The following is a 57671-nucleotide window of genomic DNA, read 5'->3' as shown; positions in this document are numbered from 1 at the left end:
AAATCTGCCATGATAATTTAAATTATGGTTTTTATATTAGAACAACATTCACGGATCTCGCCAGAGGTTGGTCAAATTCGGGTGCAAATGTAGGTAAAAAAAAGTAAATTCCAATAAAAATAAATTCCAAATTCCATTTTTTTTACATTTAAAATTCCAAGAAAATAAAAATTCCAAATTCCAATTGATCAGTGCATTACAAATTGGAATTTGGAATTTGAAAGATTGGAATTTAGAAAATTTATTCTAAAAGATCCGGTCTTCTATTTTTAGTATGTTCAAAAGCCATGTCTTCGCGCCATTTATCAATTTTTGCCGCATGTCCGCTGGTTAAAACTTCTGGTACTTTCCATCCTTTATAGTCTGCTGGTCTCGTATAGATTGGTCCTGATAATAAATTGTCTTGAAAACTATCTGTCAGTGCTGAGGTTTCGTCACTCAAAACACCAGGAATTAATCGGATTAAGGCATCAGACAAAACGATGGCGCCCAATTCTCCTCCAGATAAAACGTAATCTCCTATTGAAATTTCTTTTGTAATAAAATGATCTCTCACTCTTTGGTCAACACCTTTATAATGTCCGCATAAAATCATAATATTTTGGTACATCGACATTTTGTTTGCCATTTTCTGGTTTAAAGTTTCGCCGTCTGGTGACATATAAATCACTTCGTCATATTCACGCTGACTTTTCAAATGCGTGATACAATCATCGATAGGCTGAATTGTCATTACCATTCCCGCGCCTCCGCCAAAAGGATAATCGTCTACACTTTTCTGTCTGTTGGTGCTATAGTCACGAAGATTGTGAAAATGCACTTCGACCAAACCTTTATCAATGGCGCGTTTCATAATTGAGGCCTCAAACGGACTTCTTAATAATTCAGGTAAAAGAGTAATAATGTCAATTCGCATCTTTATTCGATAATTTTCTTGCGGGCAAAGATACAAATAATGCTAATCAGTCTTTTGGTAATAATTATATAACATACTTAATAAATTATGTAAAATTTAATGTTATAACTTTAGGTATTATTACATTGTTAATTATCAGTAAAATAACAACCAAAACACCAACATAAATTTAAATACTGAGTTATGAAAAAAGCAATATTAATTCCTGCGTTACTCGCGCTCTTTATTTCCTGCGCAAGTACCAGTTCAACCACTGTCGCTGTGGGAGAATCCAAATCTAAAGTGCTTAAAATCTTGGGTAATCCGGTAAGAACGTTAGATAATAATCAAAATGGTGAAATTCTAGTTTATGCAGATCAGGTTTTTACCGACGAAGGTTCGTCATCAATAGCAGGATCAAATTATTGGCGCTATAATTTTGTCTATGTAAATAAAGAAGGCAAAGTCACATCAACACGCCAAGAAAAGCAAAATTATCCGCCGCAAGCAATTGATTCGGCAAAGCAGTCAGGATTATCAGCTAACTTCTAAATATTTTTCTTAGATATTTTAAACAATTCGTATTTTTAGATTCCATTTAAAAATACGAATTGCTTATTTAATGACTTCACCAAAAATAAAAATCCTCGCTATATCTGGCAGTACAAGAAATAATTCCAGTAATTTCAAAATTCTGAAATACATTTCAAATTGCCTAAACCCTCAATTTGAAGTAGAAATATTTGAAGATTTAGATCAGCTTCCTCATTTCAATCCTGATTTAGATACCGATAATCCTCCGCAAGAAATTCTTTCCTTTAGAAATAAAATCATAAATGCTGACGGTGTTTTGATTTGCACGCCCGAATATGTGTTCAGTCTTCCGGGAAGTTTGAAAAATGCTTTAGAATGGTGCGTTTCGACAACCATTTTTTCAAACAAAAAAGCAGGTCTAATTACCGCTTCTGCCTCTGGAGAAATGGCTCATGAACAGTTGCTGTTGATTATGAAAACCCTTGAAGCTAAATTTGACAATGCAACACAGCTCCTGATTCAGGGAGTGCGCGGAAAAGTTAATGCCGATGGAGGAATTGTTTCAGAAGAGACTGAAAAAACGCTTCAAAATTTTGCTAAAAACTTTAAGAGTCAATTTTTATAATATATTTACTTTCTGAAATTTATATCATAAAATGATTAGCAGAAGAAATTTTATCGTAACCACAGGTCTTGCCACGACAGCAGTTTTGGCATCGCCATCATTTGCATTTTCTATGAATAAAAAAGAAATAGGTTTACAGCTGTATACGCTCCGCGAAGAACTTCCAAAGGATGTAAAAGGAACTTTAGAAAAAGTTGCCAAAGCAGGATATACCACTGTCGAGACATACGGTTTTTCGACCAAAGATCAGTTTTGGGGACTATCACCTCAAGAATTGAAAAAGATTCTGGACGAAAACGGCTTAAAAGCAGTAAGCGGACATTATAATTTGGGAAGCTTTTTGTATGATGGAAATACAACAGAGTTAATTGCTTCAATTGAAGCAGCTAAAATTCTAAAAAGTGAATTTCTAACAGTTCCGTGGGTCGATGAACCTTTCAGAAGAAATATAGAAGATTATAAAAAGATTGCGGCGCGCGTAAATGAAGCTGCGAAAATGTGCAAAAAAGCGGGTTTGAAACTAGCGTATCACAATCATGATTTTGAGTTTCAAAAACACGATGACGTTACAGGTTTTGAAATTTTATTGAAAGAAACCGATAAAGATCTGGTTTATTTTGAATTGGATTTATACTGGGTAATTCATTCTGAAAATGATCCTTTAAAATTGTTTAAAGAAAATCCGGGGCGTTTTAAAATGTGGCATGTAAAAGATAAAGACAAAAAAAATAATGATTTAAATACAGAAGTCGGGGCTGGAACAATAGATTTTAAACCCTTATTCGCATCCGCAAAACAATCTGGAATGATTCATTTTTTTGTAGAACAGGAAAATAATTTTGCGCTGAATTCTTTTGATTCTATAAAATCGAGCTGTGATTTTATTTCGAAAAATTTAATCTAGTTATTCTTTATGAAGAAACTTCTTTTTTTTGTTTTTGTGGTTCTTTTCGCTTGTAATTCTAAAAATGACAAGAATGATTATTTTGAAAATATTTCGGAAAATGACATTAAACTTTACCCTCCAAAACCAGGTGACTGGCTGTATTCTCACAAGGAGAGAGGGCAGACTTTTGAGCAGTTTCTCAATTCAAAACATTTAATCCCAACAAAAGAAAATAATATTATTTATCTCCAGCCAATAGGTCAATTTGATTCACTGCAATCCAAACAAATTCAATTGGTTGAGGAATATTTGGAAATATTTTTTCAATTGGAAACTAAAACGTTGAATAATGTTTCAAATGATATTATTCCGAAACATGCTAGAAGAATTGGTCCAGATGAAAACGAACAATTTTTAGCAGGATTTATTTTGGACAGCGTTTTAAAAAAAGAAAAACCAAAAAATGGAGTTGGATTAATGGCACTGACCGAAGTAGATTTGTATCCTAAGCCAGAATGGAGCTTTGTTTTTGGTCTGGCATCGTACAGGGATAGAATTGCGGTAAGTTCAATTTATAGAATGCAAGATAGAAACCTAAAAGGAGCTGATTTTAATTTATGTTTAGAAAGATTGCTGAAAATTTGTTCTCATGAAATCGGACATATGTTCGGTTTACATCATTGTATCGATGCTAATTGTGTGATGAATGGAACAAATAGTTTATCAGAAACAGACGAACATACGCTTAGATTATGTTCAAATTGTCAGAGAAAATTAAATTCAGGTATAAAATACGATAATAAAAAAAGGTTAATTGAAATAGAAAAGTATTTTAAGAGAAACAATTTGGCAAAAGGAGTTGAGTTAATGGAAAAGGATCTAGAAAGTATTCAATAAAAAAAATAAAAAAGTATGAGTTTAGGAACAAGCAAACAATTTATAAAAGGAGACGAAATTGAGTGGGAAGTAGTCGGGGAAGGAATCAAACGTAAGATTTTGGCTTTTGACGAAAGAGTAATGCTAGTAAATGTGCATTTTGAAAAAGGCGGAATTGGTACTTTACACGATCATTATCATTCGCAGGTTACGTATATCGCAAGCGGAAAATTTGATGTAACCATAAGTGGCGTAACGCAGACTTTAAAAGAAGGAGACAGTTTTTACATTCCGCCTCATGCGGTGCATGGAGTTGTTTGTCTAGAAACTGGAATGTTAACCGATGTTTTCAGCCCTGCACGCGAAGACTTTTTGAATTATTAAAAGGTTATAATTTTTAAACCATATAAGTAATATAAGAAAATAGAAGCAGTGTGTCTGCTAATGTTTTAAAATCATATAAGTTTTCGTTCTGTATTTAAATGAATTAAAATTATTTATATGGTTTATAAAGCATTTAAGTTTTACGAAAGTTTTTAAAATGAACTTACATGACTTATATGGTTTGCAAAAACATTTAGGTTTTCACGAAAGCTGTATTAAATGAACTTAAATCGCTTATATGGTTTAGAAAGCATTTGAGTTTTCACAAAGTTTTTTTTAAATGAACTTACATGACTTATATGGTTTGCAAAAACATTTAGGTTTTCACGAAAGCTGGATTTAAATGAACTTAAATCGCTTATATGGTTTAGAAAGCATTTAAGTTTTCACAAAGCTTTTTTTTAAATGAACTTACATGACTTATATGGTTTACAAAAAAATCATTTAGGTTTTCACGAAAGCCTTTTTAAATGAACTTATATGACTTATATGGTTCAAAAAAATAAAATTTTATATATTTTTTAAAGTTTTGCTAAAGATTAGATTGGTATTTTTGCAAAATGAATTTATCAAAAACTAATGTACTGTTTATGGCAGTTTGCACTGGTCTTATAGTTGCAAATCTTTACTACTGCCAGCCTTTGATTGTTTTAATTGCCAACGAATTTAAAATTCCTGAAGCCAGCGCTGGAACCATAACCTATCTAACTCAGGCAGGTTACGCTATCGGACTATTTTTTATGGTGCCGCTTGGTGATAAAATAGAACGTAAAAGGCAGATTTTAATGACCACTTTTGCCACTGTAATTGCTTTATTGATTGCAGCAACGGCCAAAAGTTTTCTTGTTTTACAAATTGCTTCATTGCTAATCGGTATTACATCGATTGTACCGCAGCTTATTTTACCTTTGGCGGCTTCTTTGAGTGCGCCAGAACAGCGTGGAAAAGTTGTCGGAACTATTATGAGCGGACTTCTTGTCGGAATTTTGCTTTCGCGAACGTTAAGCGGTTTCATAGGTCAGGTTTTAGGTTGGAGATCGATGTTTTATATCGCAGCCGGAATTTGTCTTTTGATCTTTTTTGTCATTCAAAGTAAATTTCCATACAACAAACCACAGTTTCAAGGAACATATGGACAGCTGATTCAGTCACTGTTTACCCTTATCAAAACACAGCCAGTTTTGCGTGAGGCCACAGCAATCAATGTTTTCAGCTTTGCTCAATTTGGAGCTTTTTGGACTACAATGGTTTTATTGCTTTCTGGAGAGCCGTTTAACTTTAATAGTGCTACAATTGGATTATTTGGAATTGTTGGTGCATCTGGAGCTTTAGCAGCGCCTTTGGTTGGAAAATTGGGAGATAAAGGAAATTCTAGAATTGCAGTTGGTTACGGCTGTTTATTGGTGTTAATAAGCTTTTTGATTTTTTATTTTGCTTTAGAAAGCGTAATCGGAATTGCAATCGGAATTGTGTTTATTGATATAGGAATTCAAGGCGTTCACATTTCAAATCAGACTAGAGTGTATTCATTATTGCCTGAAGCTAGAAACAGACTAAACACGGTATTTATGTCGCTTACCTTTTTAGGAACGGCTGCAGGATCTGCTTATGGTTTGTTATTATGGAAACTAGGCGGATGGCATGCCGTAACAATTGGCTGTATGGTTTTATCTGCGCTGTCATTAACAATTTACGCACTTACATATAAATCAAAATCTAAAAAACAGAAAGCGCAAATTGATTAAAAAATTAATTTGTAAATTTGCTTTCAAATTAAAAATAACAACATGGAAAACGGAATATACGCTAAATTCAATACTAGCAAAGGTTCAATTTTAGTAAAATTGACACACGATTTGACGCCAGGAACTGTAGGAAACTTTGTTGCTCTTGCAGAAGGAAATATGGAAAATAAAGTAAAACCTCAAGGACAAAAATTCTACGACGGATTAACTTTCCACAGAGTAATTGCAGATTTCATGATTCAAGGTGGTTGCCCAAAAGGAACAGGAACTGGAGATCCAGGTTATAAATTTGATGATGAATTTCACCCAAGTTTAAAACACGATCGTCCGGGAGTACTTTCTATGGCAAACTCAGGACCTGGAAGTAACGGTTCTCAATTTTTCATCACTCACGTTCCAACTCCATGGTTAGATAATAAACATACTGTTTTTGGACACGTTATAGAAGGTCAGGATATTGTTGATGCTGTTGCTCAAGGCGATAACTTAGAGTCTGTTGAAATTATCAGAGTAGGAGAAGAAGCTCAAAAATGGAATGCAATTGAAGCTTTCATTGGTTTAAAAGGTGCTCGTCTAAAAAGAGAAGCAGCTTTAAAAGCAGAATCTGAAGCAAAAATGGAACAATTGGCTGCTGGTTTTGATAGAACAGAAACAGGTTTACGTTACAAAATGATTCAAAAAGGAGACGGTAAAAAAGCTGAGGCTGGAAAAACAGTTTCTGTTCACTACGAAGGATCTTTAGAAAACGGAAAAGTTTTTGATTCTTCTTACCCACGTAAAAAACCAATCGAATTCAAATTAGGAATTGGACAAGTTATTGAAGGATGGGACGAAGGTATTGCTTTATTGCAAGTTGGAGACAAAGCTCGTTTTGTAATTCCATCTGATTTAGCTTACGGACCAGCAGGTGCAGGAGGAGTAATTCCACCAAACGCAACTTTGATTTTTGACGTTGAATTAATGGACGTAAAATAAGAATTTAGAACAATTTTAAATTGTCCTTATAAGCAATCCCATGTGCCACGGCATATGGGATTTTTTTATATTTACTAAAAAACCAAAGACAATGAAAAAATATGTAATCCTGACAGGATTGGCTTTAGCATTAGCTTCATGCGGAACAAAAAAAACGACAGCAGTTGCAGAAACCAAAACGACAGCTCCAGTTGAAACAGCACAAGTTGCAGCAGCATTAACACCAGAATTAGCAGAAGGAAAAAATCTCTATGAGAATAGTTGCGCAAGATGCCATAAATTGTACGAACCAAAACAGTTCACCAAAGAAGATTGGGCGCCAATTTTAGTAAGCATGCAGAAAAAAGCAAAGTTAGATGATGTGAAAATGGCATCAATTACCAATTACATTCATTCCCAATTATAATTGGCTCAAAAAACAAAAAAACTGTTCAATCGAACAGTTTTTTTGTTTTTTGATAGATATAAAAAAACACCTTCAAAAAATGAGGTGTTTTAAATTTAAGAATGATGTACAGCTGAATTATCGACAGCTATTACTTTTAAAGTTTTGATACCAGCAGGCATTTCCCAGTCTACCTGATCATTTTCTTTAAAACCAATAATAGCAACACTTAATGGCGCTAGAATTGAAATTTTAGATTGCTTTATATCTGCTTCAGAAGGTAAAACGATCTGAATCTTCATTTGTTTGCCAGCTTTTACATCTTCAATCGTTACAAAAGAATGGACGCGAATCACTGAATTTAAATCGCTTTCTTTGCTTATTACAGCACGATCTAATTCTTGCGAAAGCTGATTGGCTTCTTTTGTATTAGTTTCATTTTTGTTTTTTAAAATCAATTCTCTTAAAAATTGATAATCTGCTTTGCAGAAAGTCGGTGTTGGTTTCATATCTATCTGAATTTTATTGTTGTACTAATTATGTGAATAATTTTTTAGAAAAGTTTGTTGTGTAAACTTTTTAAATGTTTGTTTTTGAAATTTATAAAATGAGAAAAAACAAAAAATATCTGACCAATTTGATTTTGTCAAATAATTTTAAGTATTTAAAATCTGGTAAAAATCCTCCGTCAAAAAGAAGAAAAAAGTGAAGTAGACGGAGGCCTAAAAAATAAAGGCCTTATTATGCGAAATAATTACAGCAGCAAGCGGTTCTGCTATGCAAAACGGCTTTATAGAGGCTGTAGATGGTATTGTATTTCTCATAAAGATGACTAAACTGATTTACAAAAGTACGAAATCTTTTTAAATTAATGCGTAATTACTTCCATTTTATGCCGCAACCTAAGCTTGGTTTCTGTGGTTCTTTTAAACTTCTGTTATAAATTAACGCATCAATTGCGCCCCTAAGATCGCTTCCGCTAAGCGGAATCCCGTTGCCAGGTCTTGAATCGTCTAGTTGGCCACGGTAAAACAATTTGTCTTGACTGTCAAATAAATAGAAATCTGGCGTACAAGCTGCCTGATAAGCTTTAGCCGTTTCTTGGCTTTCATCATATAAGTAAGGGAAATCGATTTTGTTTTCCATAGCAAAATCGGTCATCAATTCTGGACCATCTTGCGGATATTTTACAGCGTCATTGCTCGAAATCGCAATTACGCCAAGTCCCTGCACGCGGTAATCATTGGCGATCATTACAATTTCTGTAATTACATGGTGCACAAACGGACAGTGATTGCAGACAAACATCACCAAAGTGCCTTTAGAACCTTTTAAATCTTCAAAAGAAAAAGTATGGTTTGAATTGGTATCTTTTAGATAAAATTCAGGAGCAATTGTTCCCAATGGAAGCATTGTTGATTCTGTTCGTGCCATTTTATTTGAAATTTGATTTTCAAAAATAGCTTTAAAAATCTGTAAATAAAAGAGCACAAGAATAAAAATATCCAAAGAAAGCAGTTAGCTGTATCAGCTTGCTTCTTTGGATACTTTTTTATTTTTTATGAATTTAAGAATTGCAGTAAATCCTCATTCAGTTTTTCTCTGTCGGTATAAAATAAGCCATGTGGCGCTCCTTCATATTCTATATAAGTGTTGTTTGATATAGATTTTGCCGCTTTTCTAGAAGTAAGATCAATAGGGACAATTTTGTCATCGTCTCCGTGAATGATCAGAACAGGAACTTTTATAAAATCCAATTCGTCTCTAAAATCAGTATAAGAAAATGATTCTGCACATTTTAAAGTAGCACGCGGAGAAGCCACTGAACATAAAGCTCTATAGTATTCCAGTAAAGGCGTGCTTAAAGGTTTATTGATAATATTAACGCCGAAAAATGTTTTTCCAAAATTATCTATAAATCCGATTCGGTCTTCTTTAAGAGCTGCCGCTGTATTGTCGCTTTTCTCTTTTGGATGCCCATCAGGATTGTCGTGAGTTTTTAAAAGGAATGGAATAATAGAAGAAATCAAAGCAATTTTAGAAACGTTTTTTCCGCCATGGCGGCTAAAATAGCGAACAACTTCTCCGCCACCCATTGAGAATCCGACAAGTGTAACGTCTGTTAATTCCAATTGTTCGATAATTTCCTGAAGATCATCTGTTAAAGTGTCATAATCGTAACCGTCCCAAGGCTGAGAAGATTTTCCAAATCCGCGGCGGTCGTAGGCAATTACTCTAAAATTATTTTGTACTAAATGATCAATCTGATATTCCCACATTTCATTAGAAAGAGGCCAGCCGTGAATCAAAATTACCGGTTTTCCCTGACCGTAATCTTTAACATAAAGCCTTACATTTTGTGCGACTTCTATGTATTTATCGGTATGAACCTGTTTTAAATTAGATTCAAAATCTTTGATTGACATGCATGCATTTGGTTCAGTATGTTCCATGTTATATGTTTTTTACGTTTAAGCTACTAGTTTCTATAGTAAAATTAGCCCGTTAGTAAAAGAAATGGGTTATAGAATTAGGCGCATTAATTACAAAATTTATAGGTTTGTAATAAAAGCATAAATATGGATTTAACTTGGAATGAATTTGAACGAACCGACATGCGTGTCGGAACCATTATAGAAGTAAACGATTTTCCCGAAGCGAGAAAACCAGCCTTTCAGCTGACAATTGATTTTGGTTCTGAAATAGGCATCAGAAAATCTTCGGCACAAATAACCAAAAGATATCAAAAGGAAGATTTAGTAAATCGTCAGATTGTGGCTGTTGTCAATTTCCCGAAAAAACAAATCGGAAAATTTATGAGCGAATGTTTGGTTCTTGGTGCTGTAGGCGAGGAGGGAGATGTAATTTTACTGGCTCCCGATTTTAAAATAGAAAATGGACTGAGGATTGGGTAGTTTTCAGTGTTCAGATTTTTAGTGTTCAGTTCTTGGATCATTAATATTTTAATTGAATTGTCACCCTGAGCGAAGTCGAAGGGCGTCCCTATTGGCAAGGGCTTCGACTCCGCTCAGCCTGACAAATCTCCAAACTGAGCACTAAAAAACTGAGCACTAAAAAACTGACCACTGAATACTCTTAATTTATTTTAGAAAGAAACTCACGTAAAATCTCCTGTCCTTCTTCCCAATATTTTAGATCAGAATCGGAGTTAATGTGACCTTGTTTTCCAACGTTTACAAAATCACTTCCCCATTTTTCTGCGAAGAATTTTTTCCTTTCGAATAAAGAATAAGGATCGTTTTCGCTTGCTACCACAACCGATGGAAAAGGTAATTTGTAAAGTGGCATTGGCGAAAAATTTCTTGTACATTCTGGTGTGTGCTCAGGCGAATCTACATCTGCTGGAGCTACTAAAAATGCTCCAATAATATTTGGATTATTATATTTTTCTGCCCAATGCAAAACCAATGACACGGCTAAACTGTGCGCAACTAAAATGGTTGGTTTGTCCAGTTTCAAGATATTCTCGTTTAGTCTTTCAAGCCATTCTTCTCGAATCGGTTCGTCCCAATTATCTTGTACAACGCGAATTGAATTTTCGAATTTTCGATGCCAAAAAGTTTGCCAATGTTTTTCTCCAGAATCTCCAAGTCCTGGTATAATTAATAATTGTGTCTCCATTGCCGTGGATTTTTATTTAGTGATTATTTTTTACGTTCTTTCAAAATTCGGTTGACTTCATTAACCAAAAGCGGAAAACCAGGTTCTGTCATTCCGTGGCCGTAACCGTCCAATTCATATAATTTAGTTTGCGTATGCCCAACCAATTTCATCATTCTAGCCATATAAGCGTTTTCTTCATAACGTCCAAGCATTTCCAGTTCGCGGTCTCCTGTAATTAACAATATTGGCGGAGCATCGGCGCGAACGAAATATAAAGGAGCAAATTCGTCAATTGTTGGCTGTTTTTCTGGAATTCCATTTTCTCTTCTAATTTCAAAATGCGTAATACATTGACTGCTAAACGGGATAAGTCCTGCAATCGAATTAGCATCGATATTTTCTTTTTGAAGCCATTTTTTATCTAAACCAATCATCAAACTTAAATAGGCTCCAGCAGAATGTCCAGAAACGAAAATCTGAGATTTATCGCCACCATAATTGGTAATATTATTAAAAGCCCATGCGACCGCTGCCGCAGCATCTTCAATGCATTTTGCGGCTTTTACTTTTGGAGAAAGTCTGTAGTTAACTCCGATTATAGCAAAACCTTTATTTTTTAAAGCTTCAGGAATTTCTTTGTTTCCGCCAGTTAATCCGCCGCCGTGAAACCACACAATTGTCGCAAATCCAGTTTTATTTTTTGGATAATAAAGATCTAAAACACATCTTTCGTTAATGTATTTGTCTGCTTTATTTGCTGATGCATTATAATATTGAATGTTATTTTTCGTTTCATATTCTATATGCTGTGCAGAAAGAGAAATTGCGAAGAAGAAGATGAAACTTAAAAGAAGAATTAATTTTTTCATTTTGAAATATTTGAATTGAAATTACTGAAGAAATCTAAAATTTACATTCTAAAATCTAAAATTAGAAATTTAAATATATAAAAAAAGTCCAAAATGCAGAACAAATTGGACTCTTATATATGTAGATGATTTTGATTAAATATCGTCAAAATCAATATCTGTAAAACTAGATCTTTGGCTTTCAGCCTTCTCAGAGCTATATTCTTTTTTGAAATCTTTTTGGTGTCTTTCAGAAATTACTTCTTCTCCTTTGTGGTTTAAAACATAAGAAGTCATTTCTTCTAAGATTTCAGCAAAAGCACTAAAATCTTCTTTGTATAAATAGATTTTGTGTTTTTTGAAGTGAAAAGAACCATCTTCCTCAGTAAATTTTTTGCTTTCGGTAATAGTAATGTAATAATCATCAGCTTTGGTAGCTCTCACATCAAAGAAATAAGTTCTTCTTCCTGCTCGTAATACTTTAGAAAAAATCTCTTCTTTTTCTAACATGTCATTTTCTCTCATAATACGTTCTATCATTTTTGGAATTAATAGTACTCAAAAATCATAAAAATTTATCTATTACGCAACAATTAAAGTAATTCTTTTTCCGAAAGTTGTTTTAAATATAACGCTGCATAATATCCTTCTTGATTTATTAATTGATTATGAGAGCCTTGTTGAATTATACGACCATCTTCGAGGATAATAATTTTGTCTGCATTCTTGGCAGATGATACTCGGTGACTTACAATTATGGTCGTTTTATCTTTAGAAATTTCAAATAAATTATTCAGAATCATTTCTTCGGTTTCGGTGTCAACTGCTGACAAACAATCGTCAAAAAGCAAAATGGCAGGATTTTTAATAATGGCCCTTGCAATCGAAACACGCTGTTTTTGACCTCCCGAAAGTGTAATTCCTCTTTCTCCTAAAACGGTGTCGTACTGTTTGTTAAATGCAATAATGTTGTCATGAACTACGGCATTTTTGGCTGCTTCAAAAACCTCTTCATCCGTTGCATTTTGATTTCCGAATTTGATATTGTTTTTAATTGTATCCGAAAAAAGGAAGGCATCTTGAGGCACGATTCCTATATTGTTTCGAAGGTCATTTAAGTTTAAAGTGCTAATTTCGTTTTCATCAATTTTAACTTCACCATCCGTTACATCATATAATCTCGAAATTAAAGAGAGAATGGTTGATTTCCCAGAACCTGTTTTTCCTAAAATGGCTAATGTTTCTCCTTTTTTTACTGTAAAAGAAACATTTTTCAATGCTTCAATATTGGTATCTTGATAAGTAAAAGAAACATTATCAAAAGTAATATTTCCTTCGATTTCTGATGAATTTTCGTTGTTGTTTTTGATTTCTGGTTCGATTTTCAAAAATTCGTTCAAACGTTTTTGAGACGCTTCAGCTTCCTGAACCATAGACGAAACCCAACCTAAAGAAGCAACTGGCCAAGTCAGCATGTTTACATATAATATGAACTCGGCAATGGTTCCGATATTCGGAATGCTACCATTTATATACATAACACCTCCAAAATAAATGACAACCAGATTACTGATTCCAATAAGGGCAATCATCAACGGACCAAATAAAGACTGTACTCTTGCCAGGCTTAAACTTTTACGTTTGCTTTCTTCTGCCAGATCCACCATATTATTTTGATGCTGATTTTCTAATGAATACGCTTTAATAACTCGAATTCCAGAAAAGATTTCCTGAGTAAAACTTGAAACTTTAGAAAGATATTGCTGAAAAGTGGTGCTTCGTTTGTTAATTTCTGAACTCAATTTGAAAATACAGTACGAAAGAATCGGCAATGGCAATATAGTATATAAGGTAAGAAGTGGCGATACATTATACATATATAATATAACGATCGCAAAACGAATAAATGTATTGATAGTATACATTACAGCTGGCCCCACATACATACGAACTTTTGAAACGTCCTCGCTAATACGATTCATCAAGTCTCCCGTTCTATTTTGTTTGTAAAAATTTTGAGAAAGATTTTCGTATTGTCTGAAAACTTCATTTTTCAAGTCAAACTCAATATGGCGTGACATTACAATTAAAGTCTGGCGCATTAAAAACGTTAGAAATCCAGCAACAATTGTTGTTCCGATGATAAGCAACACATTATGAATAAGATCCTGACGAAACGTGGCAATAACAACTTCAGACTTTTGATCGGTTGGAGATAGCTTATCAAAATTTTCAATAGCGTTTAAAGACTTACTGATAAGCTTTGGAGTGAAAAGAGAAAATATTTGTGCGATTATAGTGATTAAAATACCTAGCGAAAAACTATATTTATATTTGACGAAATATTTATTTAAATAGCTTAATTCTTTCATTTTTTTAAGAAATCTGATATTGAATTGATTTGTATTTAAGAATTATTATTAAATAAATTTATAATAATTTGCGATTTAATCAAAACAATTATATTGTAAAATTGTTATTTTAAGGATAAAAAATTAGCACATGTGTATTTTTTAATTATGTTTGAGAAGTCTTTTTGACGAATTCATAATTTTAACTAATTTATACTAGCGCTATGGATGCAACTTTCGCAACTGGAAAGGAACTTCAAAAAATGGATCCTGTTTTTGGTCAGTTATCTTTTGACGATCACGAACAAATTGTATTTTGCAATGACAAAGATACAGGTTTAAAAGCAATTATTGGTATTCATAATTCGGTTATGGGGCCAGCTTTGGGAGGAACCAGAATGTGGAATTACAACACAGAATGGGAGGCTTTAAATGATGTTTTACGTCTTTCGAGAGGTATGACTTTTAAATCGGCTATTACTGGACTGAATATTGGTGGAGGTAAAGCAGTTATTATTGGTGATGCTAAAACGCAAAAAACACCTGAGTTAATGCGTAAGTTTGGTGAGTTTGTTCACTCATTAAGCGGAAGATATATTACTGCAGAAGATGTCGGAATGGAAACAAAAGACATGGATACAGTAAGAGATGTAACTCCTTATGTTACGGGTATTTCTGAAGAAAGAGGTGGTTCTGGAAATCCTTCTCCAATTACAGCTTACGGTGTTTATTTAGGTATGAAAGCCGCTGCTAAAAGTCAGTTTGGAACTGATGTTTTAGATGGAAAAAAAGTTTTGGTCCAAGGAATCGGACACGTTGGAGAAACTTTGGTTGAATATTTAACTAAAGAAGGAGCACAGGTTACTATTTCTGATATTAACGAAGAAAAATTATACCAAGTTGCTTCAAAATACAACGCTACAATTTATACTGGTGAAGATTTGTATACTGCAGATGTTGATATCTATGCGCCATGTGCGATGGGAGCAACAATCAACGATAATACAATCGAAAAAATTAAAGCTAAAGTGATCGCTGGTGCTGCAAACAATCAGTTAGCAGATGAGAATGTTCACGGAGCTAGATTGACAGAAAGAGGTATTTTATATGCTCCAGATTTCTTAATCAATGCAGGTGGAATTATCAATGTTTATGCTGAATTGGCTAACTACGGTAAAGCTGAAATCATGAGTAAAACAGAGAATATCTACAATACTACTTTAGAAATTATTGATTTCGCTGCTAAAAACAATATCACAACGCATAAAGCGGCACTTACAATTGCTCAAAACCGTATCGATCAGAGAAGAATCGAGAATGCGGCTAAGTAATTAAGTGTTCAGTTTTTGAGTGTTCAGTTTAATGCTCAATTTTACATAAAATAATATAAAATCTCAGTCTTCAGTTTTTCTGAAAGCTGAGATTTTTTTATTTCTACAACTAAGTAAGACTAAGTTCAATACTCAAAACTGACCGCTCAAAAACTGATTACTGACCACTTTTTACATAACTTTTCTCAAAATAAACGTTTTTTTAATGTGTAAATTTTAAAATACGCATCAAAAGTTATACTTTTGCAGACTAATTTTTAAATGTTCTTACACGGTGGTAAATAGAAGACACATACGCGTTAAAGTAATGCAATCCATTTATGCAATGCATCAAAGCGGTTCTGAAAACATGGAAAAAGAAGAGAAATTTCTTTTCTACAGCATTGATAATATTCAGGACTTATACCTTATAATGCTTTCTTCATTGATAGAAATTTGTAAAAAAGAATCTGTTTTTTTACATCTGTCAAGTAAAAAACACCTTGCTACTGCAGCAGAACGTAACCCAAATGAAAAATTTGTAAAGAACAAAATTTTTCAACTTCTTGCCGAAAGCAATTCTCTTAGTATCGCTTTAGAAAATCGTAAAATCAATAACTGGTCTTTAAACGACGATTATATTATTTTGCTTTTAAATGATGTTAAAGCAAGCGATATCTACAAAAAATACATGAGCAATAATGTAAATACATTTGAAGAAGACAGACAATTTATCATTGAGTTGTTTGAAAATGTTATTGTTCCAAACGAAAAATTATACGAGTATTTGGAAGATGATAAATTGACTTGGGTTGATGATATTCCGGTTGTAAATACTCATATTGTTAAACAATTGAAAGCAATCAAAACAGAAGATCCAGACGATTTTAGAGTGCCAAAATTGTACAAAGATGTTGAAGATAAAGATTTTGCAAAAGATCTTTTTAGAAGAACAGTTTTAAACGAAACTGCTTTTGCTAAAGAATATGAAGATAAAACGCCAAACTGGGACAGTGACCGTATTGCTGAAATTGATACGATTATCTTGAAAATGGCAATTTGCGAGTTTATTAAATTTCCTTCAATTCCAGTAAAAGTAACTCTTAACGAATATTTAGAAATTGCAAAAGAGTATTCTACACCAAAAAGTAGTATTTTTATCAACGGAATTTTAGATAATTTGGTTAAAGAACTTACTGCCAATAAAAAGATGGTAAAAGTAGGTAGAGGGTTGATGTAGAATTTTAAAATTCCAAAAAATAAATTCCAAATTCCAATACTTGTCACTCTGAGCGGAGTCGAAGAGCCAAAAGAAAAATATTAAATATAAATCAAAAACAAATTTAAATTATGGGACAATTATCTCAATTTGCGCCATTCCTTTTAATGTTCGTGGTAATCTATTTCTTCATGATCAGACCACAGCAAAAAAGAGCGAAAAACGAAAAAGAATTTGAAAGCAACCTTAAAGTAGGTGACAAAATAGTTACAAAAAGTGGTTTCCACGGTAGAATCGCTGAATTAGCAGAAACTACTGTTGTAATCGAAACCATGTCAGGAAAATTAAAATTAGAGCGTTCTGCTATTTCTTTAGAATTAAGCGCTGCTTTGAATAAAAAAGCGTAAGCTTTTTAAAATTCCAATAAAATTTAAAAATCCCAAATTCCAATTTTGAAGTGGAATTTGGGATTTTTTTTGTCTTGTTCAAATAATCGCATTGTAGGTCTTTACGAGGAACGAAGCAATCTCATTTCGGATGTTTTTGACGAACTTGATCAGTGTGGTTGCTTCGTTCCTCGCAATGACAATACTTTGCGTAGAAAAAAAACCTTTGTCAAAGTTTTAAACTTTGACAAAGGTTTACTGTTTAAATTCATTATGGAATTTCTAGTGTGATCCTTCCTTCGTCAGGATAACAAACTGCATCGAAATATTTTGCGTTAGACGCACAGCAGTGCGTTTCTACGATCAAACTTTGCGGACATTGCCTTCTCAAAATCTTCGCGTTCTCTGCGAAAATCCTTTGCTCCCGATAGCTATCACGACTGCATTAAATCTTTTTCACTCGGCAAAACTATGTGTTAGACGCACTGCGGTGCGTCTCTACGTCAATCTTTGCGGACATTGCCTTCTTAAAAAAACTTAGCGTTCTCTGCGAAAAAACCTTTGCGCTCTTTGCGTTAAAACTCTTCAACAGCTCGCATGATGACAACAGTATTGGAATTTGGAATTTTAAAAATTTGGAATTTGATTTATCGATATTTATCATTCAGCCCAACATTCGACAAAATCATCGGCATCACTTTCTCAATTCTCGTAAGTTTGGTCTTTTCCTGTTTTGCCGATTCTATATATTCTAAAAACTCATATTGCTTATAAGGAGCAAATTTTTCAAAAGCTTCTTTTAGAGCTGGGTTTTGTTCCATTTCTTTATTCAGCAGTTCAGAAATAATAGCTTCTTTTTTAGCAGGTTTTATTATTTTTCCTTGCTTTTCGTTTTCGATAGCTTCGTGAATGTATTCTAAAATATCCTTTTCGTTTATTTCTTCTTTTGATTTAAAACGCCATTGACGCAACGACTTTGTTACTTCCTCCTGAGCGTTGATCAGTTTTTTCTTTTCATCTTTCAAGAAAACACCATTATAAAACCAAATGGTAAAATAATCTTTAAAACCGCCGAGACCAATAACATTTTTTTTATTGAAAACATACACAGGTGCTCCCCATTTTACAGTTTCAATAAGTTCAGTTTTATCAATAATTGATTTAAGAAGAAGAATTTCTTCCTCCCACTGATTCATTTTGTCCCAAACGTTTTTTTTCTCAGGCATTGCTTAATTTTTTCTTTTAGATTTTTCTGTCTTATCGAAAATTCCAGGAATCGCTGTCAGTTCAGCAATTTTCACAATAACGTCAGTTGCTTTCTGAATGCTTTCTGCTGGAACATATTCGTATTTTCCATGGAAATTATGTCCCCCCGCAAAAATATTCGGACAAGGTAATCCCATAAAAGACAATTGAGAACCGTCAGTTCCGCCTCGAATTGGTTTGATGATTGGTTTGATGTTCAATTCTCTCATTGCTTTTTCTGCAATATCAACAATATGTTTTACAGGAAGAACCTTTTCCTTCATATTATAATATTGATCTTTCACTTCAGCAATTACAATATCTTCGCCAAACTTCTTCGCAAATTTTTTATTGAATTTCTTCGCGATTTTATGAATAAGCGCTTTTCTGTTTTCGAATTTTTTCTTGTTGTGATCGCGAATAATTAATTCTAAAACCGTTTCTTCGATATTTCCTTTAATATGATGAACGTGGAAAAAACCTTCGTAACCTTTCGTTTCCTGAGGCGTTTCTCCTTTTGGCAATTCATTAATAAAATCATTAGCCAAAAGCATCGAATTGATCATTTTTCCTTTGGCATAACCTGGGTGAACACTTTTTCCTTTAAAAGTAATTTTAGCGCCAGCTGCGTTGAAATTTTCATATTCTAATTCTCCAATCTGGCTTCCATCCATGGTATAAGCCCATTGCGCTCCAAATTTCTCCACATCAAAATGATGCGCTCCGCGACCGATTTCTTCATCTGGAGTAAAACCGATTCTGATTTTTCCGTGTTTAATCTCTGGATGCTGGATGAGGTATTCCATTGCTGAAACTATTTCTGTAATTCCAGCTTTGTCATCGGCACCTAATAAAGTTGTGCCGTCAGTAGTAATGATGGTCTGACCTTTATATTGCAATAAATCTTTAAAGTAGTTTGGAGATAAAATGATGTTTTTCTCCGCATTCAAAACAATGTCTTTTCCGTCATAATTTTCAACGATTTGCGGTTTTACATTCGCTCCGCTAAAATCTGGAGAAGTGTCAAAATGAGAAACAAAACCAATTACAGGAACTTCATGATCAACATTGCTCGGAAGCGTTGCCATGATGTACGCTTTGTCGTCAATAGTTACTTCTTCTAGACCAATTGCTTTTAGTTCTTCAACTAATTTATTGGCAAGATTCCATTGTTTTTCTGTACTTGGTGTTGTTTGTGAATTTGGATCCGATTCCGTATCAATCGTTACATAACTGATAAATCGATCTATGATATGTTGCATTTTTTTGATTTTTTAGCAAATATAGAAAAAAAAATCTGCTGGGAAATTTGGCTTTCAATATCTGAATGAATGAAAAAAGGGATTCTAAAATTGAATCCCTTTCTGTTATGATAAGTTAGTTATTTACTTTTTACGCATCTAAAACCTAAGTGATTGGCTGCAGATCGATATTCTCCTTTTCCTCTCGTTCCAACCATGTAGCGTGTGCAATATTGATCGGTGCATAAAAAAGAACCGCCGCGATGCACTCTTTTGATTTGTGAAGGATCATTCGGATCGTTGTAAGCACTTGGCCCTTGAGGGTTTTTGATCGTTTTTCCGTTTTCTGCTAAGGATTTATAATAATCTACACTATACCAGTCGTGTACCCATTCCCATACATTTCCGGCCATATCATATAAGCCGTATGCATTTGGAGCATATTGTTTTGTTGGAGCAATTCCTTTAAAACCGTCTTCTCCAGTGTCGCCGTCTTTTATAGGGAAATGTCCCTGATAGATATTTGCTTGAAATTTGCCGTCAGGTTTTAAATTATTTCCCCAAGCGTAAAGATTTCCTGTTTTACCGCCTCTGGCTGCAAATTCCCATTCAGCTTCTGTCGGAAGCCTTTTTCCTGCCCATTTCGCGTAAGCTTCGGCATCTTCATAAACCACATGAACAACAGGATAATTTTCTTTTCCTTTAATACTGCTTTGCGGTCCATCTGGATGTCTCCAGTCTGCGCCCGGTTCATAACGCCACCATTGAAGAAAATTATTCAAATTAACTGCAGATGGTGTAGGGGTAAATATAACAGAACCTGTAATTAAATCCTCTTCATTTGCAGTTGGAAATTCTTCTTTTGTTGGTTTTTGTTCCGCAACAGTTACATAGCCTGTCGCTTTTACAAATTTTTCAAATTCTTCGTTCGTAACTTCGGTTTCGTCCATATAATAACCGTCAACGTAAACTCTATGAATAGGAGCTGCATCTTTTGTAACGCCTTTTATACTGCACAAACTCTCGTCTTCTACATTTGAACCCATTGAGAATTCGCCTCCAGGAATCCAAACCATTCCTTTCGGAGCTTTTACAGCAGGTTTGAATTTATTTTCTACAGTTGGCTTAAATTCAGATGCTGTATTAGTTGGCGTTTCATGACATTCTGCGACAACTTTTTTTTCTTCTTTAGCAGCAAATTTGTTGTAACTGTAAGCAATCGAAATAATGGATAATGTAAGCAAAGCAAAAATCCAGAAGGTCTTGTTTTTCATGGTTAATTATTTTTGAACGAATAATGGGTTTGTCAATAGTGGGATAAAATTATAAAAATAACTTTATAATTATACTAATTTTATAGAATTAATAAAACTAACTTTCTTTTTCAACAGACACGACTTCATATTTGTCTTTACCATCCACTTGAACAGGCTGATAGTAAGTTTCTCCAAATTTGATATATTTCACATCTCCAATGGTTACTTCTTCGCCACCTTCTGGCAAACTTTCTACAATTGTTCCTGCTGTAGGAGCTACCACTTTGTAAGTTGATCCGTCTTTTTCGTAATAGGTTCCTCCGTAATAATAATTATTGACGGTTCCTGTATTAACGGTTTGCGCTCCACTCGGAATATTATTTACAGTTCCGCCAACAGGAGCTGGCACTGCCGTATAACCACCGCTGCTAGAAGTGTACCAAACTCCCTGATCATAATGATATTGCTGGCTTTCGACACTAACTACAATCGCTGTTACGGCTAAAGTGGCTACGAAAAATCCCCAAGGATGCCAAACTGGTCCCCAATAATAAGGTCTGTAAGGGTGATAGTAATACGGATGAAAAGTATTGTATCTATAACCTCCGTATACGTAAGGCGGACGAACGTAAGGGCGAGGTGCAGGTCTTACATAAGTGTTACGGTTGTTACGAACATGTACGCTATTATTAACGTTAATGTTTACATTATTTCGGTTTCTGTTTACGGTATTGCCGCTGATATTGGTATTTCTGTTTCCAATATTGTTTCTATTTACCGTATTGTTTCTGTTTACTGTGTTATTTCTATTTGTTGTAGATGGTCTGACCGCTTTATTATTTGAAGTGGCCGGTCTGGTGATCTTCTTGTTAGAATTTGCAGGTCTTGTGATTTTGTTTCCAGAATTATTGGCCGGACGTTTTATGCCTCCGCCATTAGAACCAGGTCTCGTATGCGTTGCTCCGCCGCCACGGTTTCCACCACCATGACGTTGTGCTAAACTGTCAATTGAAACAAGGAAAAATGTGCCGATCAAACACCAAAGTGCTGATTTTTTTACTGTTTTGGATATATTTTTCATATTCAGTGGTTTATATGAATTAAAGTTATGAAAAAAAATGAACGATTTATCGAAATTGATTGAAAGTTTAGCTGTATGATTTTGAATTACAGTGATATATCCCATTGGATTCTAAAACGCCAGCCTTGCTCTAAAGGCAGCGTTTTGTCTTGAAAACTAAAATAGCTTACTTCTGAAGTAAGTTTGTTTTTATGCCCTTTAAAAAACCAATTAAAAGCCAATGTAGATTCGTCTTGTCTATTTTGTCTAATCGAATTATCTGGTCGGTATGCTGCATGTCTTCCTGCCATTTCTAGTTTTTTTGGCCACCATTCGAAAACATTATGGAAAAAATATCCAGCCTGAACGTAATATCCTTTCATGACGGTCATTTCATCATTATTGTATTTGTCGATAATCTCTTTAGTATGCCATTCACTCTGCCAAGAAAAACCACGAAACATAAACGCGGTTTCCAGATTCCATTGATTGACTCTATACTGACCAGGCAATCCATCTTCAAAACCATCAAGAGAGCCTCCGCCGGCTTGAGAAAATCGAGTATAAGGGCTTCGGTTGGTCACTGCGGAGAAAGCAATTATAGGAGTTGGTTTTTCGTGAAATTCTAAATCGCAGCCTTCAAATTCAAGAGATCTACCTAAAAAGTTCCATTGTGCTCTTCCGAAATACATTAAATGATTGTCGTCATTGGTAGTGCTTCCTCGTCCTGTTCCTGTCAAAGCCGCAGCCCAATAATTAAAATCGGCAATTCCAGTTCCTTTCAAATGACCGTAAACTTCAACTCCGAGCTGTCTGTCTACCGTAAAAGGGCGGTTAATTAAGGATCGGTCAACCATCTGCTGTTCACCGCTGCTGATAAAACGTTCGCGAGTAAATTCTGTTTTCCATTGTCCAACTTTAAAACTCAGCCAATCCCACTTTTCAATCATAAGTCTGAAATCAAGTAAATTGGACTGACTTAATTCGTATTCCCAATAATATTTAAGCCAAGGTTCAAAAGCATGACCGCCAATTTTAAGTCGCGCACGATTAATTTTAAAAGTCGTTTTAGCATCTTGACTGTAATCGTCATACGTTAGAGGATCGGTATCATTTGGTGTTGAAAAACGAAACTGAAGTCGGCTTGCCAATTGAAAAAGAAATTTTTTGTCTCGAGTTTCCAGTTCGATTCCTTTATTGCCATAACGCACATTCATCAATTTAGTAGTGTCTTTTTCTTGTTGCGCAAATCCGTCTAATGCGAGTGCAGAAAATAAGGCTAAGAAAACCAGTTTAAAAAAGCGATTTGATTTATTCTTTTTGAATAACATATAGCGATCATTAAATAGTATTTAAAAGTAGCTAATATCTGTATCAGAGCAATCTGTCCACAAACCAAAACAGGTTTCATATTATAATTTGCAACAAAAAAGTATGCAATTGGCGGTGTTAATTCTTTTATTTAGGAATTGAACAAAATAGAAATTATTTGTTTTTGGAAATAAGCACCTTTTTAAACTATAATATCTAAATTTGCAGCTGAAAAAATAACACAACACAACTCTTATGTATAAATTGATAATTCGTCCGATACTTTTTTGTTTTGATCCTGAAAAAGTGCATTACTTTACTTTTTCTTTTGTAAAATTCATTTCAAAAATCCCTGGAGTTTCGGCAATTATAAGATCAATTTATGAAGTAAAAGACGCTCGATTAGAAAGAGAAGTCTTCGGAATTAAATTCAAAAACCCAGTTGGACTTGCGGCAGGTTTTGATAAAGATGCCAAATTATATAAAGAACTAGGCGATTTTGGTTTTGGTTTTATTGAAATAGGAACGGTAACGCCAGTTGGACAAGAAGGAAATCCGAAAAAACGTTTATTCAGACTAAAAGAAGACCAAGCGATTATCAACCGAATGGGATTTAATAATGGAGGTGTTCTAGAAGCTGTAGAGCGTTTGAAAAAGAATTCGGGTGTTTTGATTGGAGGAAATATCGGAAAAAATAAAGTAACCGATAACGAAGATGCAGTTAAGGATTACATCATTTGTTTTGATGCGCTTTTTAACAATGTTGATTATTTTGTAGTGAATGTGAGTTCGCCAAATACACCAAATTTAAGAGCTTTACAAGATAAAAAGCCTTTGACAGCTTTATTGCAGACTTTGCAGAATAGAAATGTTGAAAAACAAAAAACAAGTTCTCAAAAAGTAAAACCTATTCTTCTTAAAATTGCTCCAGACTTAACAGATGAGCAATTATTAGACATTATTGATATTGTAAAAACAACTCAGATTGCTGGTGTAATTGCAACAAACACTACTATTTCTAGAGAAGGTTTACAATCTGCAAACCAATCAGAAATGGGTGGTTTGTCTGGGAAACCATTAACAAAACGTTCTACAGAAGTAATCCGTTTCCTTTCAGAAAAAAGCAATAAAGCATTTCCAATTATTGGAGTAGGAGGAATTCATTCTGCAGACGATGCGATTGAGAAACTAAATGCAGGTGCAAGTTTAGTGCAGTTGTACACTGGTTTTATTTATGAAGGTCCAGCTTTAATAAAAGCAATCAACAAAAAAGTTTTAGGGCAATTGTAAAAGTAGCGCCTGAATTACAAGGCCGACAATTATTGCAATTCCAAAACTGATTAAAGTTCCAATCATTACATATTCTGTAAGTTTTCGGTCTTTGGCTTCTTTTAGATCTCCGAATCTAAAAATAGATTTAGCGGCCAAAAGAAATCCGATTGCTTCAAAATGAGCGGTAAGAATAAAGCAAACCACAAGAAGACGTTCTAGAATACCAATATAATTTCCTGCATTGGCAAGAGAAAAATCTTGATGGCTATTTTGGCTTTCTGGACTCCAGATCGAAATAATGGTTTTGATAAAAATCGAAGTTGGTTTGGTAATCAGTAATAATCCTGTTATTAGAATCCAGAATTCATTATCAGACCAGAAATTTATGATGCTTTTGTTTTGATATAGCAATACAATTCCAATCAGAATTAAAATATGAGCAATTTGGTCGACAACAAACCAAGTGCGTTTGGTTTTCTTTTTCTGAAAATTCAGTTTAATGAGATCAATAATTCCGTGTGTAACAGCAATTAAAACAGCATACGGTATAAAACGGATTTCTCCCGCCAGAATTGCAGCTAAAACTCCATGAAGCAAAATATGAACATATAAGTAAATGCTTTTATGTTTTTTAGTTTCTTTATCGGCGACCCAAGAATTGGGTTGCCAGATAAAATCTCCTAATAAATGAGCGAGAAGCAGTTTTATAAATAAGATCATGAGGCTGTAAGTTGTTTTATTTGTTTTCTAAAATAGCGGTCTAAATTCATAACCAGATCAAACTGCGCGCGCTTTTGTCTTCGACTCACAGCAGCTTGGTTTATCCCGAGTTTTTGTCCTAATTCTTCCTGAGATAATGTAGGGTTTTCAATAGCCAAAGCAACAAATTCGGCAGATTGAACCAGCCAACTGTCCATAAATGTTAATGCCAGCTGCAGCATTAAATTCAGATTTTCATCCAAACTAAAATCTCCCGTTCGCATGGCCAAAGTAACTTTCTGTTTTTTTAAAGTTTCAAAAAGTTCTCCCGAATTAATAAAAGCAGAACCATTACTTTCAGATATTCGTTCGGCATTATGTGTTTTATCTCCAAAACCAATGCTCATGCGTGCATCAGATTTTATGGCTCTCAAATGAGCTTTTACCAAAATAGCAGTTAGCAGCGCATCTTCGGGATTGGAAACTTCAATTTGAAATTCATCCCCTCGATACACTTCCCACTGGCTCGGTGTTTTGCCCAATGGAACTAAGATTTTTTTCAAATCTTCTACCCAATGTTCCGATTTTTGCTGTCTTGAACCAATTATATCGCCTGTAATTACACTAGTCATAACCAAATATAATTAAAAAATAATAAACTTTCTATTACAAATATAAGTAATAAATTTTATTATTACGTTTTTTGGTAATAATTTACAATATTACATTTTTTGGTAATTAATTGTAAAATTACGGTTTAATGTAATATTATATTAAATGTACTGTAGAGGCGAACTGCAGTGCGTCTCTACAAATACACGATGTATATATTGCATACGCATCCAATCTAATTAAATGAACTTATATTACTTATATGGTTTTAAAAAAAACATAATTTTTATTTCAATAAAAAGAAACTAACTTAGCCTTTACAAAAGAATAAGCTTTGAGTAAAGAAATCAAAATCATCGAATGTCCTCGAGATGCCATGCAGGGCATTAAGACTTTTATTCCGACAAAAAATAAAGTTACTTATATACAAGCTTTATTGCGAGTTGGCTTTGATACCATCGATTTCGGAAGTTTTGTTTCTCCAAAAGCTATTCCGCAAATGCAGGATACTGCAGCCGTTTTAGAACAGCTTGATCTTTCTCAAACTACTAGTAAACTGCTTGCAATTATTGCGAATACACAAGGTGCAATAGCAGCATCCAATTATGAGCAGATTCAACATTTAGGTTTTCCTTTTTCTATTTCTGAGAACTTTCAGATGCGTAATACGCACAAAACCATAGCCGAATCTTTGGTAACGCTCGAAGAAATTCTGGAAGTTGCCGATAAGAAAAACAAAGAAGTAGTAACGTATCTTTCTATGGGGTTTGGAAATCCGTATGGAGATCCATGGAATGTTGAAATTGTCGCAGAATGGACAGAAAAACTCGCTGGAATGGGCGTGAAGATTTTATCGCTTTCCGATACTGTCGGAACTTCTACTCCAGATGTTATTACCTATTTGTTTTCAGATTTGATTCCGAAATATCCAGAAATTGAGTTTGGCGCTCATCTTCATACCACACCCGAAAGCTGGTTCGAAAAAATCGATGCAGCGACAAAAGCAGGCTGTACCCGTTTTGATGGTGCTATTCAAGGTTTTGGTGGTTGCCCAATGGCGACTGATAAATTGACGGGAAATATGCCGACAGAAAAATTGGTTTCGTATTTTACTGCCAACAAAAAAATAACAGGACTTAATTCACTCAGTTTTGAAAGCGCTTACAACGAAGCTTCGAAATTGTTTGGAAAGTTTCATTAAAAAACTGTTATATTTTCTTACCTTAGATAATCATTGTAAACATAATGCGTTACATTTAGTATCGATATAAATATTGTCATGAGATCACGCTCCATCAGTAAAATTTTCAGCATATTTTTTTCCGTTTTCCTATTGTTTTCTTGTTCCAGCGAGTTAGATTTCGATCAGGTAAATGATTTTAAGCTAGAGCCCGTTTTTGTAGCCAACCTAGCTTATTTTGATATTCCTGCAAATAAACTCGTAGACGATGGAGGAACCAATATCTATCCTGACGTAAGAGATTTTGATATATTTAAGGATAAATTTTTTAACGAACGTCTTAAAAAAGCTGAATTTGATTTTGAAGTAGAAAATAATATAAATCGTGCTTTTATCATCAATATGATTCTGCTTAATGCAGAAAATCAGCCTTTGCAAACCATATCTTTTGCAGTTCCATCTTATAAAGGAACACCAAATGTTATAAAATACCCAACAGAAGTTTTTGAAAACACGCGATTAGATCTTTTAAAACAAACCCAAAGAATTGGTTTTGTGGTAATTATTACTGCAGGGCCTCCATTAAACAGTGAGAGTTTAGGAAATTTAAAATTAAGATCAAGTGCCACTGCTTATTTAGTAATCGAATGAGAAAAACGCTAATTCTTTGCTTGTTTTTTCATCTTTCATGTTTTGCACAAAACAGAGAGCTGTTATATAATTTTACCTCAATTCCGCAGTCTTCACTGGTAAATCCAGGAGCAGATGTTTCGTACAAATATTATTTCGGATTTCCTGTTTTATCTGGAATTTCAGCCAATGTGGGCTCCAGCAGTTTTTCTGCCTACGATCTGTTTGCAGACAATGGAGTCGACTTCAATCAAAAAGTTCGAAATGTTATTAATAAATCATCTAGCCGAGATAAAGTCGTAACCAACCAGCAATTGGAGTTATTTTCTGGCGGATTTAGAGTAGGAGGAAGAGACAGTAAATCTTATGTTTCGTTTGGCGTCTATCAGGAATTTGATTTTTTTATGTTTATTCCAAAAGATCTGGCTTTGCTAGCTTTAGACGGGAATAGAGATTATATCGGAAAATCGTTTAATCTGGGAGATTTGAATATGAAGGCTGAGGTGCTTTCTGTTTTTCATGTCGGTTTTCATAAAAAAGTCAATGATAAATTGGTGCTTGGAGGGCGCGCCAAAATCTACTCGAGCGGTGCAAATGCTACTTCGACAAAAAATTCAGGATACATTTATACAGGTCAGCAGGCAGGAACTCCAAATCTTTATAACCAAGTTATTTCTTCCAATTTAGAATTAAAAACTTCTGGATTATCTAGTTTTACAAAAGATGAATACGAAGGAAATATTGCTCAAGATCTTGTTAATAATACTTTTTTTAACGGAAGTTTAGGTTTTGGTGTAGATGCCGGAATTACCTATTATATAAAAGACAATCTGCAGTTTACGGCAAGTATTGTCGATTTGGGATTTGTGAGGCAAACCAAAGATATCGAAACACTTACCTATAAAGGAACTTATCAATACAATGGAGCAAATCCAGACTTTTTTAGTTTAGATGATCCTGAAAATGTTTTTGATGAATTCGACAAAGCCATTCCTAGAGATACGCTTTATAATAAATATACCACTTGGCGTCCGACAAAAATTTATTCTTCCATTCAATATTCTTTTGGCGAGGCACGTCCAGACGATGAATGCAACTGCCGTGGCAGCGTCGAAAAATATTATAAAAATGCTGTTGGACTTCAGCTTTTCGGAATGTCTGCTCCGCGTGAGCCTTTAGTTGCCTTGACTGCTTTTTATAGAAGAAATATTTTTAGAAAATTAGATGTGAAAGCCACTTATACTTTCGATACATTTTCGAATAAAAATATCGGTTTAGGACTCGCAGGAACACTCGGGCCAGTAAATATTTATGCACTCGTCAATAACATCTTAGAATATAAAGATATTTCTAAAGCCAGCAGTGCGTCATTTCAGCTCGGAATTAATTTTGTGTTCCAAGACAAAGACGATTGAATTTATGAATATTATTAGAAGCTATTTCCAGCTGTCCATTACAAGCACTCGAGCCAAAAAACTTTTTTTCAAGATTTAAAAAGAGCTTCCGCTGGTCGCTTTTTTAAATCAGAAAAAAATGTTTTTTGGCTTTTCGTGGCTTTCCATTTGCATCTGGGCTAGGGGTGTATTCTTTGTAAGATGATTCGTGTAAAATCAATTTTATGAATAAGTTAGTACTCAAGTTAGCAATTTATTCACTATATTTGCACGCAATTCAACTAGAAATTGCAACATGATAGCACACAACTCCAAGATTATCGGCGAAGGTTTAACTTACGACGATGTATTATTAGTACCTAACTACTCGAATGTGCTTCCCCGCGAAGTGAGCATTAAATCAAAATTCTCAAGAAACATTACATTAAACGTTCCGATTGTATCTGCTGCTATGGATACAGTTACAGAAAGTGCAATGGCAATCGCTATGGCACAAGAAGGCGGAATTGGTGTTTTACATAAAAATATGACAATCGAACAGCAAGCAGGAAAAGTTCGAAAAGTAAAACGTGCAGAAGCTGGAATGATTATCGATCCAGTAACGCTTCCTTTAACTTCTACAATTGCAGATGCAAAAAATGCAATGAAAGAATTCGGTATCGGCGGTATTCCAATCGTTGACGAAAACAAAATCTTAAAAGGTATTGTAACCAATCGTGACTTACGTTTCGAAAAAAATGGTGCAAGACCAATCATTGAGGTTATGACGAGCCAAAACTTAGTTACTGTTGCCGAAGGAACTTCATTAGAGCAAGCAGAAGTAGTTTTGCAAGGTCATAAAATCGAAAAATTACCTGTTGTAAATGCAAATAACGAACTAGTAGGTTTAATTACCTTTAGAGATATTACCAAATTGACTCAAAAACCAATTGCTAATAAAGATAGCTTTGGACGTTTGAGAGTTGCTGCTGCTATTGGAGTTACTGGAGATGCTGTTCAAAGAGCAGAAGCTTTGGTTGCTGCAGGTGTAGATGCCATCATTATCGATACAGCTCACGGACATACAGAAGGTGTGGTGAATGTATTGAAAGAAGTAAAATCAAAATTCCCTCAAATTGACGTAATTGTTGGAAACATCGCAACTCCAGAAGCTGCTAAATATTTAGTAGAAAGCGGAGCTGACGGAGTAAAAGTTGGAATCGGACCTGGTTCTATCTGTACAACTCGTATCGTTGCTGGTGTTGGTTTTCCTCAATTCTCTGCAGTTTTAGAAGTTGCTGCTGCAATTAAAGGAACTGGAGTTCCAGTTATTGCTGACGGTGGAATTCGTTATACAGGAGATATTCCTAAAGCAATCGCTGCAGGTGCTGACTGTGTAATGTTAGGTTCATTATTAGCTGGTACAAAAGAATCTCCAGGAGAAACGATCATTTTTGAAGGAAGAAAATTCAAATCGTATCGCGGAATGGGATCTGTTGAAGCAATGCAAACAGGCTCTAAAGACCGTTATTTCCAAGATGTTGAAGATGACGTTAAGAAATTAGTTCCAGAAGGAATCGTTGGACGTGTTCCTTACAAAGGAGAGTTAAACGAAAGTATGCTTCAGTTTATTGGAGGTCTTCGTGCTGGAATGGGATACTGTGGTTCAAAAGATATTCCGACTTTACAAGAATCTGGACGTTTTGTTAGAATCACTTCTAGCGGAATCACAGAAAGTCACCCGCATAACGTAACTATTACAAAAGAAGCTCCAAATTATTCTAGATAATTTTAAGCTTTCGAGATAAAAACAAAAGGCGTAAGAATTTAAATCTTACGCCTTTTTTTATTTCTTGTTTTCTTTAAAACTTAATCCATTCTTTCTTAATTCTTCCGAAAGTTTTGGCAAACTGCTTGGTCCAATTCCATGTAGGGATAAAATTTCTTCTTGTGTATATTGAGATAAATCTTCCGCAGTTTTAATATTCTTGCTTTCTAAAGCTCTTCTTGCCGGCGCTGATAAAACAGATAAAAGTCCAGATTTTGGTTTTCTTTCTGCTTCGCAAATAGGGCAAGTAGGGCAGTCGCTCGTTTTAATGTAGTGATGCCCTTTTTTACAGGTTCTATTATTTTTAGAATCCAAATTCATTTTGAATTTTTTATCTAAGTTAGTGTTTTTTGTTAAAAACGACTATTTAGAATATCTTCAGCCACAATATCAGAATGCAGTAAATCTTCCATTTTCTTCGTCATACGCTGCGCTTCTAGAGCATAACCAAACATTTTTTTCTCATAATTTTCAATGGCTTCGTCAATTGTATTGAATTTTCCATTGGTTAAATTTTCCGTCAAGTGAAAAGCATCAAATAAGCCCATATTTACACCTTCGCCTGCAAATGGAGGCATTAAATGTGCTGCATCGCCCACGAGAGTAATATTTGAATGTTCTTTCCAAGGTTCTTCTAAAGAAAATAAACGTAATGGCAAACCAGAAAAATCGGTTGATTTAGCAAAGAATTTTTTATAATCGTCGTTCCAATTTTCAAATTTTTCATTCAAAAAAGAAATTACAGCTTCGTTATCTTCAAAATTGATTCCGTTATTTAAAATCCAATCTTCATCGGCTTTAAAAGAAACTCCAAAGTGAACAGAACCGTCACGCATGGTATGAGTGTAAAACATTTTATGTTCTCCCATTGCCATCACATTCCCGTTTCCGTATTTCGGTTTGAATTCTGAATAATCCAAATCTGGATTCGAAATTTCTCCCTGAATAATATAGGTTCCAGAAAGTTGAGGCTCTTGATCACTTACAAATTTTCGCGCATTCGATCTTCCGCCGTTTGCTACAATTACAAAATCGGCAGTTGTTTTTGTGCCATTTTTGAATTCTAAAACATATTGATTTTCAGATTTTTCGATATTAATTAGCTGACTATCCCAAACCACTGTATTTTCTTCAAGATTGTCCAGCATAATTTTTCTCAAATCATTGCGGTCAATTTCTGGACGAGAAAAAGCGTTCGTTTCATCAGGCATTTCGTCAGAAGTAATATTTCCGTCCATGTCCGCCATTTTTTCGCCCGTTGGTCTCGCGTACTTATAAAATACATCCATTAATCCTGCTTTCTGAATTGCATATTGTCCCGAATCAGAATGAATATCTAAAGTTCCGCCCGATGTTCTTGCTTGGGCATTTACGTCTCTTTCGTAAACAGTGACATCGGCGCCATTAATTTGTAGAATTCGTGCAGTTGTTAATCCGACTGGCCCGCCGCCAATTATGGCTATTTTTTTGTTTTCTATAATTGAGTTTTTCATTTTAATGAAATTATATTGTATTTGAATTATGAATTATGAATTTTGCAGTTGATCTTAATATTTGCAATTGAGTTAGGGTGTCAAAGCTTTAAGAACCAGCTTAAATGCCTCATCTTTAATTTTATCAGTAAGAATGAAAGGTTTTCCAGACATTGATTTTCCTTCTCTATGAAATTCTAAAAGGGAATAAAGCGAACCGTAAGCAATGCTCCAGAATACTTCGTACGGAATAGAAATCAGTTCTTTTCTTTCAATTGCAGCAAGCATAAATTCGGTCATTATTTGCTTGTAATCGCCAGTTATTTCTGCTACAATTGCATCGCCATAAGTAGAATGTTTTAAAAGCTCAAAGCAAGTTGCTTGCAGGGCAAAATTTAAATTGAAATAAATGCGGTTTTCCCACTGATTTCGTAATCCATCTTTGAAAGACATGTCAGGAGAAAATCCAGTAAACATACTTTCAAAGAAATTTTTGCCAATTTCGATTCCGATTTTTTTAATTAAATCTTCTTTGTCAGAATAATAAATATAAAGTGTAGCAACAGAAATACCACATTCTTTTGCCAGCCGATTCATTCCGAATCCTTCTACACCTTGGTTAACAATCATTTCAATTGCTTTCTGTTTTACAATTTCTTCTTTATTGATATCTCGCGTTCTCATATTTCTAACTTATTATGATGCAAAGATATAAATAATAAATGAATGATCGCTTATTTATTTTTTTTTAAGGTTCTAAGATGCTAAGGTGCTGAGGTTCTAAGTTTTTTTTTTCTTAGTTGCAAAGTTGCAAAGTGACAGAGGGGCAAAGTTTTTTTTGAGCTTCTAAGCTTCTAAGGTGCTGAGAAGCTAAGTTTTTTTCTTAGTTGCAAAGTTGCAAAGTGACAGAGGAGCAAAGTTTTTTTGAGCTTCTAAGCTTCTAAGGTGCTGAGCTTCTGAGTTTTTTTCTTAGCCTGAGGCAAAGCGACAAAGGTTTAAAGATGAATTGCCTCCAGCTTTAGCTGGAGGTTTTAAAAAAGATCGAGAGAAAAGGCTTTAGCCGAACTATTTATAAAAAAAAATCAGCTGAAACAATTTTATCTGTTTTAGCTGATTTTATGCTTATGCTATATTTTTTAAAGAGTTTTTGTGGGTTCGGCTTCTCTTAGATTTTGGTTTTCTAAAATTTCCTTTAAATAGGGTTGTACCTGAGTATCAATATCGCTTTCAGAAATTTTTAAAGCTTCTGCGTCTGAGGCTAATTGAAGCCATGGTTTTGGTCCGTCAAAATTGTAACTTCCAAAAACGACTACTGGAGTTCCTTTGACTTTTACATTTTCTTTGTCTTTCAAAATCCATTCGTCGGCAAATTTATAAAGGTATTTGGCATCTTTTTCTAATAATCGTAAGCAAGAATGAGAAGCTGGATATCCTGGCAAATCATATTCGTGAAAACCAACACCTAGTTTATTTTCGATATTAAAATTCCATTTTAAATCCCATTCGTCATTAAAAGTACTGGTTGTTTTTTCTGCTTTCCAGTTAGTGAAAAATAATCCAGTTGGCGTTGGGTCTTTTTTTCTTCCCATATTTGTAGGGCCTGTACGCACTAATTCACCATTTTCATAGGCGGCAAAAGTTTGGGTAGGATAGGAGAAAAGTATAATTTTTGAAACTTCTTCTAACGCTGAAACATGCAATGGAAACGGAAGATAATAAACCAAATCTCCGCTAAAATCTGCTGGAATTACAACAGAATCTAACTTTTTAAAATTGGCTTTATCAGTACGGTTTAAAGCATAAACAATATCCATTTTCGAGCTGTCTGCTTCATTAAGTTTCAGCCAGTCTTTGGTTTTTTCTATTTGATAAGAAACCGTTTTAGGTTTTTTATATTCTATAACTTCCTTTTTCTCTTTTTTATTTTCAGTCAGCGTTATGGTATCGCTCTTTTTACAAGAACCTAATAAAACTAATGTTAATATAAGTAGGGCATTTGCGGTGTAATATAACTTTTTCATGGGTCGTAATTTTATGAAGATAAAGTTATAAATATGATAGCTGAAAAGGGTTACATAATTTTTGGAATAGGTTTCGGTATTTACATTTTAAAGTTTTTCAGCTTTGGCTATAAAATCTGTAACATCGCTAACCCATTGCGATTTATTTTTAATTAAATAATTTTCGTGTCCTGTTTCTTTATAAATCACAAGTTTCTTAAAACCATTTAAATTATGATAGATTTTATCTGTTTCTTGTTTGCTGACACTTTTATCTTTTTCTCCATAAAGAAGTAAAGTTGGGCATTTGATACTTTTAGCATAATCGGAAGGGTTGTGGTTGAAACCCCAAAAACCGTTTTGAATTCCTCCCCAAAATAATAAGATTCCAGCCATAGGAAATGTGGGTGCATTCATTTTCTTGAATCTGGCGCAAACAGTTTGATACATTGAACCAAACGGACATTCTATAATTATTCCTTTTGGATTTATTTTACTGTCATTAATGCATTTCATTATGGCAGCTGCGCCCATAGAACTTCCAAATAGGAAAATGTTCTTTTCTCCCGTTGAATTAATGTAATCAAAGCAAGTTTTTACTTCTTCTGCTTCTTTAAAGCCAATTGTTGTTTGGTTTCCTTCTGAATTTCCGCTACCCATAAAATCAACCAGCAGGGTGCTATAGCCTAATTTTTGAAATTCCTCAGATCGTTCAATTAAAGAAGATTTTTCAGAACCGTAACCATGAAATAAAATAACAGTTCCTTTTGGGTTTGGGTTTTGAACAAACCAGCATTCTATTTCTTTATTACTTTTCAGTTTTAGTGTTTTATATTTCTGAGAAGGAAATTTTGAATTTTTGGGTTTGGGATTATTTACTCCTAGCAATAATGTTTTCGCTTTTTGCCAAGATGATAATTTTTCTGGACTTTGAGTTTTTTCAGATTTGTTTTCTTTAAAATGAGTAAACTTATAAGCGTGAAAGAACGCGATTACGTTTATCAAAATAAATAGGAATAATAAGGTTTTTAAAAATCTATTTTTTTGTAATTTCATTTACTATTTTTTAATAAGTTTCAAAGTATATTCAAATTGAGTATCCTTATTTTGCATAAAATCTTCCAAAGTCTGTGAGATTTCATGATCTGGAATTACTCCTCTCCCAAAAATCTGATTCGTTTTTTTAGGAACGTCTTGTTCTAAATTTACAATAGAAAATTGTGTTTTGATTTTGGTATTGGGCAATTCATATTCAATAGGAGTGTGGCCGTTGTGTCCAAAATAGCCTCCCATAGTTTCTTCTCCAATTACAATTGCATTTGTATTTCCTGCCACAAGTGAAGCAAACAACGATCCTGCAGAAGCAATTCTCGGACTAATCAATAAGTAAATTTGCCCTTTAAAACTATTCTTATCAGGCTGTAATAAAATATTGAATTTACTGTCCTGAGGATATTTTTGATTTATCAGTTTTGGAAATTCTTCTATGATCTCGTCTTCAAAATCTTTCAGTTCTTCCTTTTGCTTTTTAGGATCGGTTTCTTCGTAAACTAAATATTTAGGAAATGGTATTTTTTGAAAATTCACATAAGCCGATTCATTTTCGCGAAAAGGCTTTTGTGTCAAATAAGAAAAACTTACAATGTCATTTGGATCGGTACCGCCGCCATTGTTTCTGACGTCGACAATTAGGTTTTTTATTTCCGAATGTTTGGAAAGGTATTGAAAACAGCTGTCCAAATATTTTTTGTACGCAATATGCTGTTTGTCTTTTGCATTTCGACCAATAACAAAAGTATGAACAGAAAGCAGTGCTGTATTGGAGGAAATTATTTTAAATGAATATTTATCTTTTGCTTTTTGATATTGCAGACTATCAATTGGAAGCGAAAATCTATTTTTAAAGTTTTCTTTTCGAATTTCATTAGAAACAGAAGAAATGGTTTTGGTCAGTTTTTGAGTTTGGTTGGGAAGAGAATATTCGACTAAAAAGCTTTTTTGCGGACCATATTCTATTTCGAAATATTTAGCAAAAGAACTTCCAATTCCGATTGATTTTCCTGTAATGTTATATCCGTCGGTTGTGTAATATTTGTAAAGAGAAGAAAGTATTTTTTGAGTTTCAATTCCGTTAATGCTGTATATTTGTGAACCGAGCGGAATTTCTTCATTTTTAAAATTAAGAATTAGCTTATTCTGGATGAGTTTTACAGGATATGGAAAGAGAACATTTCCCGATGAATATTTCTTTTCAAAATCATCAGGAAGTGTGGTGTCATTATGTAGGCTTCCTTCAAAATCGGTTATCTGCAAAATGATTTTATAGAATTCAATAAGTTCTTTCGGCTCTTTAATCTGCGAAAAAGCCCAATTGTAAATACTGTCAATCTGTTGTTTTGTTCTGTATTTGTAAAGTCCCGAATTGGCTTTTTCTCTAATTTCTCTAAAGATATTTAAATCTTGCTGGAGTTTTTCTGCTGGCCATTTTTCGCTTTGCGAAAAAATAAATAAAGGAAAAAGGAAAATTAGTATTATTTTAGATTTGAGCATTTTAGATCTTTTTGTCAATCTAAAATACTCAAAAAACTTTTAAATCAGACCTTTTATTTTAGCGTGCAATAGCAGCATAATTTTCTTAGCATTCGAAATTTTCCAGATTACATTTCTAATCTTAAAGTTTGTCCTTCTACAAACATTCCTTGCGAAGCTGTAATTTTTATTTTCTGGTCTTCTGTATAGCCTAAAGTTTCTCCATTTCGTAATGTAATATCACCATTAATTACGTACGAAATAATGTTGGCAAAGAAATTGAAAACTTCTAAAAGCTCTTTAGGAGATTTAATGATTTCCATTTCTTGTTTATCAAATTCAGGCAATCCATAGGTATACAAATAATTTCCTTCTTCAGAGGTTTTGATCCCGATATAAACCCACAAATGAGCTGGAGATTTTCCTTGCTGTAAATCATCAATATTTTCCAAGTATTGATTTCTAGGTATCAATAAAGTCTGTTTTCCTTGATATACACCTATTGAATTTGAAGTTGAAAGAATAGAACATAATAGTTTGCTCAAAATGGTATATCTCTCTACTTGACTTCCTTGTGCAGACATAACAGAAACAACTGCATGTCCTGTATAGTTTTTTAAATCTTCTTCTGCTTTATGCCAGTTGTATGCATATTTAATAGTTGTTGCAATTTCATCACCCGGAATTTGTCCTGGTACAAAAAATATAGTCACTAATTCATTATTTACTGTAAAAACAGCTGAATTATTATCTCCAGAAAAATTTATAATAGATAATCCCCAGAGATTTTTCAGATTTTGAATTACACTGTCTATATCGTAACTCTCGTTATTAATAAATAGTGGCATTGCAAGCAATGCGCCTTTTTCATTTTTTGGTTCAGAAGTTTCCTTTTTCTTAAGAAAGTCAAATAATCCCATAATTAATTGATTTGAGGTTTAATTAAAATAGGATTCTAAAATACTCAAAAAACTTCTAAATAAGACCTTTTATTTTAGCATGCTGTAATAACATAATTGTTTTAGCATCCGAAATCTCTCCAGATTCGATCATGGCGTAAGCTTCATCAAAAGTCAATTCCAAAACTTCAATGTTTTCTTGTTCAGCATCCAGTCCACCGCCTTCGCTAACTTTCATTTTTTCGTCATATTCACCAACAAAAAGATATAGAATTTCTGTTACAGATCCTGGCGACATATAGGTTTCAATAACTTTTTGAACTTTACTTAAACGATAACCCGTTTCTTCTTCTGTTTCGCGAATAATAGCTTGTTCCGCATTATCTTTATCCAAAAGCCCTGCGCAAACTTCAATCATCATTCCGGTTTTATTTCCGTTTAAGTAAGTTGGCAAACGAAACTGTCTCGTTAAAATAACTGTTTTTTTAGCAGAATTGTACAGTAATATTCCAGCGCCATTTCCGCGGTCGTATACTTCTCGTATATGTGACTCAACTGGCTGATTTTCTTTTTTATAATTAAAAGTAACTTTATTTAATACGTACCAATTATCAGATAATAATTTGGTTTCTGTAATCTCGATTTCTGGATTTGTTCTCATAAAAATATTCTTCAAAAAAAAACGCTCTGATTATCAGAGCGTTTAAAATGTATTATTTTGTTATTGTTTGTTTTCTGTCTGGTCCAACCGATACAATTTTGATTGGCACTTCGATTTCTTTTTCAATAAACTCAATATATTCTTTTAGCTCAATTGGCAATTCGTCAAAAGTTGTCAATCCTGTTAAATCTTGTTTCCATCCTTTAAACTCTTTGTAAACCGGAGTAACATTTTCTGGCTCAATGTTGTAAGGGAAATGAGAAATGTTTTGACCTTTGTAGTTGTACTCTGTACAAACTTTTAAAGTTTCAAAACCAGAAAGTACATCACCTTTCATCATCATTAATTGCGTAACTCCATTAACTTGAACAGCATATTTTAAAGCTACTAAGTCTAACCATCCGCAACGTCTTTGTCTTCCTGTAACAGAACCAAATTCGTTACCTACTTTTGCCATTGTAGCACCCACTTCGTCAAAAAGTTCAGTTGGGAAAGGTCCGCTACCTACACGTGTAACGTAAGCTTTGAAAATTCCGTAAACTTCTTTGATTTTGTTCGGAGCAATACCTAAACCAGTACAAGCACCAGCAGCAGTAGTATTTGATGAAGTTACGAAAGGATAAGTTCCGAAATCAACATCTAATAAAGATCCTTGAGCACCCTCGCAAAGAATAGATTTACCCGCTTTTTGAGCTTGGTGCATGTATTCTTCACTGTCAATAAAATCTAATTTCTTTAATTCTTCAATTGCTTCAAAGAATTCTTTTTCTAATTCAGCTAAGTTATATTGAATAGCAACATCATAGAAAGCAATCATTGCCTCATGTTTGTCTGCCAAAGCTCTGTAACGCTCTTTGAAATCTTCTAATTCAATATCACCAACACGCAAACCATTTCTACCTGTTTTGTCCATATAAGTTGGTCCAATTCCTTTAAGAGTAGAACCAATTTTTGCTTTTCCTTTAGAAGCTTCAGAAGCTGCGTCAAGCAAACGGTGAGTTGGTAAAATTAAGTGAGCTTTTCTAGAAATGATTAATTTGCTTTTGATATCAAGGTTGAATTTCTCTAAACCTTCGATTTCTTTTTGAAAAACTACAGGATCAATTACAACACCATTTCCGATGATATTTACTGAGTTTTTATGGAAAATTCCAGAAGGAATAGTTCTTAGTACGTGTTTGATTCCGTCAAATTCTAGCGTATGTCCTGCATTTGGTCCTCCTTGAAAACGTGCAATAATATCGTAATTTGAGGTAAGTACGTCAACAATTTTTCCTTTACCTTCATCTCCCCATTGTAATCCTAGTAATAAATCTACGGTCATTCTGTTTTAATTTGCGTTGAGGCAATCTAAGTTGCCCTACTGATTATGTAGTTAATTTTCTTTTTTTAATTTTTTTGAAAAGTCTAATCTTTAAAAGACTATGAATTTGAGTTTTGCTTTTTGTTTCCGTAGAAATAAAGCGAGTGATTTGTGATTTCGATATCAAAAATTTCTTCGATAGTCTTTTTGATGGTTTGAATTCTTGGATCACAAAATTCGATTACCTCACCAGAATCTGTCATAATGATATGATCGTGCTGTTTATCAAAATATGATTTTTCGTAGTAAGCCTGATTTTGTCCAAATTGATGTTTTCTAACCAAAGCGCAGTCCAACAATAACTCGATCGTGTTGTATAACGTTGCTCTACTCACACGATAGTTTTTGTTTTTCATTTTGATATAAAGATTTTCAATATCAAAATGCTCCTCGCTATCGTAAATTTCCTGAAGTATAGCATAACGCTCAGGAGTTTTGCGATGCCCTTTTTGTTCAAGATATAGTGTAAAAACATTTTTTACAATTTCTTGATTCTTAGTGTTGTCAGTTGAAATAAGTGTCATATCCGGCAAAGATAATTTTTTATTTTTAATGAATAAAAGTTTCGGGTTTAAAGTTTAACGTTTAAACTAGATTTTGATGAGTAATAAGGCACTAAATACAGGCTTTTACGTCAAAAATATTTTGAAAGCTCAATTTAGCTTAATTAACATAATTATTTTAATTTATGATAAAACTAACAATGCTTAATTTGTTTTAGTCATATACATATACCAGTTCCATTCCCAAGTTTTTCCTTTGTCATCAGACATGGCCTGACTCCAGATTGGATTTTTTTCGTCTCTTGCATCCCATCGAAATACTTGAATAACTGGTTTTTCTTCAAAAATATCTTTAGAAAAAAAATGTCCAACTTTATTTTCGAAAGACCCTACTACTGGCTTGTCTAAAACGCCAGTATTTGAGTCCGACCAATAGATGCTCCATAATTTTGTTTTCGGATTAAATAATCTTACCGTCATTCCTTCAAATGGTTCTCCATCAAAAGTAGCAAGAAAATTATCGATATTGCCAATTCCGTGCAAAATCGTGTACATTTCTTGGGTAGAAGGAAATTCAATCCAATCGTTACAATTACAAAGTCTTTTTTTTAGTTTTTTATTTCTAATAGTAGATTTGCCAATAAAAAAATCGAAATCATTTTTTGATGAAGAATCAGAAGCAGAGATAATCAGTTCTCCATTTTCGTCAAAAATTAATTGAGGAATTTCTATGTTATTATCCATAAAATAAAATTACTTTTCTAATAATTAAGTTCGATATTCTCTGGTAACCTTATCAACTCCGTCAATTTTTTTGATGGCGCTAATCATTTTTTTCAAAATCGTGTTGTTTTTAACAATTACTGCAATTTGTCCGTGAAAAATTCCAGCATCGGTGCTAAGCGAAATACTTTGAATATTTACGCTCATATTATTCGAAATTACCTTTGTTAATTGGTTGGTAAGTCCTAAAACGTCCATTCCAGTAATATTGATAATGGCTTTGAATTCCTCTTGAGAAGAATCAATCCATTTGGCACTCATAATTCGGTATGCATAATTTGACTGCATTCCGATCGCGTTCGGACAATCTTTTTTATGCACCTTGATTCCTTCGTTAATGGTCACAAAACCAAAAACATCATCTCCAGGAATCGGGTTACAGCATTGCGAAAGTTTGTAATCTAATTTATCATGCTCCGTTCCAAAAACCAGCATGTCGTAATTGCTGCTAATGACTGGCTTGTGAATATCTTCATCTGCGGTATCTTTGGTTCGTTTAATTTTATTTTTAAAGAAATTGATAAACGAATTGCTTTTCTGTGCCGCATAATCTTTTAACTGCTGATTTTCGATTGCACCAATTCCAACTCTATAAAATAAATCTAAACTTGTTTTTAGTTTAAAGAAATTAACTAACTCGTTTGTAACCTGTTCGTTAAAGGTGACTTTTAAATGCTTTAATTTTCGAATCAGTAATTCTTTTCCTTCTTCGGCAATTTTTTTAGTGTTCTCGTTAAGAACATTTTTGATTTTATTTTTTGCTCTAGAAGTCGTTACATATTCCAACCAGTTTACAGTTGGTTTTTGGTTTGGAGAAGTGATAACTTCGACCTGATCACCACTTTTTAATTCATAATTAAGAGGAACTAAACGCCCATTTACACGGGTTCCACGCGTTTTGATTCCGATTTCGGAGTGAATGCTAAAAGCGAAATCAAGAGAAGTGGCGCCTTTTGGCAACGATTTAATTTCTCCTTTTGGCGTAAAGACGAAAATTTCTTTAGAATATAAATTCATTTTAAAATCTTCGACAAAATCAACCGCATTGGTTTCTGGATTTTCCAATGCTTCACGAAGCAGATTCAGCCAAGTATCCAGACCGCTTTCCTCTGTGGCTCCGTTTTTGTATTTGTAATGCGCTGCGTACCCTTTTTCGGCAATTTCGTCCATACGCTCACTTCGTACTTGAACTTCGACCCAGCGTCCTTTTGGACCCATTACGGTAATGTGAAGCGCTTCATAACCAGTTGATTTTGGTGACGAAATCCAGTCACGCAAACGGCTCGGACTCGGTCTATAGTGGTCTGTTACGATCGAATAGATTTTCCATGCAATGAATTTCTCTTCATGCGGATCGGCTTTGTAGACAATTCTAAGCGCAAATTTATCGTATACTTCATCAAAAGTAACGTTTTGCGCGCGCATTTTTCGACGGATAGAATAAATCGATTTTGGTCGGCCTTTGATGATATAATCTACGCCTTCGTTGTCTAAAGATTTTTTCAAAACATCAGAAATGTCTTTGATGTAAGCATCTTGTTCTTCTTTCGTTTCACGAATTTTGCTTACAATGTCATTGTAAACTGCTGGTTCGGTATATTTTAAACCTAAATCTTCCAGTTTGGTTTTAATATTATAAAGTCCCAAACGGTGAGCTAGAGGCGCATAAATGTATAAAGTTTCTGAGGCGATTTTAGTCTGTTTGTATTCAGCCATCGAATCCATGGTCTGCATATTATGCAAACGGTCGGCCAATTTGATCAGAATTACACGAACATCATCGTTCAATGTCAGAATCATTTTTCTGAAATTTTCTGCCTGCATGGAAGCATTCAAATCTTTTTGAACTAAAGATATTTTAGTTAGACCCTCAACCAATTGCGCCACTTTCGGATTGAACAAACGCTCAATGTCTTCAACCGTCATTGGAGTATCTTCGACAACATCGTGCAATAAGGCCGCAGCAATAGAAGTCGCACCCAGACCAATTTCTGAGGCAACAATTTTTGCAACTGCAATAGGATGAAAGATATACGCTTCGCCCGATTTACGTCTCTGTTCTTTGTGAGCATCGACGGCAACATCAAAAGCTTTTCGAATTAATTTTTTGTCGGTTGTGTCTAACGTTTGGTAACTTATTCGTAGTAATTCCTTGTATTCCTGTGCAATAGCTTTGTTTTCTTTTTCTATATCTATTTCTGTCATAACGGCATAGTTCAAGTACTAAATATAGAAATTTGTTGCCATATACGCAAGGGGTTGGGATTGTAGATTTTTGATTGCAGATTTTAGATTTTTTCCTATAGGAATGTGACTTCGACTTCGCTCAGTCTGACAAATTTAAAGGTGCAACTTTTTACTTTAGAAACCTTAAAACCAATCAGTATGTTAGACGCACTGCGGTGCGTCTCTACGGAAAATCTTTGCCGCTTTGTGACTTTGAAACTTTGTCACTCTACATTAGAACCCTCTCTGTCTCTTCGCTTCAAAAATTAAAATTGCCGCGGCAACAGAAACGTTCATGCTGTCGATTTCACCTTGCATCGGAATAATGATATTTTGAGTCGCAGCATCGCGCCATTCTTGTGTTAAGCCTGTTGCTTCTGTACCCACAACTAAAGCTGTTGGAGTAGTAAAGTTTTGTGTATGATATGAAGTTGAATTTTGTAAAGTCGCGCTGTAGAAATTGATCTTTTTTTCTTTTAAAAATGAAATAATTTCTGAGGATGTTCCTGTTGCAATTTGGTTGGTAAACAAACAGCCAACGCTAGAACGCACTATATTCGGATTGTATAAGTCGCTTTTTGGATTGGCGATTAAAACAGCGTCCAATTTGGCGGCATCTGCGGTACGCAAGACAGCGCCGATATTGCCTGGTTTTTCAAGAGATTCTACGACCAAAATCAGAGGATTATCAGATAATTTTAAATCGGATAATTTTAAGGATTTACTTTTTGCAACCGCTAGAATTCCTTCTGTAGTATCGCGATACGCCAGTTTTTGATAGACTTCTTTATTGATTTCGATAAGTTGAAACGGATTTTGAATCAGTTTATTGATTTCAGATTCAGAAACTAATTCGGGTAAAAACAAAACCGTTTCGATTTCGTAACCGCCTTTTATTGCTAATGAAATTTCGCGTAAGCCTTCAATCAAAAATGTTCCGGTTTGTTTTCTGGCTTTGGATTTTTCTTGAAGTAAAACCAAAGATTTGATAAACGGATTTTGAATTGAAGTGATTTGTTTCATTTTTTTAAGGCTCAAAGTTGCAAAGAGGCAAAGGTACAGAGTTTTTTTTGAAAAGTTGCAAAGAGACAAAGTTGCAAAGGTTTTCCGCCACGAATTCACGAATTATTTAAAAATAAAATTCGTGAATTGCTTCGCCTGTTCGCTATCGCTTGGGTCGTGGCGAAAAAAACTAAAAAACTTATTTCTCAAAAACTGCTTTTACTTCTTCCTCAACAGGATGGTCTGTTTTGAAAGTGTAGCCTAGAAATTTTGCTATCGTTTGCGCGAATTGTTTTTGGTAGATCTGAGAATTGGTTTTGATTTCGCCTTTTGGAGCAATTTCTGGTCCCATTGCGGCAAACCAAATTTCAGAAGCGCCAGCAACATCAGAACCGTGATCTGTCCATTGCGATTTTACTTTGTCGCCGCGGCCGTGATCTACCGTTATAAATAAGGTTGTTTTATTTTTGTATTGCGGATCGTTTTGAACAAAATTCCAGATTTCCTGAACCCATTTGTCTACTTGATTTGCGGCATCTAAATACGAGCGATATTGTGCGTGATGCGCCCATTCGTCGGTTTCGCCGTATGCAATGTAAAGGACTTTTGGCTTTTTCGTTTTTAATTCGTCTAATGCCTGATAATGTGTAAAAACATCTAAACATTCGTCTTGATGAAAAGGCTTATACGAGTTGTCACGCATTTCGTTAAGCAGTTTTTGCGTTGCAGTTGGCTTATTTCCGCCCACTTTATCAAAAGCAGAAATTACAGGAAAACCACTTCTTTCTTCGTTCAAAATTCTGTCAAAAGCATCCCAAGCGCCAAAAGCGGCAACTTTTCCTTTTAGTGTAGACTGCTGGTTTAAAAACTCTAAAACATTAACATTCGGATTGGGTTTATAGCTGTTAGAATTAACTTTCAAATCGACATTTCCAGTCATAATTTCGCTGTATCCAGGATAACTAAACCAATACGGATTGGCAACATCTACTTTGTTTCCTAAATCTCTATTTCCATAAATCTGACCTTTCGAGGCAATTTCAGACCAGAAAAAAGGCATTAATTTTTTGCGAGATTCTTTGATGTCAGGACTGCTGTATTTTTTATAAATGTAAGCGCTGTCTCCTTGATTGAATTTTTTATCATTGGCAATTGCTGCATCTACTCCTTTAAAAACTTCCTGCCATCTAAAACCGTCTGTTGTGATGATAATGATGTTTTCTGTTTTTTGGGCAGTGGCTAAAAAACTGATTAAAATTAATATTGCTAAAAATAGTTTCTTCATTATAAGACTTTTTAAATGAAATTTAAAAACAATGATAATTCGAGTTTAATCGAAAAACTAATTATAAACGTTATTTCTTTTTTAAATATTTCATTGCTTCCTCGAGCACTACATCTCTATTCTTTAAGTAATCGTTAAGCGTGGGAACAATCTCTATGTCGGGTTTTATTCCGTAACCCACAAATTCTCTTCCATCAGGATAGGTATCTTTTTTGGTGCAGATTCTAGCTGAACCTCCACCTGGCAAATCTATTAGTAAAGGCTGTCCAGTACTTCCAAAAGATTTTTCTCCTATTTTGACCATGTGTTTTTGGTTATCTGCATAAATTAAAAAATCTTCAGCTGCCGAAGCGGTATCATGGCTTACCAAAATTACTGTAGGCACAACAATGCGTTTTGCTTTTAGACGAATAGTTTCTGGTTGGTATTCAAAATCATAAAAATAGTCATCATGATAAGATAAATAAGCTCTTTTTTTCCATGAGTTGTTTATAGTATCTTTTGCACTAACAAATTTGCCCCATGCTTTATAACTTGGGATGTGAGAACGACTTTTAGACTTTGAACCGTAAAGAATAGTATCGTTTGTTAAATACTGTAATATTGCAGTCCCAATATTGGTGCTGCCTCCACCATTGTAGCGTAAGTCAATTATTAAAGATTTTGCTTTATATAATTCTGGAAGTTTGTCTACAAACGAGCTATCGATTTTTTCGTCGCTAAAGGAATTTAAAGAAACATAAGCCGTTTCCTTATCCATCCATTTAAAATCTAAAAGTTTTCTATCAGCTTCAAAAGGGGGAAATACTTCTTTTTCTACTGTAGTTCTGTGTGTTAATGTCAGTTCTATTATTTTTTTATTAGGCTTTTTTATTTTGACTTTATATGTGTCTCCTTCCAAACCCCCTAGCAAATTAGAAATACTCCAATCTTGCAAAACATAATCAGTTGAAGAAGATTTATAAGGAGCCACATTTTCGTCAATAAATTGCTGGGTTGGCTTTCCATTAACTTCTATGATTTCACTTCCAACAGGGATTTCTTCTTTTTTGCTCAAATTTGTTCGAATTATAATTGCCTTACCTTGAACATTTTTTACAAAAAACCTGTAATCTCCAAACATTGTAGTCATTTGTTCAACAATGCCTTTTGGGATAAAGATGTTTGTATGACCATCCTTTAACAGCGCACAAAATTTTTGAAGTTCACGATAATATTCATAATCATTTTTCGTATTCTGAACAACTGAGATTAATTCCTTATATCGGTTATCCCACATTTGTCGGTCTACTTTATCCAAATAAACAAAGTTGTAATTTACTTCCTGCCAAAACTTTGAAAGTCCGTAAACCTTATCGCTTGGAGTTAAAGTATTTGAAATTTGTCCAAAATTAGAAATGGAGAAAAAAAGAAAAATAAAGGCAATTACTGATTTCATAAACTTATTACTATTTAGTATCGGTTTGCAATATAAGGAATAATTCTTACAAAATACCTCTAGACTTAATCTCCAAATATTTATTAATTGCGTCCAAAGTCAGATTCTCAGGTTGGGTTAAAACAGAATGTATTCCGTATTTTTTCAATTCGTTTACGATTAATCGTTTTTCAAACATGAATTTCTCGGCAATCACTTTGTCGTAAACTTCTTGAATAGTAGTTGTTTTTTTATTGATAATGCTGTTTAATTCTGTATTACTAAAGAAAACAACTACTAATAAATGACTTTTGGCAATTCCTTTTAAATAAGGCAATTGACGGTTTAAACCATCCATTGTTTCAAAATTGGTGTACAGAATTATTAAACTTCTCTGGTTGATGTTTTTCTTAATATCGACATACAATCTGCTGTAATCGCTTTCAAAGAAATCTGTTTTTACGTTATAAAGCGATTCTAATATTTTCTGCATTTGCGAACCTCTTCTTTCAGCAAAAACGCGGTTTTCTACTTTTTTAGAAAAAGAAAAAAGACCTGCTTTGTCTTGTTTTTTCAAAATAACATTAGACAAAACCAAAGCCGAATTAATAGCATAATCCAATAAACTTAATCCGTCAAAAGGCATTTGCATCACACGGCCTTTGTCGATTGCCATATAAACCGATTGTGATTTTTCGTCCTGAAACTGATTAACCATCAAAGAATTTCTCTTTGCTGTTGCTTTCCAGTTCAGCGTTCGCAAATCGTCGCCTTGCACATATTCTTTAATCTGCTCGAACTCCATGGTATGACCAATTCGGCGTATTTTTTTGATTCCGTATTGAAAGAGATTATTTGAAAAAGCAATCAAATCGTATTTTCTTAATTGAATGTAAGACGGATAAGTAGGCACCATTTGATCATTATCAAAAGAAAATCTTCTCGAAATTAATCTTAAAGGCGAAGAAACATAAATATTTAAAGCTCCAAAATGATATTCTCCACGTTCTGTTGGACGAAGATCATAACCAATTTCTTTTTGTGAAGCTGCTTTTATCGTTTTTACAATTTTGAAGTCACGAACTTGAAATTGAAACGGAATTTCGTCAATAATTTTAACCGAAATTGTAAAAGTATAATGGTTTTTTAGATTGATTTTTATAGGATTCAAATCTCCGTTTGATAACTTTTCGGGAGTAATTCTTTCTGCTTCGAGACCTGTTCGCGCTAGATACAAAAGTAAAATATCAAGTCCCAAAAAAGTAACTAAACCCAAAACCAACAGCCAAACCGCATTGTACATATTCGGAAAAATAAAGGCACAAATAAATAATCCTATAATGCCGATGAGCGCATAGAAAAAGAAATTGTTCAGATATAGACTTTTTATGAATTTCACTTTATTTTTTTGTTTACTTCGTCCGTTCGGCTTTCAGCCTCGGGTCAGGTTTAAAGTTTCAGGTTTAAAGTTTGCCCTTCGACTTCGCTCAGGGGGACAAAACTTGTTTGCAAATTTCAGGTTTCACGTTTCCTGCAAGGTTTTCAAAACCTTGTAGGTATTAGTTGTTCTGTTGTTAAGAAATACATCTACAAGGTTTTGGAAACCTTGCAGGAGTTTAAATTATCTCGGAATCTCTACTGTTTCAATAATTTGTTTAATGATTTCAGAACTTGTCAAACCTTCCATTTCGCGTTCTGGCGCTACAATTACACGGTGCTGTAAAACAGGAATTGCGGCTTCTTTAATATCTTCTGGCGTAACGAAATCGCGTCCGCGAATGGCAGCAAAACCTTTCGAAGCATTTAAAATTGCTATCGAAGCACGAGGAGAAGCTCCTAAATATAAAAAGGCATTTTCACGAGTATTTACCACAATTCTCGCAATATATTCCAGAAGGTTTTGCTCCACTCTAATTTGTTTTACCAAACCTTGATATTCTTTGATTTCTTCAGCAGAAAGAATGATTTTGATAGCATCTAATTTTCCGTGATCTTGCAAAGAATGTTCTCTTTGAATGATTAAAATCTCTTCATTCAATTTTGGATAATCGATCGTGATTTTAAAAAGAAAACGGTCCAATTGCGCTTCAGGCAAGCGATAAGTTCCTTCTTGTTCTACAGGATTCTGCGTCGCAATTACCAAAAATGGCGCTTCTAATTGGTAAGCAGAACCGTCAATTGTAATCTGGCGTTCTTCCATTACTTCAAAAAGTGCGGCCTGAGTTTTTGCAGGAGCACGGTTGATTTCGTCAATTAAAATCAGATTCGAGAAAATCGGACCTTTTTTGAATTCGAATTCTGAGTTTTTCAGATTGAAAATAGAAGTTCCTAAAATATCAGAAGGCATTAAATCTGGCGTAAACTGAATTCTGCTGAAACCGATATTTAAAGTTTTAGCCAATAATTTAGCCGAAATTGTTTTGGCAACTCCAGGAACACCTTCTAGAAGAACATGACCGTTTGACAAAATCGCAACCAAAAGCTGGTCTACCATTTTGTGCTGCCCCACGATTACTGTTTCGATCTCTTTTTTAATCGTATTTACATGCTCTAAAAGAGGAGTAAGGTTAATTCTCGTTTCAAAATTCACATTTTCATTTGTGATTTCGTTTGATGTTGTATTGATGTCGTCCATAATTGGGTCTGTTTTTATTTTCTTTTTACCACTGATTTTAAGGATTAAAAAAGATTTTTTTAGTTAATCTGTGCGAATCTTTTTAATCTGTGGCAACTATTTTTAGTTAATGTAAAATCTTTTCTATAGCTGTATTTATTCTAAGAAGATCTTCTTCCAGACTTCCGTGATAACTATTTCGGTGGTCATTAATTAATTGTACCAAATCTTGAATGTCTTTTTTGTCTTTTCCCGTTTTATAATGCAATTTTGTTATAAAATCGTCATCTAGTTTCGCAGTGTCAATCAAATAATCGGTTCTAATTCTTTCCAAAAAGTAAATAATCTTTTTATCAATAATATTGGTATGATCACCTTCTTGATAATATAAATTTCCAACGGTTTTAGTAAAATCAACGGTTAAATTTTGCAAAGGTTTTATGATTGGCACAATGCGCTGTTTTCTTTTTGCATTGAAAATCATAAAGATAAGAATTCCGATTAAGCCTAAATACCAAGCCGATTTCAAAGCGGGTTGACTCCAAATGTATCGCATTGGAGAACTTGAAATTCGTTTGTCGTCAAAACTTTTGTTGTACCAGAAAATATTTCCTTTCGGAATATAGGACACTAGATTTTCAGTATACTGATAATTGTTTTTTTTCAGCAGATTATAATTGGTAAAAGCAACTGGCTGCGTGTGCAAATAGAGATATCCATTTTTATACGGAACTTCAATAAAATTAACTTGCCTTTTGTTTTTACGAGTAGATTGGTATCCTAAAACTTTTGTGTTTAAAGTGTCAATTTTAGAAAAATAATCGCTTAAACCTGTATTAAAAGTATATTTTTTTTGACTTATGTTTTTATTTGCCATCCAAACCGAAGTGCTGTCATTGGGAATAAAATCGGTTTTCAATTCAATTTTTAAAGAATCCAATAACACTTTCGGGAACACTTTCATACTTAAAAAAGCATTATTTCCGTGAGAGACAAAATATAAAATTTCTTTCATCGACTGATCGTCAATGTTTTCAGCCTCAGAAATATTAATGAAAGTGCCTTTTATTTTATAGGTTTCTACATTTTCTCTTGCATCATATTGCGAGTCCAGATATTCATAAGGCGTCTGAGTCGAAATTCTTTCTACTTTTTGTTTAAAAAGACCATCAGCTTCCTGATCAAAAATGTACAATCCGAATGGGATTTTATCTTCAACAGAGTACGTCGGAGTCCAGTCAATAGGTTTTGGCTGTCCTTTGTCTACTAATAATGTTATTCCGAGAATTAAAACCAGAATAGCAATGTATATTTTAACTTTATTATCCATTGCCAAATGTTTTTAATGCTTTTTTAAATCTGTTTTCAGTCTTTCTAAATGTTGCTTCGTCAATTTCAAATTCTCCGTACCAAATATAATTGTACAAATAAGAAAGATACGTAAACTCTTCTTTATGAGCAGGGTTTTGCAATTCGTACAAATAATCAGAATTGGTTTTTTCGATATCCCATTCAATAAAATGATGTTGTGCCATAACTTTCAAAAGCCATAAATAGTAATATCTTATTGCAATTCTTCTCTCGCCGGCTTCAATGCTTTCTTTAATCAATTTTTCAAAATCTAAAAGATGGATGTTTTTCTCTGCATCTGAATAAAATAAAGTTCTTTTGGCATTTTTTCCGAAAATCCATCTTCCTTCTTGTTTGGTCAAAGCTCTGGCAATAAAATAAATCAAAACTATAACCACCAGAACTGCGATTATTCTAAACAGAATTGCAACAAAATTCAGAGATGTTTTTACACTGCTGAAATTAAACAAATTAAAAATTTGTCTCGCCAGCCAATGCTTAAAATGATCCCACCAGTTTTTTTCTGGAGTTTTATATTCGTAGATAAAATTTTTATCGGTATATTTTTTCTTGAAATTCTTTTCAAAATGTCTGGCTTCTACAGTTCTAGAATCGACTTGAATGTCTTTTTCGGTATATTTAATTCCAGTAATTTTTGGAGGATCCGGAGTTAAAGGAATAGAATCCTGAGCCTGAGAAATACCGCAGCACAAAAGAAAAGATAAAATAAATAATAATCTGGTCATTACTTGTTCTTAAAGTTTTTCGGCGGTTAAAGAATGAATTTTTTTGTGTACGATAAAAGGGTAAACCAAGTAATAAAACGAAATTATCGCAAGCGTAACTAAGATAATAAAACTGCTTAGCCAATTGGGCATATCGATAGAATATCTGGTAATAAAGCCTTCTAAAAATCCGGCACTTATCGTGAAAGGGAAAGTGCTCAAAAATATTTTGAAACTGTTTTTGAAACCTATTTTAAAAGAATTCAATCTCGAGAGAGTTTTAGGAAACAGTATAGAAGCCCCTAAAATAAATCCAGCAGTCGTTTCGATTACAATGGCGAAAATTTCCATAGAACCATGAATCCAGATGCCTCGCACACTTTTCCAGAAAACGCCTTGTTCGTAGAAAAAATATTGGAAAGAACCCAGCATAATGCAGTTTTGAAGAAATATATTAAAAGTGCCAATTCCTACAAATATGCCATAGAAATAGCATTTTGCGCCTACAAAAAGGTTGTTTACGGTAATGCCAATAAAACTTCCCCAATTGCTTCCCGAACCGTACACGGCCATCGGATTGCCTTTTTTGATATTTGCCAAAGTCATATTGACGTATTCGTCGCCTAAAATTAAACGCACAAAATCACGATCGTAACGGGCAGAAAGAACGCCAATTGAAACAGTGACAAAAAACAATGCAAAAGCATAAACCAAATACCTTCTGTATTCGTAAACCAATAAAGGCACTTCGACTTTAAAGAAATCAACAACGCGGTTTTGGTCTGTACGTTTGGTTTTGTAAATCTTCTGATAAATTTGAGACGCAAGATGATTAAGGTATACAACCGTTTTACTTTTAGGATAATACGTTTGAGCATACGACAAATCATTCATCATTTGAATGTACAAATTAGCTAATTCATCAGGATTTTTTTTAGCTTTACCAAAAATTGCCAGCTCAAACTCGAGCCATTTTTCTCTGTTTTGTTTTATAAAGGCGATTTCTCTCATTGTAGGCTAAAATATGAAATATGTCAGAATTATCTATTAACACGACACAAAATGTCAAAATAAATTTTATTGCTGCTTCTGTAGGCGAAAGATTAGGTGCTTTTTTTATTGATATGTTTATTGTAATCTGTTATATAACAGCGCTTTCGATAGTTCTTTTTGACTGGCTGCAGCTTGATCGGCTAATGGTTAATTTGGATGGATGGTCACGAGGAGCGATTTTTTTAATGCTCTATTCGCCAGTTATAGTCTACTCGCTAGTTTTAGAAAGTGTTTTTGAAGGGCAGTCACTTGGCAAAAAGTTATTAAAAATTAAAGTCGTAAAAATTGATGGTTATCAGGCAGGTTTTGGTGACTATTTAATCCGCTGGTTTTTTAGAGTAATAGACTTTTTTACCTTCTTCGGACTTCCTGGACTTATTGCGGTCATCACAAGTCAGAAATCACAGCGATTGGGCGATATGGCGGCAGGAACCGCAGTAATTACTTTAAAGAATAGAATTAATATCAGCCATACTATTTTAGAAGAAATTGGCGAAGCTTATGTGCCAACTTATCCTTTGGTAATTAAGGTTTCAGACAATGATATGCGTATTATTAAGGAAACCTTTCAAAAAGCGGTTGCTAAAAACGATCATGAAGTGATTTACAAATTGGTAGCCAAAATTGAAAGCGTAACAGGCATAAAAAATCAATCTGGAAATAATAGCGATTTTATTCGTGTAATTTTAAAAGACTATAATTTCTACACTCAGAATATGTAATTTTTCATTAAAGATTTAAAAGTGTTTTTTGATTTTTATTGATAATTTTTTAAATTTTATCAATATATTTACGATACATTTTTAATTCAAAAATTTCCAACAAATGAAAATTACAAAGCCATTTCTAGTGTTACTAGTACTATTGTCTGCTTGTATTACTTTTGCACAAAGCGGAAAAAAATTAGATAGAATTATAAAAAGAGATTATCAGATAATCGATTGTACGATTTTAAAAATGTCTGATAAAACCGTAGATTATTCGCTTCCTGGCGAAACAATTCAGATTTCGCTAGACGTTTCGCAGATCGCGAGAATCGATTTTGCAAGCGGAAGAACTCAAACTTTTGATGCGTCTTCAAGTCCAAACAACACAGCTCAAAATACTTCTCAAAGTATTGAAACTGCAGAGATGAAACCTAATACGATTGCGGTACTGCCAGTTCCTTACGTAAACGCCGATAATCAGCAAGGTTCTGAAGATATGGCAAAATTTGCTCAAAATGATCTGTATAACAAACTGTTGGATAAAGCATCTAATATTTTACCGTTAACGGTTCAGGATTTAAGAACAACCAATAGCCTTTTGCACAAAGCAGGAATCGATCATAACAATATTGACGAAACTCCAATTGCAGATCTTGAAAAAATACTAGGAGTTGATAATATAGTGGCTGCGAAAATTTCATATACCATTGGAACAGCTTCTACAGCTACTACCTACAGCAGTGGAGATACAAAAGTGAGCAACAATAACAAAAAAGTTAGCACAAGCGACATTTCGACTACTACAGCAAACAATCAGAGCTATTATTACTATACGGTTTATTTTGACATGTATAAAAATAAAGACAAGATCTACTCGCAAACCCGTAAGCCATTATTGGCAGTAAAAGACAGTTGGATAGATTCGATCACATATTTGCTAAAAAGAAGTCCGATTTACGTGAAAAGATGATAAGTACTTTTACGAGTCAGATTTGCTAAGATTATTCCTTGCAACTTTGTAACTTTGGCTTTTTGTTAAGAAAAGCTTAGCAGCTTAGAATCTTAGAAACTCAGCAACTCAAAAAGAATGTTTCACCTACTCGATATTATTGGGACCATGGCGTTTGCAATGTCTGGCGCCTTAACCGCAATGCACAAAAAACTAGATCCGTTTGGGGTTTTTATTATTGCATTTGTAACTGCAGTTGGAGGCGGAACACTTCGTGACGTTTTAATCGGAAGAACTCCCGTTGGCTGGATGCGCGACATGCAATATGTTTACGTAATTATTTTAGGATTTTTTCTAGCCATTCTTTTCAGAAAAAGCTTCGATAAACTTCGTACTTCGTTGTTTTTATTTGATACCATTGGTCTTGGCGTTTTTACTTTAATTGGTCTTGAAAGAGGAATTCTAACAGGACTTCATCCAGCAATTTGTATTGCGTTAGGAACCATGACAGCTTGTTTTGGCGGTGTAATTAGAGATATTTTGTGTAACGAAATTCCAAACGTTTTTCGAGAAGAAATCTATGCAACCATTTGTATATTAGGAGGAATTGTATTTTTTGGATTACGAAAACTAAACCTAAATGACGATATATTATATCTGGTTACATCTCTTGTAATTATTGTAGTTCGATTAATGGCTGTAAAATACAAATGGCATTTAAAAGCATTCGATCATAAGTAGAAAAATATTCAGCCACGAATTTCACGAATTTGCACTAATTTAATTCGTGAAAATTGGTGAAATTCGTGGCAAAAAAATAAAACTTTGAAAACATTCGTTGTAAGAAAATACAATAAAAACGATTATACTATTTGGAACGATTTTGTCGCTCAGGCAAAAAATGCCACTTTTTTATTTCATCGGGATTTTATAGAATACCATAAAGATCGTTTTGAAGATTTTTCGCTTTTAATTTTCGAAGAAGAAAAACTGCGCGCAATTCTTCCCGCTAATAAAAAAGGAAATTCTATATATTCTCACCAAGGTTTAACCTATGGAGGATTAGTGTTTTTGTCAAAAATGAAAGCAGAAAAAGTAGAATCAATTTTAGATGAAATTTTGCTTTTTTTGAAAGAAAATAAATTCGAAACTCTTTATTATAAGCCAATTCCAGATTTTTATTTTTCTGAAGGAAATGCCGCAATGGACTTTTTTTTAATGAAAAGAGGAGCGGTTTTAGAAAGAAAAGAAATGAATCTGGCCGTTAATCTGACAATTCCTTTGAATATTTCTAAAAGTAAAATGAAACATTTCAGAAGAATTGAAAATCTAGATTTAGATATTTTTGAAGAAGAGAATTTTGATCCGTTTTGGGAGAAAGTTTTGGAGCCAAGATTATTAGAAAAATTTGATGTAAAGCCAGTACATTCAAAAGAAGAAATAGCGATCTTAAAATCTAAATTTCCTCTAAATATTAGGCAATATTCAGCCTATAGAAATGATGAAATTATTGCAGGAATAACCATTTTTGAAACCAAAAATGTTGTAAAATCTCAATATGGCGCTACTTCAAAAACAGGAGAAGAATTCAGAGCGCTTGATTTTTTGTTCGTCAATTTGATCCATAAATATAAAAGAAAAGGAAAGCATTTCTTTGATATGGGTATTGTGGGTGAGGAAAATGAATTTGGTTATAATAAAGGTCTTATAAAGCAAAAAGAAGAATTAGGCTGCAGTGTTTATAGTCAGGACTTTTACAAACTTACATTATGATTTCTTTTCTGGATTTAAAAAAAATGAACGAGCCTTATGAAACTGATTTTCAGGAAAAACTGAAATCGGTTCTGGAAAACGGCTGGTATATTTTAGGAAAGGAAGTAGAAACTTTTGAAAAAGCTTTTGCTGAATATTGCCATTCTAAATATTGTATCGGAGTCGGGAATGGGTTTGATGCTTTGGTTCTCATTTTTAAAGGATACATCGAACTCGGAAAACTCCAAAAAGGCGATGAGGTAATCGTTCCTGCAAATACTTACATCGCGAGTATTTTGGCTATTTTACAAGCCGATTTAATTCCAGTTTTAGTCGAACCAAGATTGGAAACTTATAATATCAATCCGGATTTAATTCAAGAAAAAATCACTCCAAAAACCAAAGCGATTTTAGCTGTTCATTTATACGGACAATTGGCTGAAATGGAGAGAATCAATGAAATAGCAGAAAAAAACAATTTAATTGTTGTTGAAGATTGTGCACAAAGTCACGGTGTTAATGCAAATTCCGATATTTTTAAATCCCAAGTTCCAAATTCTGGAGATTTAGCTCGAAACCTAAAATCTAAAATCAACAATCTAAAATCTGCAAGCGCTTACAGCTTTTACCCAGGAAAAAATCTTGGCTGTTTGGGCGATGGCGGAGCAATTACAACAAACGATTCTGAATTAGCAAAAGTGCTTTTTTCGCTTCGAAATTATGGTTCAGAAAAGAAATATCACAACGAATATATTGGTGTAAATTCGAGATTAGACGAATTACAGGCTGGGTTCTTAAATTTGAAATTGCCAAATTTAGATTCAGATAATGAGAAAAGAAGAATCATTGCAAAACGATATTTAGCAGAAATTAAAAACGATAAAATAACATTGCCGTATTGGGATTTTTCCAACAATCATGTTTTCCATCTGTTTGTCATTCGAACAGAAAATAGAGAAAATCTACAAGAATATTTAGCTCAAAATAATATTCAAACTGTTATTCATTATCCAATTGCGCCACACCAGCAAAAAGCTTTTAAAGAATGGAATGATTTGTCGTTTCCTATTACAGAAAAAATTCATAGAGAAGTTTTGAGTTTGCCCATAAGTCCAGTTTTGAATGACTCGGAAGTAGATTTTATTATTGAAATTTTAAATCAATACTAATTGAATTTCTATAAAAAAATAATTCAAACGAGTTTGTTTAAGATCACTTCTTTAAACAGTTTCAGCGTTGCTTTAAAAATTGGAATCGGATTAATAACTTCAAAAATATTAGCGGTTTTTGTTGGTCCCAGCGGAATGGCTTTGGTTGGAAATCTCCGAAACTTCTTGACTTCATTAGAGAATATTTCTTCTTTAGGTTTTCAAAACGGAATTGTAAAATATACAGCTGAAAATGAGAAAAATAAAATTGAAATTCAAAAAATAGTTTCTACTGTTTTTATCACTTTATTGTTTGTTGCGCTTCTGCTAAGCGGAATTTTATTCGTTACAGCTTCTTACTGGAACCGGAAAATCTTTGGAAATAACATCGAATATTTAATTGTTTTTAAAGTTCTAGCATTGGTTTTGCCAACTTACGGACTTTCTATTTTTTTAATTGCAGTAATTAATGGTTTAGGCAAA

General features: G+C 33.9%; 59 protein-coding genes (2 of these 59 running past the window's edge). 23 read left to right on the top strand and 36 right to left on the bottom strand.

Annotated elements, in window-relative coordinates; all coding sequences use genetic code 11:
- Window positions 1-11, bottom strand: the 5' end (the start) of a protein-coding gene (rplS, locus tag AC3E9W_RS10495) for a 50S ribosomal protein L19 (protein ID WP_306158712.1). Its footprint begins 340 nt before the window's first position; the window shows 11 of its 351 coding nt (coding positions 1-11); the start codon lies at window positions 9-11; its stop codon lies off the left edge, out of view.
- A 230-nt stretch (window positions 12-241) separates the two neighbouring features.
- Complete coding sequence (trmD, locus tag AC3E9W_RS10490) at window positions 242-916, bottom strand: tRNA (guanosine(37)-N1)-methyltransferase TrmD (protein ID WP_488768301.1); 675 nt, start codon at window positions 914-916, stop codon at window positions 242-244.
- 183 nt (window positions 917-1099) lie between these two features.
- On the opposite strand from trmD, the gene AC3E9W_RS10485 reads away from it, so the two are divergent.
- The 8 genes from AC3E9W_RS10485 (at window position 1100) to AC3E9W_RS10450 (ending at window position 7326) form a co-directional block, all read left to right on the top strand.
- Window positions 1100-1447, top strand: a complete 348-nt coding sequence (locus AC3E9W_RS10485) for a hypothetical protein (RefSeq protein ID WP_306158710.1) — start codon at window positions 1100-1102, stop codon at window positions 1445-1447.
- 70 nt (window positions 1448-1517) lie between these two features.
- Window positions 1518-2054: an NADPH-dependent FMN reductase gene (locus AC3E9W_RS10480; RefSeq protein ID WP_488768300.1), complete on the top strand. Its 537-nt coding sequence runs from the start codon at window positions 1518-1520 to the stop codon at window positions 2052-2054.
- 31 nt (window positions 2055-2085) lie between these two features.
- On the top strand, window positions 2086-2958 hold the full coding sequence (locus tag AC3E9W_RS10475; RefSeq protein ID WP_488768299.1) for a sugar phosphate isomerase/epimerase family protein: 873 nt from the start codon (window positions 2086-2088) through the stop codon (window positions 2956-2958).
- A 9-nt stretch (window positions 2959-2967) separates the two neighbouring features.
- Window positions 2968-3837, top strand: a complete 870-nt coding sequence (locus AC3E9W_RS10470; protein ID WP_488768298.1) for an archaemetzincin — start codon at window positions 2968-2970, stop codon at window positions 3835-3837.
- Between the two features lie 15 nt (window positions 3838-3852).
- A complete protein-coding gene (locus AC3E9W_RS10465) occupies window positions 3853-4200 on the top strand; it encodes a cupin domain-containing protein (RefSeq protein ID WP_488768297.1) in 348 nt (115 codons plus the stop codon).
- Window positions 4201-4790: 590 nt separating this feature from the next.
- Window positions 4791-5945 (top strand): MFS transporter, encoded by a 1155-nt coding sequence (locus AC3E9W_RS10460; RefSeq protein ID WP_488768296.1) that lies wholly within the window; start codon window positions 4791-4793, stop codon window positions 5943-5945.
- A 42-nt stretch (window positions 5946-5987) separates the two neighbouring features.
- Window positions 5988-6920, top strand: a complete 933-nt coding sequence (locus tag AC3E9W_RS10455) for a peptidylprolyl isomerase (RefSeq protein ID WP_456893638.1) — start codon at window positions 5988-5990, stop codon at window positions 6918-6920.
- 91 nt (window positions 6921-7011) lie between these two features.
- On the top strand, window positions 7012-7326 hold the full coding sequence (locus AC3E9W_RS10450) for a cytochrome c (RefSeq protein ID WP_488768295.1): 315 nt from the start codon (window positions 7012-7014) through the stop codon (window positions 7324-7326).
- Between the two features lie 95 nt (window positions 7327-7421).
- Here the strand turns inward: AC3E9W_RS10450 and AC3E9W_RS10445 are convergent, their stop codons facing one another.
- From AC3E9W_RS10445 to AC3E9W_RS10435, 3 genes are all read right to left on the bottom strand, one after another.
- A complete protein-coding gene (locus tag AC3E9W_RS10445; RefSeq protein WP_306157020.1) occupies window positions 7422-7814 on the bottom strand; it encodes a GreA/GreB family elongation factor in 393 nt (130 codons plus the stop codon).
- A 370-nt stretch (window positions 7815-8184) separates the two neighbouring features.
- A complete protein-coding gene (locus tag AC3E9W_RS10440; protein ID WP_488768294.1) occupies window positions 8185-8739 on the bottom strand; it encodes a thioredoxin family protein in 555 nt (184 codons plus the stop codon).
- Between the two features lie 125 nt (window positions 8740-8864).
- Window positions 8865-9758: an alpha/beta fold hydrolase gene (locus AC3E9W_RS10435; RefSeq protein ID WP_488768293.1), complete on the bottom strand. Its 894-nt coding sequence runs from the start codon at window positions 9756-9758 to the stop codon at window positions 8865-8867.
- Between the two features lie 126 nt (window positions 9759-9884).
- Here AC3E9W_RS10435 and AC3E9W_RS10430 point away from each other — a divergent pair, with 126 nt between their 5' ends.
- Window positions 9885-10220, top strand: coding sequence for a tRNA-binding protein (locus AC3E9W_RS10430; protein ID WP_306157015.1), 336 nt, complete (start codon window positions 9885-9887; stop codon window positions 10218-10220).
- A gap of 181 nt (window positions 10221-10401) precedes the next feature.
- Here the strand turns inward: AC3E9W_RS10430 and AC3E9W_RS10425 are convergent, their stop codons facing one another.
- The 4 genes from AC3E9W_RS10425 to AC3E9W_RS10410 all read right to left on the bottom strand — a co-directional run bounded on the left by AC3E9W_RS10425 (window position 10402) and on the right by AC3E9W_RS10410 (window position 14149).
- Window positions 10402-10947, bottom strand: coding sequence for an RBBP9/YdeN family alpha/beta hydrolase (locus tag AC3E9W_RS10425; RefSeq protein ID WP_488768292.1), 546 nt, complete (start codon window positions 10945-10947; stop codon window positions 10402-10404).
- A gap of 23 nt (window positions 10948-10970) precedes the next feature.
- Entirely contained in the window at window positions 10971-11798 is an 828-nt protein-coding gene (locus AC3E9W_RS10420) for an alpha/beta hydrolase (RefSeq protein ID WP_488768291.1), read from the bottom strand.
- A 135-nt stretch (window positions 11799-11933) separates the two neighbouring features.
- Window positions 11934-12302, bottom strand: a complete 369-nt coding sequence (locus tag AC3E9W_RS10415; RefSeq protein WP_306157030.1) for a PUR family DNA/RNA-binding protein — start codon at window positions 12300-12302, stop codon at window positions 11934-11936.
- Window positions 12303-12370: 68 nt separating this feature from the next.
- The gene (locus AC3E9W_RS10410; protein WP_488768290.1) at window positions 12371-14149 is read right to left on the bottom strand and encodes an ABC transporter ATP-binding protein; all 1779 of its coding nucleotides are present in this window, start codon (window positions 14147-14149) and stop codon (window positions 12371-12373) included.
- Between the two features lie 203 nt (window positions 14150-14352).
- Here AC3E9W_RS10410 and AC3E9W_RS10405 point away from each other — a divergent pair, with 203 nt between their 5' ends.
- The 3 genes from AC3E9W_RS10405 to yajC all read left to right on the top strand — a co-directional run bounded on the left by AC3E9W_RS10405 (window position 14353) and on the right by yajC (window position 17064).
- On the top strand, window positions 14353-15459 hold the full coding sequence (locus AC3E9W_RS10405) for a Glu/Leu/Phe/Val family dehydrogenase (protein ID WP_306157007.1): 1107 nt from the start codon (window positions 14353-14355) through the stop codon (window positions 15457-15459).
- A gap of 307 nt (window positions 15460-15766) precedes the next feature.
- Window positions 15767-16678: a transcription antitermination factor NusB gene (gene nusB, locus AC3E9W_RS10400; RefSeq protein ID WP_488768289.1), complete on the top strand. Its 912-nt coding sequence runs from the start codon at window positions 15767-15769 to the stop codon at window positions 16676-16678.
- Window positions 16679-16788: 110 nt separating this feature from the next.
- The gene (yajC, locus tag AC3E9W_RS10395; protein WP_306157003.1) at window positions 16789-17064 is read left to right on the top strand and encodes a preprotein translocase subunit YajC; all 276 of its coding nucleotides are present in this window, start codon (window positions 16789-16791) and stop codon (window positions 17062-17064) included.
- Between the two features lie 626 nt (window positions 17065-17690).
- On the opposite strand, the gene AC3E9W_RS10390 is transcribed toward yajC, so the two are convergent.
- From AC3E9W_RS10390 to AC3E9W_RS10370, 5 genes are all read right to left on the bottom strand, one after another.
- Window positions 17691-18269 (bottom strand): YdeI/OmpD-associated family protein, encoded by a 579-nt coding sequence (locus tag AC3E9W_RS10390; protein ID WP_488768288.1) that lies wholly within the window; start codon window positions 18267-18269, stop codon window positions 17691-17693.
- A gap of 3 nt (window positions 18270-18272) precedes the next feature.
- Window positions 18273-19550 carry a peptidase T gene (pepT, locus tag AC3E9W_RS10385; protein WP_488768287.1) on the bottom strand — a complete coding sequence of 426 codons (1278 nt, stop codon included), beginning with the start codon at window positions 19548-19550 and terminating at the stop codon, window positions 18273-18275.
- 119 nt (window positions 19551-19669) lie between these two features.
- Window positions 19670-20803, bottom strand: coding sequence for a formylglycine-generating enzyme family protein (locus AC3E9W_RS10380; protein ID WP_306156998.1), 1134 nt, complete (start codon window positions 20801-20803; stop codon window positions 19670-19672).
- 97 nt (window positions 20804-20900) lie between these two features.
- The gene (locus tag AC3E9W_RS10375; protein ID WP_306156996.1) at window positions 20901-21866 is read right to left on the bottom strand and encodes a DUF6515 family protein; all 966 of its coding nucleotides are present in this window, start codon (window positions 21864-21866) and stop codon (window positions 20901-20903) included.
- An 86-nt stretch (window positions 21867-21952) separates the two neighbouring features.
- Entirely contained in the window at window positions 21953-23176 is a 1224-nt protein-coding gene (locus tag AC3E9W_RS10370; protein ID WP_488768286.1) for an OprO/OprP family phosphate-selective porin, read from the bottom strand.
- Window positions 23177-23411: 235 nt separating this feature from the next.
- Here AC3E9W_RS10370 and AC3E9W_RS10365 point away from each other — a divergent pair, with 235 nt between their 5' ends.
- Entirely contained in the window at window positions 23412-24446 is a 1035-nt protein-coding gene (locus AC3E9W_RS10365) for a quinone-dependent dihydroorotate dehydrogenase (protein WP_488768285.1), read from the top strand.
- On the opposite strand, the gene AC3E9W_RS10360 is transcribed toward AC3E9W_RS10365, so the two are convergent.
- Entirely contained in the window at window positions 24432-25148 is a 717-nt protein-coding gene (locus AC3E9W_RS10360) for a DUF3307 domain-containing protein (protein WP_488768284.1), read from the bottom strand. The two genes, AC3E9W_RS10365 and AC3E9W_RS10360, sit on opposite strands and share 15 nt — an antisense overlap.
- Complete coding sequence (locus AC3E9W_RS10355) at window positions 25145-25759, bottom strand: hypothetical protein (protein WP_488768283.1); 615 nt, start codon at window positions 25757-25759, stop codon at window positions 25145-25147. Before AC3E9W_RS10355 ends, AC3E9W_RS10360 begins: the two co-directional genes overlap by 4 nt.
- Before the next feature lie 314 nt (window positions 25760-26073).
- On the opposite strand from AC3E9W_RS10355, the gene AC3E9W_RS10350 reads away from it, so the two are divergent.
- The 4 genes from AC3E9W_RS10350 to guaB all read left to right on the top strand — a co-directional run bounded on the left by AC3E9W_RS10350 (window position 26074) and on the right by guaB (window position 30711).
- Entirely contained in the window at window positions 26074-26940 is an 867-nt protein-coding gene (locus AC3E9W_RS10350; protein WP_488768282.1) for a hydroxymethylglutaryl-CoA lyase, read from the top strand.
- Between the two features lie 78 nt (window positions 26941-27018).
- Complete coding sequence (locus tag AC3E9W_RS10345) at window positions 27019-27570, top strand: hypothetical protein (RefSeq protein WP_456893623.1); 552 nt, start codon at window positions 27019-27021, stop codon at window positions 27568-27570.
- Entirely contained in the window at window positions 27567-28964 is a 1398-nt protein-coding gene (locus AC3E9W_RS10340) for a DUF5723 family protein (protein ID WP_488768281.1), read from the top strand. Before AC3E9W_RS10345 ends, AC3E9W_RS10340 begins: the two co-directional genes overlap by 4 nt.
- A 274-nt stretch (window positions 28965-29238) precedes the next feature.
- On the top strand, window positions 29239-30711 hold the full coding sequence (gene guaB, locus AC3E9W_RS10335) for an IMP dehydrogenase (protein ID WP_306156980.1): 1473 nt from the start codon (window positions 29239-29241) through the stop codon (window positions 30709-30711).
- Between the two features lie 57 nt (window positions 30712-30768).
- Here guaB and AC3E9W_RS10330 read toward each other — a convergent pair whose 3' ends face one another.
- The 20 genes from AC3E9W_RS10330 to AC3E9W_RS10235 all read right to left on the bottom strand — a co-directional run bounded on the left by AC3E9W_RS10330 (window position 30769) and on the right by AC3E9W_RS10235 (window position 52590).
- Complete coding sequence (locus AC3E9W_RS10330; RefSeq protein WP_488768280.1) at window positions 30769-31071, bottom strand: DNA-directed RNA polymerase subunit alpha C-terminal domain-containing protein; 303 nt, start codon at window positions 31069-31071, stop codon at window positions 30769-30771.
- A gap of 32 nt (window positions 31072-31103) precedes the next feature.
- Window positions 31104-32243, bottom strand: a complete 1140-nt coding sequence (locus AC3E9W_RS10325) for an FAD-dependent oxidoreductase (protein ID WP_488768279.1) — start codon at window positions 32241-32243, stop codon at window positions 31104-31106.
- Between the two features lie 72 nt (window positions 32244-32315).
- Window positions 32316-32906: a TetR/AcrR family transcriptional regulator gene (locus AC3E9W_RS10320; RefSeq protein ID WP_488768278.1), complete on the bottom strand. Its 591-nt coding sequence runs from the start codon at window positions 32904-32906 to the stop codon at window positions 32316-32318.
- A gap of 452 nt (window positions 32907-33358) precedes the next feature.
- The gene (locus AC3E9W_RS10315) at window positions 33359-34243 is read right to left on the bottom strand and encodes a L,D-transpeptidase (RefSeq protein WP_306156971.1); all 885 of its coding nucleotides are present in this window, start codon (window positions 34241-34243) and stop codon (window positions 33359-33361) included.
- Window positions 34244-34330: 87 nt separating this feature from the next.
- On the bottom strand, window positions 34331-35278 hold the full coding sequence (locus AC3E9W_RS10310; protein WP_488768277.1) for an alpha/beta hydrolase: 948 nt from the start codon (window positions 35276-35278) through the stop codon (window positions 34331-34333).
- Between the two features lie 3 nt (window positions 35279-35281).
- Entirely contained in the window at window positions 35282-36772 is a 1491-nt protein-coding gene (locus AC3E9W_RS10305; protein WP_488768276.1) for a S41 family peptidase, read from the bottom strand.
- A 107-nt stretch (window positions 36773-36879) separates the two neighbouring features.
- The gene (locus tag AC3E9W_RS10300; protein WP_488768275.1) at window positions 36880-37671 is read right to left on the bottom strand and encodes a DUF4261 domain-containing protein; all 792 of its coding nucleotides are present in this window, start codon (window positions 37669-37671) and stop codon (window positions 36880-36882) included.
- Window positions 37672-37726: 55 nt separating this feature from the next.
- Window positions 37727-38311: an NUDIX domain-containing protein gene (locus tag AC3E9W_RS10295; RefSeq protein WP_488768274.1), complete on the bottom strand. Its 585-nt coding sequence runs from the start codon at window positions 38309-38311 to the stop codon at window positions 37727-37729.
- Window positions 38312-38363: 52 nt separating this feature from the next.
- Window positions 38364-39635 carry an adenylosuccinate synthase gene (locus AC3E9W_RS10290; RefSeq protein ID WP_125721472.1) on the bottom strand — a complete coding sequence of 424 codons (1272 nt, stop codon included), beginning with the start codon at window positions 39633-39635 and terminating at the stop codon, window positions 38364-38366.
- 98 nt (window positions 39636-39733) lie between these two features.
- On the bottom strand, window positions 39734-40198 hold the full coding sequence (locus tag AC3E9W_RS10285) for a Fur family transcriptional regulator (RefSeq protein ID WP_008462215.1): 465 nt from the start codon (window positions 40196-40198) through the stop codon (window positions 39734-39736).
- 183 nt (window positions 40199-40381) lie between these two features.
- Complete coding sequence (locus AC3E9W_RS10280) at window positions 40382-40921, bottom strand: hypothetical protein (protein WP_488768273.1); 540 nt, start codon at window positions 40919-40921, stop codon at window positions 40382-40384.
- Window positions 40922-40945: 24 nt separating this feature from the next.
- Window positions 40946-43165, bottom strand: coding sequence for a RelA/SpoT family protein (locus AC3E9W_RS10275; protein ID WP_306156955.1), 2220 nt, complete (start codon window positions 43163-43165; stop codon window positions 40946-40948).
- 255 nt (window positions 43166-43420) lie between these two features.
- Entirely contained in the window at window positions 43421-44209 is a 789-nt protein-coding gene (locus AC3E9W_RS10270; protein ID WP_488768272.1) for a TrmH family RNA methyltransferase, read from the bottom strand.
- Window positions 44210-44387: 178 nt separating this feature from the next.
- Window positions 44388-45473: a phosphoglyceromutase gene (locus AC3E9W_RS10265; protein ID WP_488768271.1), complete on the bottom strand. Its 1086-nt coding sequence runs from the start codon at window positions 45471-45473 to the stop codon at window positions 44388-44390.
- Between the two features lie 70 nt (window positions 45474-45543).
- Window positions 45544-46911, bottom strand: coding sequence for a S41 family peptidase (locus tag AC3E9W_RS10260; protein ID WP_488768270.1), 1368 nt, complete (start codon window positions 46909-46911; stop codon window positions 45544-45546).
- A 46-nt stretch (window positions 46912-46957) separates the two neighbouring features.
- The gene (locus tag AC3E9W_RS10255; protein WP_488768269.1) at window positions 46958-48289 is read right to left on the bottom strand and encodes a DUF58 domain-containing protein; all 1332 of its coding nucleotides are present in this window, start codon (window positions 48287-48289) and stop codon (window positions 46958-46960) included.
- 222 nt (window positions 48290-48511) lie between these two features.
- Window positions 48512-49525, bottom strand: a complete 1014-nt coding sequence (locus AC3E9W_RS10250; RefSeq protein WP_488768268.1) for an AAA family ATPase — start codon at window positions 49523-49525, stop codon at window positions 48512-48514.
- 106 nt (window positions 49526-49631) lie between these two features.
- Window positions 49632-50834: a DUF4350 domain-containing protein gene (locus tag AC3E9W_RS10245; RefSeq protein ID WP_488768267.1), complete on the bottom strand. Its 1203-nt coding sequence runs from the start codon at window positions 50832-50834 to the stop codon at window positions 49632-49634.
- Entirely contained in the window at window positions 50827-51600 is a 774-nt protein-coding gene (locus AC3E9W_RS10240; protein ID WP_488768266.1) for a DUF4129 domain-containing protein, read from the bottom strand. Before AC3E9W_RS10240 ends, AC3E9W_RS10245 begins: the two co-directional genes overlap by 8 nt.
- Window positions 51601-51609: 9 nt before the next feature.
- Window positions 51610-52590, bottom strand: coding sequence for a stage II sporulation protein M (locus tag AC3E9W_RS10235; RefSeq protein WP_488768265.1), 981 nt, complete (start codon window positions 52588-52590; stop codon window positions 51610-51612).
- A 20-nt stretch (window positions 52591-52610) separates the two neighbouring features.
- Here AC3E9W_RS10235 and AC3E9W_RS10230 point away from each other — a divergent pair, with 20 nt between their 5' ends.
- The 6 genes from AC3E9W_RS10230 to AC3E9W_RS10205 all read left to right on the top strand — a co-directional run.
- Complete coding sequence (locus AC3E9W_RS10230) at window positions 52611-53354, top strand: RDD family protein (protein ID WP_488768264.1); 744 nt, start codon at window positions 52611-52613, stop codon at window positions 53352-53354.
- Between the two features lie 103 nt (window positions 53355-53457).
- Window positions 53458-54309, top strand: coding sequence for a hypothetical protein (locus tag AC3E9W_RS10225; RefSeq protein WP_488768263.1), 852 nt, complete (start codon window positions 53458-53460; stop codon window positions 54307-54309).
- A gap of 117 nt (window positions 54310-54426) precedes the next feature.
- On the top strand, window positions 54427-55029 hold the full coding sequence (locus AC3E9W_RS10220; RefSeq protein ID WP_306156934.1) for a trimeric intracellular cation channel family protein: 603 nt from the start codon (window positions 54427-54429) through the stop codon (window positions 55027-55029).
- An 84-nt stretch (window positions 55030-55113) separates the two neighbouring features.
- Complete coding sequence (locus tag AC3E9W_RS10215; protein ID WP_488768262.1) at window positions 55114-56061, top strand: FemAB family protein; 948 nt, start codon at window positions 55114-55116, stop codon at window positions 56059-56061.
- Window positions 56058-57209 carry a DegT/DnrJ/EryC1/StrS family aminotransferase gene (locus AC3E9W_RS10210; RefSeq protein ID WP_488768261.1) on the top strand — a complete coding sequence of 384 codons (1152 nt, stop codon included), beginning with the start codon at window positions 56058-56060 and terminating at the stop codon, window positions 57207-57209. Before AC3E9W_RS10215 ends, AC3E9W_RS10210 begins: the two co-directional genes overlap by 4 nt.
- Window positions 57210-57671: the 5' portion of an O-antigen translocase gene (locus AC3E9W_RS10205; protein ID WP_488768260.1), read on the top strand. Its footprint extends 813 nt past the window's final position; only the first 462 of its 1275 coding nucleotides appear in the window; it begins with the start codon at window positions 57210-57212; the stop codon falls past the right edge of the window.

The sequence above is a fragment of the Flavobacterium sp. 38 genome (genome assembly GCF_057799715.1).
Note: the sequence above shows the minus strand (reverse complement) of the source record. Positions and strands in the feature narration are given on the sequence as shown.

Excerpts from the sequence above, each read along its gene's own strand:
- AC3E9W_RS10305 (WP_488768276.1), bottom strand. The coding sequence starts at position 36,772 with ATGCTCAAATCTAAAATAATACTAATTTTCCTTTTTCCTTTATTTATT.
- AC3E9W_RS10450 (WP_488768295.1), top strand. The coding sequence starts at position 7,012 with ATGAAAAAATATGTAATCCTGACAGGATTGGCTTTAGCATTAGCTTCA.
- AC3E9W_RS10285 (WP_008462215.1), bottom strand. The coding sequence starts at position 40,198 with ATGACACTTATTTCAACTGACAACACTAAGAATCAAGAAATTGTAAAA.
- AC3E9W_RS10475 (WP_488768299.1), top strand. The coding sequence starts at position 2,086 with ATGATTAGCAGAAGAAATTTTATCGTAACCACAGGTCTTGCCACGACA.
- AC3E9W_RS10470 (WP_488768298.1), top strand. The coding sequence starts at position 2,968 with ATGAAGAAACTTCTTTTTTTTGTTTTTGTGGTTCTTTTCGCTTGTAAT.
- AC3E9W_RS10230 (WP_488768264.1), top strand. The coding sequence starts at position 52,611 with ATGTCAGAATTATCTATTAACACGACACAAAATGTCAAAATAAATTTT.
- AC3E9W_RS10310 (WP_488768277.1), bottom strand. The coding sequence starts at position 35,278 with ATGAAATTACAAAAAAATAGATTTTTAAAAACCTTATTATTCCTATTT.
- AC3E9W_RS10365 (WP_488768285.1), top strand. The coding sequence starts at position 23,412 with ATGTATAAATTGATAATTCGTCCGATACTTTTTTGTTTTGATCCTGAA.
- AC3E9W_RS10480 (WP_488768300.1), top strand. The coding sequence starts at position 1,518 with ATGACTTCACCAAAAATAAAAATCCTCGCTATATCTGGCAGTACAAGA.
- trmD (WP_488768301.1), bottom strand. The coding sequence starts at position 916 with ATGCGAATTGACATTATTACTCTTTTACCTGAATTATTAAGAAGTCCG.
- AC3E9W_RS10390 (WP_488768288.1), bottom strand. The coding sequence starts at position 18,269 with ATGCCTGAGAAAAAAAACGTTTGGGACAAAATGAATCAGTGGGAGGAA.
- AC3E9W_RS10445 (WP_306157020.1), bottom strand. The coding sequence starts at position 7,814 with ATGAAACCAACACCGACTTTCTGCAAAGCAGATTATCAATTTTTAAGA.
- AC3E9W_RS10225 (WP_488768263.1), top strand. The coding sequence starts at position 53,458 with ATGAAAATTACAAAGCCATTTCTAGTGTTACTAGTACTATTGTCTGCT.
- AC3E9W_RS10300 (WP_488768275.1), bottom strand. The coding sequence starts at position 37,671 with ATGGGATTATTTGACTTTCTTAAGAAAAAGGAAACTTCTGAACCAAAA.
- AC3E9W_RS10360 (WP_488768284.1), bottom strand. The coding sequence starts at position 25,148 with ATGATCTTATTTATAAAACTGCTTCTCGCTCATTTATTAGGAGATTTT.
- AC3E9W_RS10375 (WP_306156996.1), bottom strand. The coding sequence starts at position 21,866 with ATGAAAAATATATCCAAAACAGTAAAAAAATCAGCACTTTGGTGTTTG.
- AC3E9W_RS10340 (WP_488768281.1), top strand. The coding sequence starts at position 27,567 with ATGAGAAAAACGCTAATTCTTTGCTTGTTTTTTCATCTTTCATGTTTT.
- AC3E9W_RS10290 (WP_125721472.1), bottom strand. The coding sequence starts at position 39,635 with ATGACCGTAGATTTATTACTAGGATTACAATGGGGAGATGAAGGTAAA.
- AC3E9W_RS10315 (WP_306156971.1), bottom strand. The coding sequence starts at position 34,243 with ATGAAAAAGTTATATTACACCGCAAATGCCCTACTTATATTAACATTA.
- AC3E9W_RS10220 (WP_306156934.1), top strand. The coding sequence starts at position 54,427 with ATGTTTCACCTACTCGATATTATTGGGACCATGGCGTTTGCAATGTCT.
- AC3E9W_RS10410 (WP_488768290.1), bottom strand. The coding sequence starts at position 14,149 with ATGAAAGAATTAAGCTATTTAAATAAATATTTCGTCAAATATAAATAT.
- AC3E9W_RS10355 (WP_488768283.1), bottom strand. The coding sequence starts at position 25,759 with ATGACTAGTGTAATTACAGGCGATATAATTGGTTCAAGACAGCAAAAA.
- pepT (WP_488768287.1), bottom strand. The coding sequence starts at position 19,550 with ATGCAACATATCATAGATCGATTTATCAGTTATGTAACGATTGATACG.
- AC3E9W_RS10435 (WP_488768293.1), bottom strand. The coding sequence starts at position 9,758 with ATGGAACATACTGAACCAAATGCATGCATGTCAATCAAAGATTTTGAA.
- AC3E9W_RS10405 (WP_306157007.1), top strand. The coding sequence starts at position 14,353 with ATGGATGCAACTTTCGCAACTGGAAAGGAACTTCAAAAAATGGATCCT.
- AC3E9W_RS10380 (WP_306156998.1), bottom strand. The coding sequence starts at position 20,803 with ATGAAAAACAAGACCTTCTGGATTTTTGCTTTGCTTACATTATCCATT.
- AC3E9W_RS10240 (WP_488768266.1), bottom strand. The coding sequence starts at position 51,600 with ATGACCAGATTATTATTTATTTTATCTTTTCTTTTGTGCTGCGGTATT.
- AC3E9W_RS10325 (WP_488768279.1), bottom strand. The coding sequence starts at position 32,243 with ATGAAAAACTCAATTATAGAAAACAAAAAAATAGCCATAATTGGCGGC.
- AC3E9W_RS10420 (WP_488768291.1), bottom strand. The coding sequence starts at position 11,798 with ATGAAAAAATTAATTCTTCTTTTAAGTTTCATCTTCTTCTTCGCAATT.
- AC3E9W_RS10265 (WP_488768271.1), bottom strand. The coding sequence starts at position 45,473 with ATGAAGAAACTATTTTTAGCAATATTAATTTTAATCAGTTTTTTAGCC.
- guaB (WP_306156980.1), top strand. The coding sequence starts at position 29,239 with ATGATAGCACACAACTCCAAGATTATCGGCGAAGGTTTAACTTACGAC.
- AC3E9W_RS10440 (WP_488768294.1), bottom strand. The coding sequence starts at position 8,739 with ATGGCACGAACAGAATCAACAATGCTTCCATTGGGAACAATTGCTCCT.
- AC3E9W_RS10295 (WP_488768274.1), bottom strand. The coding sequence starts at position 38,311 with ATGAGAACAAATCCAGAAATCGAGATTACAGAAACCAAATTATTATCT.
- AC3E9W_RS10345 (WP_456893623.1), top strand. The coding sequence starts at position 27,019 with ATGAGATCACGCTCCATCAGTAAAATTTTCAGCATATTTTTTTCCGTT.
- AC3E9W_RS10280 (WP_488768273.1), bottom strand. The coding sequence starts at position 40,921 with ATGGATAATAACATAGAAATTCCTCAATTAATTTTTGACGAAAATGGA.
- AC3E9W_RS10245 (WP_488768267.1), bottom strand. The coding sequence starts at position 50,834 with ATGGATAATAAAGTTAAAATATACATTGCTATTCTGGTTTTAATTCTC.
- nusB (WP_488768289.1), top strand. The coding sequence starts at position 15,767 with ATGCAATCCATTTATGCAATGCATCAAAGCGGTTCTGAAAACATGGAA.
- AC3E9W_RS10275 (WP_306156955.1), bottom strand. The coding sequence starts at position 43,165 with ATGACAGAAATAGATATAGAAAAAGAAAACAAAGCTATTGCACAGGAA.
- AC3E9W_RS10330 (WP_488768280.1), bottom strand. The coding sequence starts at position 31,071 with ATGAATTTGGATTCTAAAAATAATAGAACCTGTAAAAAAGGGCATCAC.
- AC3E9W_RS10210 (WP_488768261.1), top strand. The coding sequence starts at position 56,058 with ATGATTTCTTTTCTGGATTTAAAAAAAATGAACGAGCCTTATGAAACT.
- AC3E9W_RS10235 (WP_488768265.1), bottom strand. The coding sequence starts at position 52,590 with ATGAGAGAAATCGCCTTTATAAAACAAAACAGAGAAAAATGGCTCGAG.
- AC3E9W_RS10250 (WP_488768268.1), bottom strand. The coding sequence starts at position 49,525 with ATGGACGACATCAATACAACATCAAACGAAATCACAAATGAAAATGTG.
- AC3E9W_RS10465 (WP_488768297.1), top strand. The coding sequence starts at position 3,853 with ATGAGTTTAGGAACAAGCAAACAATTTATAAAAGGAGACGAAATTGAG.
- AC3E9W_RS10415 (WP_306157030.1), bottom strand. The coding sequence starts at position 12,302 with ATGAGAGAAAATGACATGTTAGAAAAAGAAGAGATTTTTTCTAAAGTA.
- AC3E9W_RS10260 (WP_488768270.1), bottom strand. The coding sequence starts at position 46,911 with ATGAAATCAGTAATTGCCTTTATTTTTCTTTTTTTCTCCATTTCTAAT.
- AC3E9W_RS10455 (WP_456893638.1), top strand. The coding sequence starts at position 5,988 with ATGGAAAACGGAATATACGCTAAATTCAATACTAGCAAAGGTTCAATT.
- AC3E9W_RS10485 (WP_306158710.1), top strand. The coding sequence starts at position 1,100 with ATGAAAAAAGCAATATTAATTCCTGCGTTACTCGCGCTCTTTATTTCC.
- yajC (WP_306157003.1), top strand. The coding sequence starts at position 16,789 with ATGGGACAATTATCTCAATTTGCGCCATTCCTTTTAATGTTCGTGGTA.
- AC3E9W_RS10370 (WP_488768286.1), bottom strand. The coding sequence starts at position 23,176 with ATGTTATTCAAAAAGAATAAATCAAATCGCTTTTTTAAACTGGTTTTC.
- AC3E9W_RS10460 (WP_488768296.1), top strand. The coding sequence starts at position 4,791 with ATGGCAGTTTGCACTGGTCTTATAGTTGCAAATCTTTACTACTGCCAG.
- AC3E9W_RS10320 (WP_488768278.1), bottom strand. The coding sequence starts at position 32,906 with ATGAGAACGCGAGATATCAATAAAGAAGAAATTGTAAAACAGAAAGCA.
- AC3E9W_RS10425 (WP_488768292.1), bottom strand. The coding sequence starts at position 10,947 with ATGGAGACACAATTATTAATTATACCAGGACTTGGAGATTCTGGAGAA.
- AC3E9W_RS10270 (WP_488768272.1), bottom strand. The coding sequence starts at position 44,209 with ATGAAACAAATCACTTCAATTCAAAATCCGTTTATCAAATCTTTGGTT.
- AC3E9W_RS10430 (WP_306157015.1), top strand. The coding sequence starts at position 9,885 with ATGGATTTAACTTGGAATGAATTTGAACGAACCGACATGCGTGTCGGA.